Raw genomic sequence first — 45513 nt, 5'->3', positions numbered from 1 at the left:
GCACCTTCGGCGTAGCCGAAGAGCGCGAGCCGTAGACTTGGCGAAGCAAGTCGTAGGCCGCGTGGCCCCGGAAGACGCCGGAGCGAAGGGACCCGGAGCGCAGCGTAGGGCCGGATGCAGGAGCAGGCGGTTTTGGTTCCTTTTGCCAAGACAAAAGGAACCCGCCGTAAGGGCGGAAGGGGCCGGCAGCATCGCCACAAGAAATGGATAAGCACACATTCCAAGTGCCCCAATCCAGCCCGGCAGGTGGATAAGGCCGTCGGTCATGGTGGAGGGCTCCTGTCAAAGAGCCTCCATCACAACCAGGGGCTCAGAGTTCCAGGCGCGCATCGGGCGCCCTGGCCGGGACTGCCTTGCCAATGGCCACCTCGACCCGGCGAGCAGCTGCCGGGTCATCAGCGAACGGCATCAGGCTGACGTGCTCGTCCACCTCATGGCTGTGCCCGCGCAGGCAGGCGCTGGTGACCAGGTAGAAGAACAGCACGCCGGCCAGGCAATACAGTGCATACCACCACTCGTCCATCGGCCTGCTCCTTACGCCATGCTGGCATTGGAAAATGCCAGTTTTTCATCGGCCACCCGGACCGTGCGCCAGGTGTTGTAGGCCATCAGCAGCATGCCGCTGAGGAAGCACACGCCGCCAATGAAGCGCACGATAAAGCCCGGATGGCTGGCCACCAGCGCCTCGACGAAGGAGTAGGTCAGGGTGCCGTCGTCGTTGGTGGCGCGCCACATCAGGCCCTGGGTGATGCCGTTGACCCACATCGAGGCGATGTACAGCACGGTGCCGATGGTGGCCAGCCAGAAGTGCAGGTTGATCAGGCCGACACTGTGCATCTGCTCGCGGCCGAAGACTTTCGGGATCATGTGGTACAGCGCACCGAAGGTGATCATCGCCACCCAGCCCAGGGCGCCGGCATGCACGTGGCCGATGGTCCAGTCGGTGTAGTGGGACAGGGCGTTGACGGTCTTGATCGCCATCATCGGGCCTTCGAAGGTCGACATGCCGTAGAACGCCAGGGACAGCACCAGAAAACGCAGGATCGGGTCGCTGCGCAGCTTATGCCAGGCCCCCGAGAGAGTCATCATGCCGTTGATCATGCCGCCCCAGCTCGGCGCCAGCAGGATCAGCGACATGGCCATGCCCAGCGACTGTGCCCAGTCGGGCAGGGCGGTGTAGTGCAGGTGGTGGGGGCCGGCCCAGATGTACAGGGTGATCAGCGCCCAGAAGTGCACGATCGACAGGCGATACGAGTACACCGGCCGACCGACCTGCTTGGGCACGAAGTAATACATCATGCCGAGAAAACCGGTGGTAAGGAAAAAGCCCACGGCGTTGTGGCCGTACCACCACTGGACCATGGCGTCGGTGGCGCCGGAGTAGACCGGGTAGGACTTGAACCAGCTGACCGGGATCGACAGGTGGTTGACCACGTGCAACATGGCGATCACCACGATGAAGGCGCCGAAGAACCAGTTGCCGACATAGATGTGCCTGGCCTTGCGCCGCATCAGCGTGGCGAAGAACACGATGCCGTAGACCACCCAGACAATGGCCATCCACACCGCGCCGGTGAATTCGATCTCGGCGTATTCCTTGGTGGTGGTCAGGCCCAGGGGCAGGCTGACCAGCATGATGACGATGGTCGCCTGCCAGCCCCAGAAAGTGAAGGCAGCCAGCTTGTCGCTGTACAGGCGCACCTGGCAGGTGCGCTGCACCGCGTAGTAGCTGGCGGCGAATTGCGCGCTGCCGGCAAAGCCGAAGATCACAAGGCTGGTATGCAGGGGACGCAGACGGCCGAAGCTGGTCCAGGGCAGGTCGAGGTTGAGGTCCGGCCAGACCAGTTGCGAGGCGATCCACACGCCCATGGCCATGCCGACGATGCCCCAGACCACGGTCATGATGACGAATTGTCGGACCACCTTGTAGTTATAGGCCTGCGCCTGTTGATGTGAGCTCATGGCTAGTTTCCCTGGTTCCTTGTAAGGCTCGTCTTGCCGAAGGGGCAAGATGCAGGCGCAGACTGTAGGAAGCTGCCGGCAGGCAAAACAGACTCAGAATCCAGGAAGAACAGCGGATCAGATAAACGCCCCGTATTCATGGAGCCTTCGCTGCACTGATATGGGTGCGGTGCGACAAATTAACCCTGCTCTGTAGGAAAACTCATACAGCGCTGTGTCCTTGTGACGCAGCGCGCAGCCCATGGAATTACCTTGACATCACTGCCAAGCCGGTCGCAAAATTTCGACAAACTTTGCGCGCAAAGTTTTTGGCTCGGTCTTCAGATCGTGTCAGTGATGCGCAATCCAGATTGACGCCAATCCGCCATAGGGCTTGTGCGACGGTGCTTACACGCCAGGACCGAGCCAGCTGCCTGGGCGGCACACTATAAGAACGATGGGAGCAACAGAATGAAGCTTTCCAAGGAACTCGTCCTCCAGGCAAAAGCGACGTTCGGGACACCGACCTACCTCTACGATGAAACCGTGTTGCGCAGTAGCTTCAGCGAATTGCGCAACGCGTTGCCGGACTGCGTGGACATCTTCTATGCGCTGAAGGTCAATCCGAACCTGTCCCTGGTCAAACTGATCCGCGCCTATGGCGGCAATACCGAAGTCTGCTCGCTCGGCGAGCTGGAGATTGCCCTCAAGGCCGGGGTGGCGCCCCAGGACATCATCTTCCTGGGCCCCTACAAGAAGCCCGAGGAACACCGCCGGGCCCTGGAAGTGGGGGTGTTCGCCATCGTCGTCGAATCCGAGAGCGAACTGCGCAAGTTGTCGGCCCTGGCTGGGGAGCTGGGCTGTGACGCACCGGTCGCGATCCGCATCAATCCGAATTTCTCGGCCGCAGGCTCACCCTGGAAGATGGGCGGGCGGCCAACCCACTTCGGTATCCAGGAAGATACCGCCGTGGCCCATTTCGCCGAGTACCTGGCGCTGCCCAACATCCGTATCAAGGGCATCCACGTCTACAACGGCACCAAGATCCTCGATGCCCGGTCGGTGTACGACAATGCCGCCTACATCCTTGAGCTGTTTCGCAGCCTGTCCCGTCGTCATCAGTTGGACATGCGCATGATCGATGTCGGCGGTGGCCTGGGCATCAAGTACTACGAGAACGAGCAAGAGCTCAACACCGCCGAGCTCAAGCAGTTGCTGGCGCCACTGTTCAACGCCTTCCACCAGGAATACCCGCGCACCCGGATCATTCTCGAGTCGGGGCGTTTCATCGCAGGCAAGTGCGGCGCCTTGCTGGTGACGGTGGACAACATCAAGGAAAACCACGGCAAGACCTTTGCCGTCACCGATGGCGGTACCAACTGCCATGGTGCGGCGGCGGGCAGCGGCCAGGTGCTCAAGCGCAACTTCCGCATCGTCAAGGCCAGCGGTACCTGTGGCGCGCCGCTGCGCGAGTACCATGTCTCCGGGCCGCTGTGCAGTCCGGACGATTTGCTCGGACGCGATGTGCAGCTCGAAACCCTGCAGGAAGGCGATCTGCTGGCCGTGGCCGCGTCGGGTGCCTACGGTCCGACGGCGTCGCCGACCCTGTTTCACAGTCATGGTCATCCGGCCGAGGTACTGGTCAGCAACGGCCAGTTGTTCCTGGTCCGTGCGCGGCAGAGCGCCGTGGAGATCCGCGACAGCCATGTCGATGTGCCGCTGCAGGCCATGCTCAGTACGCCTGCCGAGCCCCAGCCGTGCGCGGCGACCCAGGCGGCGACCCAGCGCCAGCTCGCTGACATCCTGCGGGTGGTGTTGAAGCTGCCGGAAAGCACGGTCGTCCATGCCGATTCCCATCTGCGTGACGACCTGGGCCTCGACTCACTGACCTCCATGGAGCTGTTGATCAGCCTCGAGGATGAGATCGAAGGCTTCTTCGTCAACCCGGACACCATCGTCCCGCGGCATTTCAATACCGTGGCGACGCTGGCCGGTTATATCGATGCTCACCGCCAGGTCAGCGGCGTGCAGCGTTCCCTGGAGGTTGTCGAGGTGCAGCATGAAAGCGTCTGAAGTGCTGTTGCAGGATGTGCTGGAGACTCGCAGCGGCCTGCATCCGGACAAACCGGCGATTATCTATGCCGATGAAACCTACACCTATGCGCAGCTGGACGAGGCCAGTGCGCGCCTGGGCGCGGGCCTGCAAGTCAACGGCCTGGAGCGCCAGGAGCGGGTGGTGGTGTGCCTGGGCAACCGGGTGGAGACGGTCTGCGCCTTCTGGGGCATCCTCAAGGCCGGTGGCGTGGTGGTCAATGTCGGGCTGGAAACCCCGGCAGACACCCTCGACTACATCGTGCGCGATGCCGAGGCGTCAGTGTTGATCACCACCACCGACAAAGTCGCCAGCCTGCCCACCAGCATTGCCGACCTTGCCCACCTGAGGCTGATCGTGCTGCTCGACGGCGCCCCGGGCTCGACCGTGGCCCAGACCTTCGAAAGCCTGTTGGGGCAGGGCGCCGGGATGCCGCTGCCCAGTGGCAACCTGGACCTGGACCTGGCGGCGATCATCTACACCTCAGGCTCCACCGGCATGCCCAAGGGCGTAATGCTGACCCATCGCAACATGCTGGCGGCGCTGCAGTCACTGCACACTTACCTGGGCTACAACGAGACCGATAACGTTCTCTGCTCGCTGCCGTTGTCATTCGACTATGGCCTGTACCAGATGATCATGTCGATCAATGCCGGGGCCACCCTGGTGCTGGAGAAGGAATTCACCTGGCCGATCTTCCTGATCAAGAAGATCCGCCAGTACCAGATCACGGTGATTCCTTTCGTGCCGACCATGCTGACCCTGCTGCACGAGTATGCCTGCAAGCGCGAGGCGGTGTTTGCCGATGTACGCATGGTCACCAACACCGGTGCCGCTCTCAAGCCGTCGCATATCGCCCAGATGAAGGCGCTGTTCCCCCAGGCGCTGATTTACTCGATGTACGGCCTGACCGAATGCAAGCGCTGCACCTACCTGCCGCCGGAAGATATCGACAACAAGCCCGGCAGTGTCGGCATTGCCATTCCCAATACCGAGCTGTGGCTGGTGGACGAGCAGGACAGGCGCATCGATCAGCCGCATCAGGTTGGCCAGCTGGTGATTCGCGGCGCCACGGTCATGGCCGGTTACTGGCGCAACCCGGCGGCGACCGCGCTCAAGCTCAAGCCTGGACGCTACCCGGGCGAAAACGTGCTCTATACCGGCGATTACGGCAGCCTGGATGAAGACGGCTATCTGTATTTCCGTGGGCGCATGGACCACATGATCAAGTCGCGGGGCATGAAGGTGAGCCCCAGCGAGGTGGAGCACTTCTTCTATACGATCGATGGCATCGAGGCTGCGGTGGTGGTCGGCGTCGAGCAGGCGGCGGTCGGCGAGGGGTTGTGTGCCTTCGTGACCCTGGCCCAGGGCATCAGCATCAGCGCCGAGTATCTGCTCGAGCGCTGCCGGCAGGGCCTGGAAGCGCACAAGGTGCCGCTGTCGATCAGTATCGAGGGCACCCTGCCACGCACGCCCAATGGCAAGTTCGACCTGCAACTGCTGCAGCACATGGCACGCAGCGCACAGTTGGCGGTCGCCGGATGAACCGCCAGGGAGGACCAGGCATGAGTCCGATCAACGCCGGACGCGACCAGTCGCTGGACGTCAACGGCAATCATTTTGCCTTGCGCACCTGGGGCAACGAGGGGGGCTATCCGGTACTCGCCCTGCATGGCTGGCTGGACAACGCCGCGTCCTTCGAACGCATCGCGCCCTTGCTGCGCACCTGTTTCGTGGTGGCACCGGACCTGGCCGGGCATGGACGCTCTGAACACCGCCGGGCCGACAGCGGCTACTACCTGTGGGAACACGCAGATGACATGAACGCCCTGGTCGAGTGCCTGGGCTGGAAGCGCTTTTCGGTGCTGGGCCACTCCATGGGCACCGGCGTGGCGTCGATCCTGGCGGCCATGAACCGCACCATCGACAGCATGGTGTTCATCGACGGCATGGGGGCGCCCTTCACCCTGGCCGAAGGCGGCACCGTCGAACACCTGCGCAAGGCCCAGCGTCTGTTGCGCCTGGCATTGCGCACCCGCCTGCACGGCTTCAGCGGCCCTGAGCAGGCACAGTTCAGCAGCCTGGAAGCGGCGATCGACGAGCGGCGCAACAGCATCGATGGCAGCCTCTGCACCGAGGGCGCCCGTTTGCTGGCCATGCGCGACCTGATCAACCTGGGGCAGGGCTATCGCTGGCGCCACGATCCGCGCCTGGTGCTGCCCGAACCGCTGCAACTGACCGAAGGGCAGGCCTGTGAGTTTCTCTCCCAGATCACCTGCCCCCTGCACCTGATGCTCGGGCGCCAGGGCCTGTTTGCCGGCGGCGCATTCGACAAACGCAAAAGTGCCTTGCCGCCCGATGCCCGGGTGTCCTGGCATGACGGCGGTCACCACTTTCACCTGGACACGCCCCAGCCTGCGTTGATCGAGCAGATCACCAGCGCGCTGGGGCAGGGTGAGGCAGGGCCGCGACAACGACTAGTCAATGAGTAATGGAGTACACGCGTGAAAGAGTTCTGGATTGCACCTTCGATTCTGGCGGCCGACTTTGCCCGGCTGGGTGAGGAAGCCGTGCATGTGCTGGCTGCCGGCGCCGATGTCATCCACATCGATGTGATGGATAACCACTATGTCCCTAACCTGACCATGGGCCCGCAGTTCTGCAAGGCCTTGCGCAGTCACGGCATCACCGCGCCGATCGACGTGCATCTGATGGTGACGCCGGTGGACAGCATGATCCAGGCATTCGCAGAGGCTGGTGCCGACTATATCTCCATCCATCCGGAGGCCACGTTGCACCTGGACCGCTCGGTGCAGCTGATCAAGGACCTGGGCTGCAAGGCCGGTCTTGTGTTCAACCCGGCCAGTACCCTGGACGCTGCCCGCTACCTGCTGGACAAGCTCGACCTGATTCTGTTGATGTCAGTGAACCCGGGCTTTGGCGGCCAGCGCTTCATCCCGTCGGTATTGCCCAAGATCGCCGCAGCGCGCAAGCTGATCGATGACTGTGGACGCGACATTCGCCTGGAAGTTGATGGTGGGGTCAACCTTGAGACCATCGGTCAAGTCGCCGCAGCGGGTGCCGATATGTTCGTGGCCGGCACGGCGATATTCGCCCAGCACGACTACCGCGCCACCGTCTCGGCCCTGCGCCGCGAGATTGCCGATGCGGTATCCCGCCGCCACTGACCCGTGGAGATTTCAACCCATCTCGCCAATCCAGCATGAGTGATGTCCTTGCACACTAATTCCTTCATCAAGGCCTTGCTGCGTCAGCCGGTAGTCCGCACGCCGGTCTGGCTGATGGGCCAGGCCGGTCGCCACTTGCCGGAGTACCGGGCCCTGCGGGCCCGGGCAGGCAGCCTGTTGTCGCTGTACAAGACACCCGCGTATGCCAGCGAAGCCACCGTGCAACCGGTGCAACGGTTCAGGCTGGATGCGGCCGTTGTCGCCAACGATATGCTCATGCTTGTCGATGCCATGGGCCTGGGCCTGTACTTCGTCGCCGGCGAAGGGCCGCGGCTGCGCCACCCGTTGCGCGATGACGCGGCCATCAAGCGCCTGCGGGTACCTGAGCCCCAGGCCCTTGAATACCTCTGCCAGGCGGTGGCGCAGTCGCGGCGGGCACTGGCTGGGCGGGCAGCGTTGGTCGGTGTGGCGGGCACGCCCTGGAGCCTGGCCTGCTACATGGTCGAAGGCGGGCCGCCGGGGGATTTCCAGCTGATCAGGAAAATGCTCGACCGGCGGCCTGAATTGCTCCATCGCTTGTTGCAGACCACCAGCCGGGCAGTGGCAGCCTCACTCAACGCTCAGATAGAATCCGGCGCCCAGGCGGTGATGCTGCTCGATCCTTTTGCCGGCGCCCTGGCCGATGGTGCCTACCAGCGTTTCTCGCTGTTCTATGTGCGCGAAGTGCTGGCCCGCCTGCACAAGACCCACCAGGGCCAGCGGATACCGGTGATTCTCCATGCCCACGGCGCCAGCCAATGGCTTGGCAGCATGGCCGACAGCGGCGTCGATTGCCTGGGGCTCGACCCGCGCTGTGACCTGGGCATGGCCCGGCAACGGGTAGGCAATAGCGTGGCGCTGCAGGGCAATCTCGACCCGGCCGTGCTGCTGGGCGACGAGGCCTGCATCCGCCGGGAGGTGCAGCGCACCTTGCAGGCCTTTGGCCCGCCCTCGGCGGGCTTTGGCCACGTGTTCAATCTGGGCAGGGACCTGCACCCGGCAACTACGCCAGAGGCCCTGGCCGTTGTGGTGGACGCAGTGCGTGCGTTCAGTCACGTCAAGGGAGGTGTCTATGCTTGACCCGACGTTCGACTTCGACAAGATGCTCTGCTTTTCGCTGTATTCGACGGCCAATGCCATGGTGCGCGATTATGCCGAGCCGCTGCGCCAACGCGGGGTTACCTATCCGCAATTGCTGGTGATGGCCGGCCTGTGGGGCAAGGACGATGTCTCGATCAGCACCCTGAGCGAACTGACCCTGTTCGACCTGGGCACCCTGACGCCTATCGTCAAGCGCCTGGCCGACAATGGCTTCATTACCGTCTACCTGGACCCGACCGACCGGCGCCGACGCAATCTGCTGCTGACCGACAAGGGCCGCGAGCTCAAGGCGCAGGCGGCCCAGGTGTTCAACAACATGGCCTGCAAGATCGACCTGGCCGAAGGTGAGGTGCAGCAGGTGTTGAGCGTGTGCCACCGGATACGGTCGCGGTTGCGTTGAGGCCATCGCGGGGCAAGTCGGATCGCCGCGATAAGGCCCGGCTCAGCGCTGAAGAAACTCGGGACTGTTGAAGTTGCTCAAGCGCCGATCATCCTCGGCATAGTCCAGCGCCCGCACCTGGTAGCGGTGCAGCACCCGCTGCAACCCACGCTCACCCTGTTGCCAGGCCTGCTCGAGGTCACCCCGCAGCGTGCAGGGAATCAGGCTGAACATCGGTTGCCAGTAACCCGCCTGGCGCGCCATGGCCGGTTGGTTCTGGTCGTTGGCCTGCTGCATCAGGTCGAGCACCAGGGCCCGGTCGATCAGCGGGGCATCGCAGGCCAGCACCAGCAGCCAGGAATGCCGGGCCACCGCTAGACCCGCCAGCACCCCCGCCAGGGGACCAGGGTAATCCGCCTCGGCATCGCTCACCAGCTGATCGGCATAGGGCCGGTACAGGGGGTGATTGCGGTTGCAGGAGATGATCAGGTCGTCGGTCAAGGGCCGCACCACGGCTTGCACGTGGGCAATCAGCGGTTTGTCCTGCCAGGGCACGAGGCCCTTGTCCTGGCCGCCCATGCGCTGGCCGCGCCCGCCGGCCAGCAGCAGGATGGAGCAGGGGGGAGGGGTGGCGGTCATGGGGCGGCTCCTGGCAGTGTCAGCCAATCACCTTCCCATGCACGCCGTGCGCTGTCCAGATCAGTGTTGTTCCAGCACTGCCGGGTCCTGCTGTGCCCGGGCCCGGCGCTTGCCGGTCAGGCGCATGACCACCACGAAGAACACCGGCACGAACACCACCGCCAGGGTGGCGCTCAACATGCCGCCGATCACCCCGGTGCCGATGGCCTGCTGGCTGGCCGAGCTTGCACCGCTGGCGATGGCCAGGGGCACCACGCCGAGGATGAAGGCCAATGAGGTCATGACGATCGGTCGCAGGCGCAGGCGCGCTGCCTGCAGCGTGGCCTCGACCAGGTCGTGGCCTTCATCGACCAGGTGCTTGGCGAACTCGATGATCAGGATCGCGTTCTTCGCCGACAGGCCGATCAGGGTGATCAGGCCGACCTTGAAGAACACATCGTTGGGCATGCCGCGCAAACTCACGGCGATCACCGCGCCCAGCACCCCCAGCGGCACCACCAGCAGCACCGAGGTCGGGATCGACCAGCTCTCGTACAGCGCCGCCAGGCACAGGAATACCACCAGCAACGACAGGGCCATGAGCATCGGCGCCTGGCTGCCGGACAGGCGCTCCTGCAGCGACAGGCCGGTCCACTCCAGGCCCATGCCCAACGGCAGTTGGTTCACCAGGCGCTGGATTTCCTCCATGGCCTGGCCCGAGCTGTAGCCCGGTGCCGGCTCGCCCGAGATGGCCACCGCCGGGTAGCCGTTGTAGCGCGTCAGCTGCACGGGGCCGGTGATCCATTTGGCCTGGACGAAGGCCGACAGCGGGACCATCTTGCCGCTGCTGTTGCGCACATGGATCTTGAGCAGGTCGTCGACCTGGCTGCGCTGGTCGCCTTCGGCCTGCACCACCACCCGTTGCATGCGGCCCTGGTTGGGGAAGTCGTTGACGTAGTTGGAGCCCACCGCCGTGTTGAGCACATTGCCGATATCGGCAAAGGACACGCCCAGGGCATTGGCCTGCTTGCGGTCGACTTCCAACTGCACCTGCGGACTTTCGGCCAGGGCGCTTTCGCGCACGTTGACCAGTACCGGGCTCTTCTCGGCATTGGCCAGCAACTGGTCACGGGCCGCCATCAGCGCCGCATGCCCCAGGCCGCCACGGTCCTGCAGGCGGAACTCGAAGCCGCTGGAGGTGCCCAGGCCGTCCACCGGAGGCGGCAGCACCGAATAGGCGATGGCGTCCTTGAGCTGGCTGAAGGCGGCATTGGCGCGGTCGGCAATGGCTTGCGCGCTGTCGTCGGCGCCGCGCTCGGACCAGTCCTTGAGCGTGGTGAAGGCCAGCGCGGCGTTCTGGCCGTCGCCGGAGAAGCTGAAGCCGAGCACCAGGGTGCTGTTGCCCACGCCCGGTTCCGTGGCGTTGTGCGCCTCGATCTGCGCCGCCACCTGTTCGGTGCGGGCGCGGCTGGCCCCCGGCGGCAGCTGGATATCGGTAATGGTGTAACCCTGGTCTTCGGTGGGCAGGAACGAGGAGGGCAACTGGCTGAAGCCGTACACCAGCCCCGCCACCAGCACCAGGTAGACCAGCAGGTAGCGCCCGGTACGCTTGAGGGCCTGGCTGACCCAGTGCTGGTAGCCGTTGGTGAGGCCCTCGAAGCGCCGGTTGAACCAGCCGAAGAAGCCGCCCTTGGCGTGATGCGCACCCTTGGCGATGGGTTTGAGCAGGGTGGCGCACAGGGCCGGGGTCAGGCTCAGGGCCAGGAACGCCGAGAACAGGATCGACACCGCCATCGACAGCGAGAACTGCTGGTAGATCACGCCCACCGAGCCCTTCATGAAGGCCATGGGCAGGAACACTGCGACCAGCACCAGGGTAATGCCGACGATGGCGCCACTGATCTGGCCCATGGCCTTTTTCGTGGCGTCCCGTGGCGACAGGCCTTCCTCGCTCATGATCCGCTCGACGTTCTCCACCACCACGATGGCGTCGTCCACCAGGATGCCGATGGCCAAGACCATGCCGAACAGGGTCAGTACGTTGACCGAGAACCCCATCGCCAGCATCACCGCAAAGGTGCCCATCAGCGCCACCGGCACCACCAGGGTCGGGATCAGGGTGTAGCGGATGTTCTGCAGGAACAGGAACATCACCGCGAACACCAGGGCCATGGCTTCGAGCAGGGTGGTGATCACTTGCTGGATCGAGACCTTGACGAAGGGCGAGGTGTCGTAGGGGATGTCGAACGTGGCGCCCGGCGGCAGGTAGCGCGACAGCTCGTCGAGCTTGGCGCGGACCAGGGTCGCGGTTTCCATGGCGTTGGCCCCCGGCGACAGCTTCACGCTGAAGGCACTGGTGGGCTTGCCGTTCAGGCGGGTGCCGTACAGGTACTCCTGGCTACCGATCTCGACCCGGGCGACATCGCCGATGGTCACCCGCGAGCCGTCGGGGTTGGCACGCAGGACAATGTCGGAAAACTCCTGCACGGTGCTCAACTGGCCCTTGATGATCACATTGGCGGTGATCTCCTGGGTGCCGGTGCCGGGCAGGTCGCCGATACTGCCCGGAGCGACTTGGGCGTTCTGGGCGGCAATCGCTTCGTTGACGTCGTCGGGGGTGAGGTTGAAACCGATCAGCTTGCGCGGGTCGATCCAGATCCGCATGGCCCGCTCGGCCCCATACAGCTGGGCCTTGCCGACACCCTTGAGGCGGCGGATCTCGTTCATCACGTTGCGCGCCAGAAAGTCGCTCAGGGTCACTTCATCAAGGCTGCCGTTCTCGGCGGTGAGGGTCACCATCAGCAGAAAACCGGTAGACACCTTTTCCACCTGCAGGCCCTGCTGGGTGACCGGCCGCGGCAGGCGCGACTCCACCACTTTCAGGCGGTTCTGCACGTCGACCTGGGCCAGGTCCGGGTTGGTGCCCGGCTCGAAGGTGGCGGTGATCAGGGCACTGCCCAGGCTGCTCTGGGAGCTGAAGTAGAGCAGGTTGTCGGCACCGTTGAGTTCTTCTTCGATCAGGCTGACCACGCTTTCGTCGATGGTCTGCGCCGAGGCGCCGGGGTACACGGCATAGACTTCCACCTGCGGCGGCGCCACGTCGGGGTACTGGGCCACCGGCAGCTGCGGCACCGCCAGGGCGCCGGCCAGCAGGATGAACAAGGCGACCACCCAGGCGAATACCGGGCGGTCAATGAAAAACTGCGGCATGAATCAGGCCCTCACTGGCCGGTGGTCTGAACGATGGAGGGGGCGTCCTTGCCCGCGTTGTCGACCTGTACCTGGTCGCCTGGATTGACGTGCTGCACGCCTTCGACCACCACCCGGTCGCCCGGGGCCAGGCCTTGGCTGACGATCCAGCGGTCGTTCTGCACGCCACCGAGCACCACCGGGCGTTCCTCGATGCGTTGCTGGGCATCGACCAGCAACACCCGCGGCTGGCCGGCACTGTCACGCAGGATGGCCCGTTGCGGCACACTGATGCCTTGCTGCTTGATGGCCTGCTCCAGGCGTACGCGGATGAAGCTGCCCGGCAGCAGGTCGAGGTCCGGGTTGGGGAACTCGCTGCGCAAGGTGATCTGCCCGGTGCTCGGGTCGACGCTGATATCGGAGAACAGCAGCTTGCCCGGCAGCGGGTAGACGGTGCCGTCATCCTGGATCAGGGTGGCGCTGGCCTGGTCCTGGCCGACCTGTTGCAGTTCGCCGGCGCGCAAGGCTCGGCGTAGGGCATTGAGCTCGCGGGTGGACTGGGTGACATCGGCGTGGATCGGGTCCAGTTGCTGGATGGTCGCCAGCGGCGTGCTTTCGTTCTGGCCCACCAGTGCGCCTTCGGTGACCAGGGCACGGCCGATGCGCCCGGAAATCGGTGCCGTCACCGTGGCATACCCCAGGTTCAGGCGCGCGCGTTCAAGGGCGGCCTTGGCCTCGGCCACTGCCGCGTCGGCGTGCAGGGCGGCGGCGCGGGCGTTGTCGTGGTCCTGGCGGCTGACGGCGTTGATGGCAATCAGTTCACGGTAACGCAGGTCTTGCAGGCGCGTCTGGTACTGGTTGGCCTCGGCCTTGGCCAGCACGGCGCGGGCGCTGTCGTAGTCGGCCTGGAACGGCGCCGGGTCGATGCGGAACAACACATCGCCCTGCTTGACGTCGCTGCCTTCGCGGTACACCCGCTTGAGCACCACGCCGGCCACCCGGGCGCGGACTTCGGCTGTGCGCGGGGCCAGGATCCGGCCGTTGAGTTCGGTGCTGATGGCCAGCGGCTGGACGCGTACGGTCTCGATGCGCACGGCGCTGGGCGGGGCTTTCTCTTCGACCGATGGGCCGTCATCGCACGCGCTCAGGGACAGGGAGACGACGAGCAACGCCAGCAGGGCGCGCAGACGAGCGGGGCTTGTACTGAACATGCGGATCTTCCATAAATGATCCGGCAATGCTAAGGCAGGAGGCTTGCGGGTAACTGTTAAGCTATGTAGCTCGAATGTGAAAAAGTGTGAAGGCTTGCGCTGGCTGAGCACAAGGTTCTATATCCTTGCCTGACTTTCCCAGCCTGTCAAACTACCCATGCCGAACATCCTCCTGGTCGAAGACGACTGCGCCCTGTCCGAACTGATCGCCAGCTACCTGCAGCGCAACGACTTTTGCGTCAACGTGATTGCCCGCGGCGACCATGTGCTGGCCGAAGCCCGGCGGACCAAACCGGACCTGGTGATCCTCGACCTGATGCTGCCCGGACTCGATGGCCTGCAGGTCTGCCGCCTGTTGCGGGCCGAGTCCCAGGCCCTGCCGATCCTCATGCTCACCGCCCGCGACGACAGCCACGACCAGGTCCTGGGCCTGGAGATGGGCGCCGACGACTACGTCACCAAACCCTGCGAGCCACGGGTGTTGCTGGCCCGGGTGCGTACCTTGCTGCGGCGCAGCAGCATCAACGAGCCACGCCTGGAGACCGACCTGATCGTGATCGGCGGCCTGCGCATTGACCTGGCCGAACGCAATGTGTACTGGCGCGAGCAACTGGTGGAACTGTCCAGCGGCGAGTACAACCTGCTGGTGGTGCTGGCGCGCAACGCCGGCGAGGTGCTCAGCCGCGACCGTATCCTGCAGCAGTTGCGCGGCATCGAGTTCAACGGCACCGATCGTTCGGTGGACGTGGCCATATCCAAACTGCGGCGCAAGTTCGACGACAACGCCGGCGAGGCGCGCAAGATCAAGACCGTGTGGGGCAAGGGCTACCTGTTCAGCCGCCTGGAATGGGAGTTCTGAGGCTGCCATGCTCAAGATCCTCGTTCGCCTGTACCTGGTGACCATCGCGGCCTATGCTGGCGCGCTGCTACTGATCCCCGACGGCATCGTCGGCGCCTTCCACGAGCGCTTCATCGCCTACAACCTGGACCAGGCCAAAGGCGTGCAGAAGCTGATCGTCGAACGTTTCCACCAGGTGCCGGCGGCGCAGTGGCCGGAGGTCGAACGGCAACTGGCAGCGGATTTCGCGCCGCTGGAGATCGAACTGCGGCGCCAGGACCAGATCGGCCTGTCCCATGCCGACCGTGCCCGCCTGAACGCGGGGCAGAATGTCGTCACCCTGGGCGACTGGGGTTATTACAATGCCGCCCTGGCACCGCTGGATGGAACCTGGGCGGTGGAGCTGCGCAACCCGCCGGACCCGCTGGACATCAACCTGCTGTCCTGGGGCGTCACGGTACTGATCGGCGCCGCCTTGCTTGGCTGCCTGCTGCTGTGGGTCTGGCCGCACTGGCGCGACCTGGAGCGGCTCAAGGAAACCGCCCGGCGCCTGGGCCAGGGCCAGCTGTCGGAGCGTACGCACATTCCGGCGCGGTCGAACATCGGTGAACTGGCGCAGGTGTTCGACACCATGGCCCAGGATGTCGAACGCCTGCTGACCCAGCAGCGCGAACTGCTCAACGCGGTTTCCCACGAACTGCGCACGCCGCTGACCCGCCTGGACTTCGGCCTGGTGCTGCTGTTCGACGAAGTGCCGCCGGGGTGCCGCAAGCGCTTGCTGGAACTGGTCGGGCATGTGCGCGAGCTGGACGAACTGGTGCTCGAACTGCTGTCCTACAGCCGCCTGCAGAATGCCGACCAGGCCCGGGAGCGGGTCGAAGTGTCATTGCTGGAACTGGTCGACAGCATCCTTGGCAGCTTTGCCGAAGAGCTTGATAGCCGTGGCATCGAATGGCAGGTGCGTGCCGACGACAAGCTGCCGCGCTTCATCCTCGACCCGCGCCTGACCGCCCGGGCGCTGCAGAACCTGGTGCGCAATGCCATGCGTTACTGCGACCGGCAACTGCTGCTGCGTCTGAAACTGGATGCCGAAGGGCATTGTCTGGTCACTGTCGAGGACGACGGAATCGGCATCCCCCATGACCAGCGCGAGCTGATTTTCCAGCCGTTCTACCGCCTGGACCGCAGCCGTGATCGTGCCACCGGCGGTTTTGGCCTGGGCCTGGCAATCAGCCGCCGGGCGATCGAGAGCCAGGGCGGGACCCTGACCGTCAGCCAGTCGGCCCTGGGTGGGGCGCAGTTCAGGATTCGCCTGCCGCGCGGGTAGAGGGTAGTTGCGACCGCTGTGCGGTCGGTCGCCGGCGATGGGGTCAAAGGTTGGCTTGCGCCTGCGCCTGCCACAACACATACCGATCCTTGCCCCCATGCTTGGCCTGGTACAGGGCCTCATCCGCCTTGACCAGCGCATGGGTCAGGTTGTCATCCTGCAGGATCCGGGTCAGGCCGATGCTGATGGTCACCGGGTGTTCGGCGGCGTCTTCGCGCACACGCTGGCACAGGGCGGCGACGCGCTGCTCGGCGTCGGCCTGGCTGAGGCCCCAGAGGTAGATGACAAACTCCTCGCCACCCAGGCGCGCATACTCGAACTCGGTCATCGAGGCCTTGATGTTGGCCGCGGTGCGTTTGAGCACCAGGTCGCCGGTGTCGTGGCCGAAGCGGTCGTTGACCTTCTTGAAGTTGTCGATATCGACCATCGCCAGGTAGCGGTTCTGGCCATTGTCTTCCTGCAGGTGGGTCTGGGCCTTGGTCATGAACGAGCGGCGGTTGGGGATTTCGGTGAGGACGTCGACATAGGCCTGCTCCAGCAGGAGCTTGGACATGTAGAAGTTGTACAGCTTGGCGCGGCGCATCTTCAGGTAGGTGTAGAGGATCAGGCCGTTGAGGAACAGCCCATAGCAGACGAACAGGGTACCGCGCAGGTCCAGCACATGCAGGCCCGGCACCTGGAAGGGCTGCAGGTTGATCCAGGTGACCAGGATCGCGGCGAAGAACGACCAGCGTCGCACCGGCAGCACCGAGATGCTGTACAGCACGCTGGAGGCGCCCAGCATCATCCAGGCCGGGCGGATATCCACCGGCAGGCCTTCGATCACCAGGCGCATGGCCAGGGTGATGACCGCGACGAACACCAGGTTGAGCAGGTCGAAATGCCCGGCCTTGCGGGTGAAGGCGAGGACAATCGTGAGGATCGCCATGACGGTGATAAAGATCATCGACAGGTAGGTAAACCCTTGCCCGCCCCGGTAGCTGACGATCAGGTCGAAGAGTATCCAGATGCCGATGCTGACGCAGAAGATCAGCAGGCAGAACGAATGCAGGTTCTCGAAGTCATGCTGACGGAATTCCCGGCGAAGTGCCGGTGGCGCGATGTGTTTGCGCACTTGTTGTTCGATGGTCTTGTACATGGTGGCCGTGCGGATCCGAAAGGGTCTGTTATGCGACTCAGTTGTGGCTCAAGGTTAGCAGGCCGCCGGGCAGCACACAGAGGCCCGGAAATTGACTATTGTCAGGCTCAGGGCGCATCGGGCTCGCCCGTACGTTCCTCCAGCCAGCGGCTCAGTCGTTCGGCGATCCGCTCGCTGGCGCGGCCGTCGCCATAGGGGCTGAAGACCCGGCTCATGCGCTGGTAGGTGTCGGCGTCGTCGAGCAGCAGGCTGGTTTCCTTGACGATCCGTTCGGTCTGGGTGCCCACCAGCTTCACCGTACCGCCTTCGAGCACCGTGTGCCGGTCGGTGACCTTGCGCAGCACCAACAGCGGTTTGCCCAGGGCCGGCGCTTCTTCCTGGACACCGCCGGAGTCGGTGAGGATCAGGTAGGCGCGGTCCATCAGCCAGACGAAATGCTGGTAGTCCTGGGGTGGCAGCAACAGCATGTTGGACTGGTGTGACAGCAACCCGTACACGGCTTTCTGCACCTGCGGATTGAGGTGCACGGGGTAGACGAACTGCACATCCGGATAGCGCAGGGCCAGTTCGGCCAGGGCCAGGCAGATGCGTTCGAAGCCCTGGCCGAAGTTCTCCCGGCGGTGGCCGGTGATCAGCACCATGCGCTGGTCGTTGCGCAGCTGCGCCAGGGGCGAATCGGCGGCCGGCTTCCAGCCGCTTCTGTTCAGGTGCTCACGCATCCACAGCAGGGCATCGATGACGGTGTTGCCCGTCATCTCGATCTGCTCCTGCGGTACGCCCTCGCGCAGCAGGTTGTCGCGGGCGCGGTTGGTGGGCGGAAAATGCAGGTCGGCGATCACTGCGGTCATGCGCCGGTTCGCCTCTTCGGGCCAGGGTGCCTTGATATTGCCGCTGCGCAACCCGGCCTCGACATGGCCGATGGGAATCTGCCGGTTGAAGGCGGCGAGGGCGGCGATGAAACTGGTGGTGGTGTTGCCATGGACCAGGACGATGTCCGGGCGGATGCGCGCGTAGGTGGCGTCCAGTTGCTCGAGCAATTGCCGGGACAGGCCGTTGAGGGTCTGGTCCTGGGTCATCACATGCAGGTCTTCGTCGACGCTAAGGCCAAAGTCACGCAGCACCTGCTGGAGCATTTCCCGGTGCTGGCCGGTGGAGCAGATGTTCAGGTCGAGGTCGGGCCATTGTCGCAACACCTGGGCCAGCGGCGCCATCTTGATTGCTTCGGGGCGCGTACCAAAAACCATCATGACTGTGTAGGCCATCGTCGCGATCCTCGTCCCGTCCTGGTGAGCGCCGTTGTACGATCCAGTGGTGGTGTAGACGTTAGATACAAGCAGCAGACAAGGGGGTTGTCCAATGGTCGAGCAACACCTGTAGCCTGGCGGCAGCGGCTACAGGGAATTGGTGTTCAGTGGCCATCGCCGGCGCTGCCGGCTCCCACAGGGTTTCGGTGTAAACCGCCCCCTGTGTGGGAGCTGGCGAAGCCTGCGATCGACTGCGCAGCAGTCGCAATGCCTCTACGACCGCTTCGCAGCCTGGCGGCAGCGGCTACAGGCTCAGCGCTCCACCTGCGCTTGCAACCAGTCGAGAAATGCCCTGATCGCCGGCTCGCGCTCGCGTCCCGGCAGGCACACAGCGCTGTACTGCGCCGCCTCCAGGCGAATGTCTGGCCGCCATGGCTGCAGCAACCCCTGCGCGAGGCTGTCGGCCACCAGCACGTTGCTGGCCAGCACCAGTCCGTAGCCGGCGCTGGCTGCCTGCAGGGCGTAGTGCTCATCGTCGTAATGGTGAAAGCGTGCCCGTCGCAGCCAGTCCTCGCAGCCCGCCAGGGCACACCAGTGCGGCCAGTCGATGATCACGCCGCCGACCGACGCCCAGGGCACCTCGATCAGCGACAGGGGGTGGTCGGCCGGCGGCTCCTGCCAACCCGGCGGGGTGTAGACAGAGAAGTACTCACGTAGCAATGGCCGCCGCAGCAAGGCCGGGTCAGGGGTGAATTCGGCCCGCAGCGCCAGGTCGAAACGGTGGTCGCGGTGCAGGTCGACCAATTCGCTGCCGGTCATCACCCGCACCTGGATATCACCATGGCGCCGATGAAAATCCCCCAGGCGCGGGATCAGCCACAGGCTGGCGAAGGCGGCGGTGGTGGTCAGGGTCAGTTGCTGGCGCTCGCACGGCGGACGCAGGTCGGCCAGGCTGCGCTGCAGGTCGGAAAACCCACTGTGCACCTGCTGGTAGAGGCGCTCGCCGGCTTCGCTCAAGGTCACCCGCTGGGCGCTGCGCTGGAACAGCAACAGGCCCAGGTGCGATTCCAGGCGCTTGATCTGATGCGAGACCGCCGCCGGGGTCACGCTCAATTCGTCGGCCGCAGCCTTGAAGCCGCCCAGGCGAGCCGCTGATTCGAAGGTGCGCAATGCCGTCAGGGGCAGCTTGGCGAACATGACGTTCAACCTGATTGGGGGAGGCTCAATCTAGCTCAATTGAACCCCGGTCTCAACGCGACTACGGTGTGGGCTCATTCCTCGATCGGAGCCGGTGATGCAAGGCAAGGCGCGCAAAGTGGTCCAGGCCATTCTCTATGAAGCCATCGCGGTGCTCTGCGTGGCCCCGGCGCTGTCCTGGGCCTTCGACGCCGGCATGGCTCACTCCACGGTGCTGTCGCTGATTCTCTCGGCCGTGGCCCTGGGCTGGAACATGCTCTACAACTGGGCCTTCGAATACTGGGAAGCACGCCAGGCGCAACGGCGGCGCACCCTGTGGCGGCGGTTCCTGCATGCCCTGGGCTTCGAAGGCGGACTGGTGCTGATCCTCCTGCCGGTGGTGGCCGGCTGGTTGCAGATCAGCCTGTGGGCGGCGCTGCTGACCAACCTGGCGCTGTTCCTGTTCTTCTTCGTCTATGCCTTTGTCTTCCAGTGGAGCTTCGACCGGGTGTTCGACGTACCGGATTCGGCCCGCGAGCCTGCTTGACTTTGCCTGCACCGCTGCGCTAGTTTCGCTGCCATGAATACATTCCTGCAGTCGCCTCAGCACAGCATTATTACCGCCATTATCGTTTTGGCGGGCTAGCTGGCACTTGCACCGAACCCGCCCTGGAGGCGGGTTCTTTCTCTCTCTCCTGGGCACATTTGAAAACCAGGAGTCATTGATGACCAGCCTTGCCGTTAGCCCTCGCACCCCGTCCGCGTCGCTGAACCTGCTGTCCGACTACGTGCGCCGCATCCTTGCCGCCCCGGTGTACGACCTGGCGATCGAAACCCCGTTGCAAGTGGCCCCGGCCCTGTCCCTGGCCCTGGGCAACCAGGTGCTGCTCAAGCGCGAAGACCTGCAGCCGACCTTTTCCTTCAAGATCCGCGGCGCCTACAACCGCCTCAGTCGCTTGAGCCCGGCCCAACGTGCCCGGGGAGTGATCACCGCCTCGGCCGGCAACCATGCCCAGGGCGTGGCCCTGGCTGCCCGGGAGCTGGGCATGCGCGCCACCATCGTCATGCCGACCACCACCCCAGAGCTGAAAGTGGCGGGCGTGCGTTCCCGTGGCGGCGAGGTGGTGCTGCACGGCGACAGTTTTCCCCACGCCCTGGCCCATGCCCTGAAACTGGCCGACAGCGAAGGCGCCACTTTCGTCCCGCCTTTCGATGATCCGGACGTGATCGCCGGGCAAGGCACCGTGGCCATGGAGATCCTGCGCCAGCAGCCCGGCGCGCTGGATGCGATCTTTGTTCCGGTGGGGGGCGGTGGCCTGATCGCCGGCATCGCCGCCTACGTCAAATACCTGCGCCCCGAGGTCAAGGTGATCGGCGTCGAACCCCAGGATTCCAACTGCCTGCAGGCGGCCATGGCTGCAGGCGAGCGGGTGGTTCTGGCCCAGGTCGGCAGCTTCGCCGAGGGCGTGGCGGTGGCGCAGATCGGCGCCCATTGCTTCGAACTGGCCCGCCACTATGTGGACGAGGTCATCACCGTCAGCAACGATGAACTGTGCGCGGCAATCAAGGACATCTACGACGACACCCGTTCCATCACCGAGCCGTCCGGAGCCCTGGCGGTGGCGGGCATCAAGAAGTACGTCGCCCGTGAGAACGCCCGGGGCCAGACCCTGGTGGCGATCGATTCGGGCGCCAACGTCAACTTCGACCGCCTGCGCCACGTGGCCGAGCGTGCGGAACTGGGCGAGCAGCGCGAAGCGATCATCGCCGTGACAATCCCCGAACAGCCCGGCAGCTTCCGTGCCTTCTGCCAGGCCCTGGGCAAACGGCAGATCACCGAGTTCAACTACCGTTATTACCCGGGCAAGGAAGCGCGCCTGTTCGTCGGCGTGCAGACCCACCCGCAGCATGACCCGCGCGAGCAGTTGCTGGCCAGCCTGCGCGAGCAGGGCTACAGCGTGCTCGACCTGACCGACAACGAACTGGCCAAGCTGCACGTGCGCCATACCGTCGGCGGCCATGCCGGCCCGGGGGCGGATGAGCGGGTGCTGCGCTTCGAGTTCCCCGAGCGGCCGGGCGCCTTGCTGGGCTTTCTGGAGCGCCTGGGCAAGCGCTGGAACATCAGCCTGTTCCACTACCGCAACCACGGTGCGGCCGAAGCGCGGGTGTTCGCCGCCCTGGAGGTGCCCGAGGAGGAACAGGCCGGCTTGCCACAGGCCCTGGATGCCATGGGCTATCGCTACTGGGACGAAACCGACAACCCGGCCTACCGCCTGTTCCTCGGCTGAGCAAGGCTTGCCCCAGATCAACACGGGGCAGGGCACTTAGGCGGATCCTCAAGGCAATGGAATATTGCATGAGGATTTCGCCATGAGCAGCACGTTCTTCATCCCCGCCGTCAACATCATGGGCATCGATTGCCTCGACGAGGCGATGGCCGCCATTGCCGGCTACGGATTGCGCAAGGCCCTGATCGTCACCGATACGGGCCTGGCCAAGGCCGGGGTCGCCGAACGTATCGCCGAAATGCTGGCCATGCGTGACATCGACTCGTCGATCTTCGATGGCGCCAAACCCAATCCCAGCATCGCCAACGTCGAACAGGGCCTGGCCCAACTGCAGCGCGAGCAGTGCGACTGCGTGATTTCCCTGGGCGGCGGCTCGCCCCACGACTGCGCCAAGGGCATTGCCCTGTGCGCCACCAACGGCGGTCATATCCGTGACTACGAAGGCGTCGACCGTTCGGCCAAGCCGCAGCTGCCGCTGATCGCGATCAACACCACGGCCGGTACGGCCAGTGAAATGACCCGTTTCTGCATCATCACCGACGAAGCCCGCCATGTGAAAATGGCGATCGTCGACCGTAACGTCACACCGCTGCTGTCGGTCAACGACCCGGCGCTGATGGTCGCCATGCCCAAGGGCCTGACCGCGGCCACCGGCATGGATGCGTTGACCCACGCCATCGAGGCCTATGTGTCCACCGCGGCCACGCCGATTACCGATGCTTGCGCGATCAAGGCCATCGAGCTGATCAGTGAAAATCTACGTCAGGCCGTGGCCGACGGCAGCGACCTGCAGGCGCGGGAGAACATGGCCTATGCGCAGTTCCTGGCCGGCATGGCGTTCAACAACGCGTCGCTGGGTTATGTGCACGCCATGGCTCACCAGCTGGGCGGTTTCTACGACTTGCCCCATGGCGTCTGCAACGCCGTGCTGCTGCCCCATGTGCAGCGCTTCAATGCCAAGGTCAGTGCCGCACGCCTGCGTGATGTGGCCAAGGCCATGGGGGTGGACGTTGCCGGCATGAGCGACGAGCAGGGCAGTGATGCGGCGATAGCGGCCATCGAACGTTTGTCCCGGGCCATCGACATTCCGTCCGGGTTGGCGGTGCTGGGGGCGCGGGAGGCGGATGTGCCGGTGCTGGCCGGCAATGCGCTGAAAGATGCCTGCGGCCTGACCAACCCGCGGCCGGCCAGCCAGGCGCAAATCGAAGGGATCTTCAACGCGGCGTTCTGATGCACTGATACCCATCGACAACAGCATGATGAAGATGATGCCGACCACCGACAGGATGGTCTCCATCATGCTCCAGGTCTTGAAGGTCTCGGCCACGGTCATGTTGAAGTACTGCTTCACCAGCCAGAAGCCGGCATCGTTGACGTGGGAGAGAATCAGCGAGCCCGCGCCGGTTGCCAGTACCAGCAGTTCACGGTTGACCCCGGGGATCATGCCGATCACCGGGGCGACGATACCGGCACCGGTAATGGTCGCCACCGTCGCCGACCCCGTGGCGATGCGGATCACCGCCGCCACCAGCCAGGCCAGCAAGATCGGCGAGATCTGCGCCTGCACCGCCATCTGGCCGATGACGTTGCCCACCCCGGTGTCCACCAGCATCTGCTTGAAACCACCCCCCGCACCGACAATCAGCACGATGGCCGCCGTAGGCGCCAGGCTCTGGTCGAGCAGTTTCATGATCTGCTGGCGGGAGAAGCCACGGGCGGCGCCAAAGGTGTAGAAGGCCAGGAGCAGGGCGGCGAGCAGGGCGGTGATCGGGTGGCCGATCAGGTCCATCCACTGGCGCACGATATGCTCGGCTGGCAACACAACGTCGGCAAAGGTTTTCAACAGCATCAGGAACACCGGCAGCAACACGGTGATCAGGGTCACGCTGAAGCTGGGCAGGTTCTGTTGCGACGACTCACGGGCGATCTGGTCCATCAGCTCCTGGGACGGCGAGCCTGGGATGTAGCGCGAGATGAAGTTGCCATACAGCGGGCCGGCAATAACAGCGGTCGGCAGGGCGACGATCAGGCCGTAGAAAATGGTCTTGCCGATGTCGGCATTGAAGATGCCGATGGCCAGCAGCGGGCCCGGGTGCGGCGGCACCAGGCCGTGGACCACCGACAGCCCGGCCAGCAGCGGGATGCCGATCTTGATCAGCGACACGCCTGAGCGGCGGGCAACGATGAACACCAGCGGAATCAGCAGCACGAAGCCGATTTCGAAGAACAGCGGAATGCCCACCAGGAAGGCGGCGAACATCATCGCCCAATGCACCTTCTGCTTGCCGAAGGCGCGGATCAGGGTCTGGGCGATCTGGTCGGCGCCGCCGGAGTCGGCCATCAGCTTGCCGAGCATGGTGCCCAGGGCCAGGACGATACCGACGAAGCCCAGCACGCCGCCGAAGCCGTCCTGGAAGGATTTCATCACCTTGGCCACCGGCATGCCCGACGTCAGGCCGAGAAAGCCGGCGGCCAGGGTCAGGGCGACGAAGGGGTGGACCTTGAAGTGGGTGATCAGCAGCACCAGACCGATGATGGTGACCACTGCATCGAGCAGCAGGTAAGTATCAGTTGCCAGACCGAACATGGTTCAGTTGCCTCGTCTTGTCATTTTTGTGGGCGAAACAATTGCAGCGTTTGCGGGTTGAGATAGCGCTATCTTTGGTGAGCCGGAAAACCGCCTGGATCAGGCCGTACGCGCCAGCACCGGTTCACCGCAGGGCTTTAGCCAGTTGTCGACACGCACCGCGAGCTGGTCCACCGGCAGGGTGGCATCCAGCAGCAGGACCAGCGCCTCGCCTTCGGGGCGTTCGAGGGTGGCGAACTGACTGGCGATCAGGCTGGCGGGCATGAAGTGCCCGGGGCGGGCAAGCACCCGGCGGCTGGCTTCGTCAGGCGACAGGTCGAGGAACACGAAGCCAAGGTCGGGCACGGCATGGCGCAGGGCGTCGCGGTAGCGCTTCTTCAGCGCCGAGCAGGTGAGGATCGGACGATCACCGGCCTTGAGCGTGGCTTGCAGCTCCTGGCCCAGGCGAATCAGCCAGCCTTCGCGGTCGTCATCGTCCAGGGGGATGCCGGCACTCATCTTCTCGATATTGGCAGCGGGGTGGAAGGCATCGCCTTCGATCAGGCGGCCGCCGCTATGGCCGGCAATGGCGGCACCGACGCAGCTCTTGCCGCAGCCAGCTACGCCCATTACCACGATCGCGGACAGGGGTGGGTTCATCGGTACCTCCTGCAGGGAAAGATAGCGCTATCTTCAAGCGAGACGGCAGGCGCCTCGGGCGCTATCCACCCAGATGTTATTGGTCTTGTACAAGCAGTCTGGATGCTCATTTCAGGCGACCTGCACTTATGCATTGCCTGGGGGGTGAGACAGCGCTACCTTAGTGCCCGTTCCCTATTCTTGGCAAGTCGAAAATAAAATTCACCATGACCCGCATCGGCTCCCGCACCACCGGTCGTCCCACCCTGGCTGAAGTCGCCAGGCTTTCCGGGGTTTCCCCGATCACCGCCTCCCGCGCCTTGCGTGGCGTCAGCACGGTTGCCCCGGAGCTGGTCGAGAAGGTCAAGCAGGCGGCCACCACCCTGGGCTACGTTGCCAACCCGGCGGCCCGGGCGTTGGCGTCGGCGCAGAGTGAATCGATCGTGGTGCTGATTCCGTCGCTGTCCAACCATCTGTTCATCGAAACCCTGGAAGCCATTCACGAGGTCATGCGACCCCGTGGGCTTGAGGTGTTGATCGGTAACTATCACTACGATATCGCCGAAGAAGAGAACCTGATCCGCAACTATCTCGCCTATCAGCCCCGGGGTATGCTGCTCACCGGTTTCGATCGCAGCGAGGCGTCCAAGCAGATGCTCAGTGCCAGTGGCGTACCCTGCGTGCACATGATGGAACTGGGCGATGGCGAGCAGGGCATGTCGGTGGGCTTCTCCCAGCAACAGGCGGGCGCTGCGGCGGCGCGTCACCTGCTGGAGCGCGGATGCCAGCGCCCGGGCTTTATCGCCGCCCAGCTCGACCCGCGGGTGATGCAGCGCGCCGAAGGCTTCCGCCAGGCCCTGGTCGAGGCCGGCCGCTATGCCAGCGAGCTGCAAGTGCTGGCGCCGCAGCCGTCGTCCATCGGCCTGGGCGGCGAGTTGTTCAGTCAGTTGCTGGCGCGTCACCCGGATGTCGATGGCATCTTTTTCTGCAACGACGACCTGGCCCAGGGCGCGATCCTCGAAGCACTGCGCCTGGGTATCCCGGTGCCGCAACAGGTGGCCATGATCGGCTTCAACGACCTGCCGGCATCGGCGCACATGGTGCCGCGCCTGACCTCGATCCGCACCCCGCGCGCCGCTATCGGTCGCTGCGCCGCCCAGGCCTTGCTGGGCCTGCTGGACGGCAAGCGCGCCACCGTGCAGAACCAGGACCTGGGCTTCGAACTGGTGGTGCGCGAAAGCAGTTGATGCCCCGGATCGGGCGCCGATGAGCAGTGATGTCATCGTGCTTGCACGGCGCTGCGGCCGATCTATGCTCAGCAACACCTGAGCAATGAGGGCGGTTCGATGTTTGATTTTCATCGCAAGTCCGATCTGGTCGCAATCGAGCAACACACCCGGGAACTCGCCGGGATCACCGCCAAAATGGCCGCCATCAGCCGCTCCATGGCGATGATCGAGTTCAGCCCCGACGGCATCGTTCTGGAGGCCAACGAGCACTTCTGCAAGGCCATGGGCTATCGCCCGGAACAGATCATCGGCCAGCACCACCGGATGTTCTGCACCCAGGAGTACGCCAACAGTGACGCCTACCGCCAGCTATGGCGGGACCTGGCCCGCGGCGAGGCGCAGAGCGGCACCTATGCGCGGGTCGACCGGCAGGGGCGCGAGGTCTGGCTGGAGGCCAGCTACATGCCGGTATTCGGACCGCAGCAACAGGTCACCAGCGTGATCAAGCTGGCCTGCGACATCACCGCCCGGGTCAACCATGAACACGAAGATGAAAGCTTGATCAATGCCATCAGCCGCGCCATGGCGGTGATCGAGTTCACCCCAGAAGGCCGGGTGATCAAGGCCAACCAGAATTTTCTCGACACCATGCACTACCGCCATGAGGAAGTGGTCGGCCAGCATCACAGCCTGTTCTGCCACAAGAGCGAACGCGAATCGGCGTCCTACAAGGCATTCTGGGCTTCGCTCAACCGCGGCGAATACCATTCGCATCGGTTCGAACGGGTCAACAAGCTGGGGCAGCGTGTTTATCTGGAAGCGTCCTACAACCCTATTTTCGATACCCGTGGCCGCCTGTACAAAGTGGTCAAGTTCGCCAGCGATATCACCGCCCAGGTCAGCACCCAGCAGTGCGCCGCCGAAGCGGCCCATGCCACCTCGGTGCAGAACGACGCCTGTGCACGTAAAGGCTCGCAGGTGGTGCAGCAGGCCGTGCAGGTGATCGAAGAGATCTCCCACAACCTCAATGACGCTGCCCGCAGCATCGATGCGGTCAGCAAACAGTCGCAAGTGATCGGCAAGATCGTCCAGACCATTGGCGGCATCGCCGACCAGACCAACTTGCTGGCACTCAATGCCGCCATCGAAGCGGCGCGGGCGGGTGCCCACGGACGCGGTTTTGCGGTGGTGGCCGATGAGGTGCGCAGCCTGGCGGCGCGCACCAGCAAGGCCACCCTGGAGATCGTCGACGTGGTGCGCCAGAACCACGACCTGTCGCTGACCGCCGTGGCCAGCATGCAATCGAGCCTGAGCCGCACGGGCCTGGGGGTGGAGCTGGCCAATGAGGCCGGTGAGGTGATCCTGGAAATCCAGCACGGCTCCCAGCATGTGGTCGATGCCATCAGCCAGATCAACTCGACCTTGCAGTTGCACTGACCCCGCTCATCACAGGTCCGCCGGTTGTGCCAGTTGCCTGTCCAGGGTCAGCAGGCTCTGCTCCAGGACGCCCAGCAATGGCTGTAGCTGGGTGTCGCTGGCATCGCCCAGGCAGGCCTGCTCCAGGGTTTCGCAGTGGCGCACCAGGGTACGGGCCTTGAGCATCTTGGCCCCCCCTTTGATCCGGTGGGCCACCTCGCGCAGCGCCTGGCGATCCGGCCGGGGGCCCAGCGCCTGCAGGCGCTTGAGGTCTTCGCGATTGCTCTGGGCCAGTTCGTGCAACAGTCGCTCGACCAGCCTGGGATCGCCCTGGGTCAGGTAGTGCAGGTTGTCGACGTCGAAACCAGTGGCCGGATCGTCCTGCGCGGACGGCTGCGCAGTGACGGGCGCGGCGTTCGCCGCCTGAAAGAAGCGTTGCAGCTGCCCCAGGCCGATCGGCTTGAACAGGCAGTCGTTCATGCCACTGGCCAGGCAACGCTGGCGCTCCTCGGCCTGGGCGTTGGCGGTGAGGCCGAGGATCAGGCAGGGCGCTTGCGCCTGTTGATGCTCCAGGGCACGGATCTCGCGGGCCAGTTGCTGACCATCCATACCGGGCATGTGACAGTCGGTGATGACCACGTCGAATCGCGCCTGCTGCCACAACGCCAGCGCCTCATGGCCATGGCGGGCCTGGCTGACGCGGTGCCCGAGTGTGGTCAATTGCCGTTCCAGCAGCATGAGGTTGGCGGGGTAGTCATCCACCACCAGGATCGATTGACCCGGTGCCTGGGCATCGGCCATCACCGGTGTGTCCTGGCCGGCTGCCACGGGCTCGGCCAGGGGCAGGCGCAGGACGACGTCGACCCGTGTGCCGTCCCCCACGCGACTGTGCATGTGCAAATGCCCGCCCATGAGTTCGCACAGGGTGCGGCTGATCACCAGGCCCAGCCCCGTGCCCTGGCGGGTCGAAGGCTGGCCGACCTGGGCGAAGTTGCGGAACAGGCGCTGTTGGTCCTGGGCGCTGATGCCGATGCCGCTGTCCTGTACCGAGAGCTTGACCTGCATCTGGCCAGGCAGGCTGTCATCGAGCTGCAGGCTCACCGTGACGCCCCCCCGTTCGGTGAACTTGATCGCATTGCCTAGCAGGTTGGAGAGGATCTGCTTCAGGCGCAGCGGATCGACGGCCACCAGGTGGGGGCTGCACTGCAGGTCGGTGGCCAGGCTCAGGCCCTTGAGCCTGGCGCTGCCTTCGAAGACCCGCACCGTGGCACTGACCAGGGCACCGAGATCGGTCGGTTGCGGGGTCAGGGTCATGTGCCCGGACTCGATGCGGGCAATGTCGAGGATATCGCCGATCAGTTCCAGCAGGCCATTGGCCGACTCATAGGCGACCTGCAACGATGCCTGGTCGGCCCGGCCAATCCCGGCATCCTTGACCGCCAGCTCCAGCAGACCGATCACCGCGTTCATCGGTGTGCGGATCTCGTGGCTCATGGTCGCCAGGAAGGTGCTTTTGGCACGGCTGGCGTCTTCGGCCTGGTCCTTGGCCAGGCGCAGCTCTTCGAGCAGGCGTTTGCTGAAGCCCAGCTCGTGTTGTAACGCCTGTTCGGCCTCGCTGCGTTGCCGTACCAGTTTGCGCAGGTAGCGGTTCCAGATGATCACCGCGGCCATGAGCACGCCGGCCCCGAGCAGGATCTGCAGCACCAGTGCGCGGTAGTTGTACCAGGGGCTGTCGCTGACCAGCACATTGGGGCGCCAGCGGCCGGTCAGCTCGGTCATTTCGTCCGGTGGGATGCTCAGCAGCGCCTTGTCCAGGATCGAGTGCAGCAAGCTGGCATCGCGGGCCACGGCGAAGGCGGCGGTGCCGGGCTGGTCGCCGTAGATCGAGGCGATACGCAGCTGGCCCTTGAACAACCGGCTGGTGAAATAGGCAGCGTTGATCTGGGTGCTCAGCCCGGCATCAGCCTTGCCCTGCATCACATTCTCCATCAGGGTCAGCGGGTCTTCGGCTTCCACCAGCGCGCCGAGTGCCAGGCGCCGGGGCAGTTCCTCCACGAGCGGATAGCCGCGGATCACGGCCAGGCGCTTGCCCTTGAGCTGCAAGGGGTCATTGAGCGTCTGGTTATCGCTGCGGGTCACCAGCACCCGCGGCGAAATCAGGTAGGGGCGGGTGAAGCGCAGGGTCGCCTCGCGCGCCTTGCCCCGAGCCAGGGTGCCGGCGATCTCGGCGCTGCCTTGCTCGACCCGGGTGATCAGCTCAGGCACCGAATCGACCGGCAGGATGTCGAACTTCAGTCCCGTGCGCAGGCTGATCTGCTCAAGGACGTCGGCGGTAATGCCGCGGAACTGTTGGTTGTCGTCATAAAAGCTCAACGGCGCGAAGTACTTGTTGACCACCACCCGAACGCGCGGATGCTGTTCGATCCAGGCGCGCTCGGCAGCGGTCAGGGTCAGGGTGCTGCGATCAAGCAGCACCCGGGTACTGCCACTGGTCCAGCGGCGCAGGATGTTCAGGCGGTCGTTGTCGCCGATTTGGCTCAGGGCCTGGTCGACCAGGCGCTGCAGCACCCGGTTGTCACGGGCCATGGCGAAGGCGAAGGTGCCGCGCAGGTTCTTGATGAAATGGCCGATCTGCACGCTGCCCGAATAGTTGCGGGTAATCAGGTAGTCACTGCTGACCGCGTCGCCGAGAAAGGCATCGGCCTGTCCCATGGACACCGCCGACAGCCCGGCCACCGCCGAGCTGTAGAGCAACAGCCGGGCCTGGGGGTACAGCGCCTGGACCACGGCGGTCGGCAGGTAGTGGTCGACCATCGCCAGGCGGCGGTTTGCCAGGCTGTCCTCCTGCCCCAGGGAGGCGCCCGAGGCCGTAACGATCACTGGCTGGTCATCGGCATAGGAGCGGCTGAGGACCAACTGGGCGTCGGCCGCCTCGAAGGCGTTGGAGCTGCCCAGCAGGTCGATGTGTCCGGCGTGCAGGGCGGCAATGGCATCGGCGCGGCTGGCAAAGCGGCGAATCGCATGGCTGTAAGCCACGTAGATACTGGCCTGGAGCGGTATGTTGATTTGAGTTACCACGCCAGTTACCACTGGTCGGATGGGCCTACATCGCTGTAGGCCCTTGTCGTTTCGGGTCGGGGTAACAGGGGAATTTCAATGCAAGCGCGGCTTCGGCCCGCCCAGCGCCAAACGCTGGTACTCACCAACGGCAACAAATAGCGCTTCCGCTTCCAGGCGCAGCTTCTCGACCTCTTCCGCAGGCTGAACCCCTTGCGCCTCGTGGTAGCGGCGCAACGCCTGCATCGCCTGCTGCATCAGCGACTCGCCTGCCTTGATCTTTTCGCTCAGGCCTTCCTTGTTATCTTTATCCATCGAATCCACCGTTTTCGATTTCTTGCCCGGCTATTCCTGTGGCCATTCATTTGACTGGTAACCGCTACCTGTTTCTCGCAAGAATTCAGCTTCAAAATTTCTAATGGAGACAAATAGCTCTTCGTCACCAAAAGCCTTTGCTACCAAACTAAAGGCCACAATGCCACGATAGAAGTAATTCCAAAGGTCTGCTCTATGCTCCGCTTGCCTCTCGGTTCCATGCATGCCGCGCATCTGGAACTGTGGTGGAACACCTCCATACATATCCATGATTTGTGGTGAGGCGGCATGGACAAAACCTGAGTACGCCTTGCTGACGGTTTTGGATGCGTCCAAATTCTTGCTTGAGCCTTTTGGACCGTTTAAGCATCGATCCAGGTACGCCCGAATTTTTTTCCTCGGAACCATCGCCCGCTCCTTGGACGACACGATAACGTCGTTGGGATCGAACTCCTCCTGATAAAAATAATCTAGGTAATTTTTATGCGACGGTTCTGAATTACCAAGTATTATCGAGAAGGAGAGGAATGATACATCTTCGGTTATCTCGTCAAGAATTCTTTGCAGAGCAGCCTGTTCTTGGAGAAAGCCTGTTTCCAAAAGAAGTCTTGCGGCATGGAGCCCGCTGACCAATCTAGCGAGTTTTTGCACCAATGCTTGATGTACCGTTTTCTCAACATAACGATAAACAAAGGAGCCCTTGTACGGCTCGCGCCTTGGTCCTGGGACGCGCGCGGCTAAGCCATTAACTGTGCGTTCCATATGCTCTAATGCTTGCTCGTAAAAATCGGTACTTATCATAGTGAATATGTTATCAGGTGGGGTTATCAGTAATGGGCGGGATATTTATTGTGTTTGTGCGATTGCTGACGTAGTGTCGTGAAAGATTCGATTTATTTATATTCTTATCGCGCAATTTAATTCTGATATTGTCCCACTCAAAAAATATTAGCACAACCTCTTCAGGGGGCTGTGCAGCAGATAAATAACGGTTGGCGTGTACCATCTTGGTTGGTGATTCACGGTGGTCATTGTAGTTCTTAAGTGTTTCCTCAAGTGAGGCGCGAGCAGCTTCAACTGATACTTGAATTTTATCGCGAATTTTATCGTGAATTCGAGAAATGCAGCCGATGTAAACCCTGATTGCTGTTGTTAGTTCCACCTTTTCAGGCATATTATTCAGAACATATTTCTTAAAGTCCGGATTCCCACTGAGTAGTTTCTTGTCGGTGAAAACCAGAGTGCGGTTTTCCCAAAGACGTCCGCCGTCCTCCGCCGGATAATTTTTGTTGTCTAACGTCACTTGGCTAACGCATAGGCCTGCGTGCTGAAGATGGTTCCTCAAAGCTTCGAGAAAAGCATACTCAAAGTTCGCGTCGTATTCCCCGCTCGTGAGTCCTTTTAGAAACGACTCTAGATCAACTTTATCCTCGGCTGGCAAGCACTGTTTCAAGTGTCGCGGCATGTGGTCCATGTACATGCGTGTCGAAGTCAGTATATTAGTTATCCGTCTATTGAACCTTGTGATTTCATCAAACATATCAATATAGTCATCGGAGAAACGCACCTGATGTGCTAGAGCGCAGTTCAACAGGTCTTGCTCGTACTCAACGTAGTTGCAAGTGATAAGCTCGTACTTCTCCTCAACGGCTAATGCGGCACTCAGTGTTGCACGGCATCGCTTAATATTTTCAAATTCATCCTTTGATATTTCAATCTCAGGATTTAGATCAAGAGTGTTAATTGTCAAGCAATATCTTTCTTGATTAGTCATCATGCATTCCTTCGCTACAGATAAGGCAATAATATTATCAGGACCCCATTGTCCGTGCACGCAAAAGTTTGAGTCTAGTGCTGACTTTCATGATGTGCCTGGGATGAAATAATAAATTGCTCTGTCGCAATGACGGCCTTTTCACAGCAGCTCACTGCGCCGCCGCATCCGGTCGCGTGCCGCTGCTCGCGCATCACCCTCATCGGATTGACGCTGGGCTGAACTACCAGGCTGTTCGCGCTCCGGGTCTTCCACCGGCTCTGGCTGGATCACCGGCAGCGGCTCAGGTAGAGGCTGCCAGCGGGGTACGCCAGTCGGCGTGATGTCACGAGGAACCTTGGAGGGGTCAGAGTGCAGGGCAGCAGCAAGGGCATAGGCGACTCGCCGCGCAGCCTCAACGGAGTTGGAATCAAAGTTAAAATTATTTTGCTGCACAAAATCGGCGTCATCCTTCTGAGGCGCTGGGAATAAGCGAGAAAGTCCTTGTCTTAAAAATTCAGCAGGGTTGTCCTGGGCAAACTTAAGCAGCCACTTAACACCGCCCAGTTTTTTATATACGGTCAGTAAATCTGAAGCCATTTCCGCAGTGACAAGTTGGCGCTGGCCTTTATCCAAACTACCTTTAGTACGTCCGCCAGTTTTACGCGCACCAATTCTTGCGGTCATTCTTCACCAGCCTCACCTGTAAGCGCGGTCGATACAGAATCCAGCGTGCCATCTGGCCGATAGCGAAAATCTGCCTTGGCGCCCGTTATTGGGCAATTAGTAGGTTGTTGCTCTTTCAGCCATATATTAAGTGCCTCAACTAAAACTATTGCCTGAGCTTGTGAATCTTCGTCGCTATCAAAGACTAGGGTAGCCATTTATTGCCCCTCTGGATCGTTGCCATAAATTTTTCTTGGCTGATTAACTTTGGCCGGTGCAACGGCAGACGGCATGGGTGCTACATCAGATGGAATTAGCCTAACGACCTGGCCTAATTCATTTCGCTGGCAGAAGAAAGTTAGATTGCCACAGTGCGCTGCACAAATTCTCCCGAACTCATCCCGATCAAACGAAATATCACGCATCGGCGGCGCGGGTGTTCTTGGCGGTGTTGGAACTTGCTTAAAATTTACAAACGTCTGGTGTCGGTTACATTGTTGATCGAGCAGCCGTTGCACCTGCGGCGGCTGTTTGACTGGCTGCTGTTCAAGTGCCTGTTCCACACGCTGGTCGATCAGCCGTTGAATAGCCGTCGTTAAATCGTCATCAGCAGGCGTGGGGGCTTGTGCTTGTTCCTGCCGAAGCATTTTTCGCTCCAGCATTTTTAATTTAGGTGACATTTTTTGCAGCCTCGATCAGATTAATCAGCTTGGCTTGTTCTGCTGAATGAAGACTTTGCTTGCTCAATAAGTCATCCAGCTTGGCAAGCAAGCGTTGATTGCCACCAAGGGCGGCGACCTTTTTCCGGAGTTCACGGGCTTCAAGGATCAGTGGGTTACTTCCGGTGATTATGTCGCTCATTTTATTCCTTCCTCAGAAGAGCCAAATCGATATGCAGTAACTTGATAATCTCAAGGCCTACAAAACGCCGCCCCTCGGCAAATGAAGTATCACGCTCGCTGTTGGGTCGATACGACATGTCATACGTTGCACAAGCGGTTTCAATCAGCCATTTCAAAGCGCGTTGTTGCTGTGCGGGCGAAGCCGTACCGGCTGCTACGCCCTTGAGGGCCGCAGCGTCTGCCAATTCATAATGCGGCGGGTACCATGGCGAGGATTTAGCGTCCATTATGACAACCCCAACTTAATGGTCCGTGTTGCCGCTTGTGCAACAGCGACGCCTGCCGTTGTCATCGACACCAGCTTGATCGCCTGCAACCCTGCAAACGGGTTCTCGCTAGCGGTAAATACCAATGTACGATTGGCACTAGTGATGTAAGTCAAGTTGTCGCCGGCAGTATTGAAGACCCCTTGATATGTTGTCGTTCCAGGCACCACCGCCTGAAATCCGATCCGCGCGTCACTCCAAGCAGCAGGCATGCTGATACTGGTCAGGGTCAGGCCGGTGAGGTCTATAGGTTCACTTTCCCCGGTACTGGTGGTGCTCATGGTGATACTGGCGAAAGTTCTATTACTAGGTCGAGGTCGCAATACGTTTGCCATTTTACTTCTCCTTCTTTTGCCGTTTCTGGCGCTTAAGAAACTTGGCTCGTTCTTTTGCCAGTTGGGCATCGATCTTTTTTAACTTCTTAGGTTGCATGTTAGCCACCATCCCGCAACGTAATTAAGTGCCGATATCGGGCTTGACGAGCGTCATCCGCAAGCCACTGCTTCCGGTTAGTGCGCATGCAGCGCTCGCACTCTGCAATTTCACGGACGATGCCGGGGCTGTCTTTCGGGATCGAATTTGCACCGATGGCGCTTTCGAATAAAAATGTCAACGCCTGCACAGTATTGAGCATGACGCCCTGATTGGTTATTTGACTTAAGTGCCTGACCTCATTAGCCGGTAGCTGGTTTAGAAATTGCTGAGCGACTTCCATGTTTGCGGAATATGCCGAACCCCAACGCTGTCTTAGCGTGTTTTCGGTAGCTATTTTCAAGGCTTCATTGCGGCGGTTAAGTTCTTCCCATTCCGCGTCTGTTAGCTCTGAAGTAGATGGCGCGCGTCCCTGCGCTGGGGTACTGCCAACAGGTTTGGTATTGAGCTTCTTGTTAGCTAATACCAGCCATTTCAAGCCAGCGTCTAGGAACTGCTGGCGTTGTTGTAACGTACCACTTAAACCTTGCAGGTGATTAGCGAATGCTTCGGCCAACCAATCACCCTGCTGGTCCTTGGGAAGTTTGAACTGGTGTTGCCGCCTTACTTGTCTTGGTGCCTTGGTGGCGTTATCCATGAAAAATGAAATAGCGGCTTGGATTAAACTCGATGGATAACCCAGTTTGGTAAAGTCAGATAGAAATACACCCGCGATTTCACCTAAAACCGCGTTGATCTGCTGGTTGGTTGTTCCGGGCGGCAGTGGTGAGCCGAATAAAGTCGGGCCGCTACGTTGCCCTTGGTACTCATCGATTTCCCGGTTGCTCAAAGTATCAGGGGAATCGCGCCACGGCGCTGGCGATAGCGGCGCGAGCACAGGCATTCCTTCGCTGTAAGGCTGGATATCGCCGCCACCATCATAAAGATCAAGGTCATTGGCCACGACGCACCCCCGGTCCCCACACGGTCACGTAATCTTCACAGGGGTGGGTTATTTCGACTCCTATCCTTTTCAAAGCCCCCAGCAGACCAGGCAACCGGGATTTTATTTCTTCTACGCTGTCTCCATTAAAGGGCAGATCGGTAATTTCAATAATACGTTCGATCAACGCAAGTTCGCAGGCGCAGTAAAAACCGTAGGGTTCTTTTTCCGTGATGGAGTACAAGGCCGCGATAATCTGTTGTGACAGGGACATGGTATTTTTCCTCGCAATTGCGGAGCGGATATAGAGTGGTAGGCATTGAACGGCAGCTAGCAGTGATTGGTAGAGGGTCATTTTTATTTCCCCTCGGCAATCAACTTGAGCCGTTGCCAGTATAAGGAGCACCGGGGGTGAACTCTTTCTATAGGGATCGGTTGCCCCACTGGATCTGTGGCCACGACAAGTTCGATGGGGGCATAGCTGTTTTCCACCAAAGAACAAAAAGCGCAGGCTTCGCGGCTGTTAATCAAGCGTCTAGTGACTAACGTTTGGGCATCGTTAGCGTTGTCAGGTAGCGCAGTGCAAATAAGAACGTACTGGCCGCTTACATGGCGATAAAGGAGTGTTTCCCAGTTAAGCGCCAATTCCTTTTGCGTTGATTCTCTACGCAATATGTGACTGATAGCAGCCTTGTCGACTTTTTCACCACGCCAGCCCAGTTCGGTGATCGAATCCAGTGGCCTGCGAATGGCCTGGACCTGACGAGCCAGCTTCTGCATAGCCCTAAGGATTTCTTGAACTTCCATTTTATTCGGCCTGAAAACTTGGGTGGGCTTTTAGTTCCTCGATTGCTTTTTCTTTGGAGCTGGCATTAGTCACGATTAAAACATTGTCGGACAGCCTGCGCGCACAGTAGCCATCCATTTGAGAATAGAAGATCTCAAAATTGATCAAGGCTTCCGAGCCATCAGAGATAATTCCAGGTAGTTTTTTATAATCAAGGAGCACCAGCGAGGTGAAACTCTGTGAAGCTTCAATAATCATCAACTCGGCCACGGCTGACCTGTCTTCCCAAATGACGGTGATGCGATCTAGCGCATGCAATCTATGAGCGACCGATAACCATTGACCGGATTCGGTCAATGCCGCCAGTTCCAAGTCACGCGGTACTATCGCGCAATGGCGCACAAACCTATAGTCTTCAAGCGACAGGCGACTTGGTTCCAGTGGCGGGAACTTCTTCTTGGCTTCTGCGGGGAATTCCGGCGAGACTTCTGCGCTGACTTTGCTCATATCGTTCACTCCTGTTAGTGATAACTGGAGTGTGCGCCGTAGTAGCAGTAACGCAATGGCTAGCGGGTGTTACGGATGCTGGTTGTGGTCACAACATAAAACCGTGTTTAACCATGACCTCGCGTATCTTCGCCCGGCTGGGTGCCTTCTCGATGTCGTAGCGTTTCTTGGTATTGCCGTGGTCTTCCTTGTAGTAATTCAGATGCTTTACGACCTTATCGACGCGGAAAGCGTGGTTTACCGCCATCACATCAGATAGCAATGTCGCGTTAGAAAGCGCCAGCAGCACCAGGGCTTCAATCTTATCGGTACGGCATCGGCGAGCATGGGCCGGGTCTGGTTGGGCTGCGCGCAGGCGTTCAAGCTCATCCTCGTAAGCCAGCACCGTGTGCAGCAGGTCGGGTGGCAAGCGGCGGGCAAGCTGGGCGTCGTCGTAGCTGGTAGATCCAGCGGTAGTGTTCATAACTTAAACCCCCTAATCTTGCGCTGCCTTATGCCGTTGTAGACTTTAGAGCCGCGTGGTTGCCAGGGGGTGTCGCGGGATGGCTCACACCGTTCCCAATCCAACAGCGTAATAAGTCGTGCAGTTCTCATTTTGACCTCCCAGGATCGCGCCAGGGCGGCGATCTACCTGCTGGATGAAGCTACCTATTGTCCTTGAGTAGCGCGTCTCTTGCGGCCTAGCTGGCGGTCGGTTTCTTTCGTCCAGGCTAAAAAACCATCATGCCGTGGTAAATCCACCGTGGTAACTCACACTTCGATTTTGCAACATGTTGATTATGTTGGACTTACTTCATTAGTGTGGCTGCTTGCCTAGCAGCGGTAGTGATTTTCGACATGCCCAACGAATGCGATAGCGCGCCGACCTAATGCGACAATCGCGTCTGTTTTTGGGCGGTACGCAGGCAACCAGCCTGGAGTTACTATGCTCGCCAGTTTTCCAATTCAGTTTGTCCACCATGCAAATTCGTTAGAGCAAACTTTGTTTGCGCACTAAGCGAATTAGCAGATCGGCATAGCTCTCGCCCTGGCGCAGTGCAGCCTTCACCAGTGCCGCTTCTTCAGGGGGCAGAAATAACAGCAGCGATTGCCAGCCAGCTGCGCGCCGTTGCGCCCGAAGCGTCCTCATCCGGGCTGCCATCGCTGTTCTCGGTTTCGCTTTCGCCAGCAGCCAGCCCATGCCCAGTAATCGCTCGACCTCTTCGGGTGAGGAAATGGTCCTGGCGTAGCTGCCGTGCACAAGAAGTTTCGCTCTCATTTTTTGCCTGCCTCCCATCAGGTTTATCAGGTTTGAACCCTCAAACCTGATCAAACCCGCGTACTAGAGCGGTCGCGGTCAAAATACCGCGCCGCCGCCGTATACCCTCAAACCCGATCCACAGGCTCTAGGACGGGCCTTTCAGGGCATCAGGTTTCGGGTTTAACCCCTAAGTAAGCGAGTGCGCTAACCTGAGCGCGCACACTCACTCACTTACTGTCCATCAGGTTTAGCCGCCCAAACCTGATAAACCTGATCTGCTAAAACCCTTGATCTAGAGCCTGTGGATCAGGTTTAAGCCGCCAAACCTGATCAAACCTGCTCGGTCAGGTACCACGTTTCGGCTTTGCCGTTACCGCCCCGGCAGGGAACCTGCCTGTGTGTGACGTGCCCGGCGTTCTTCAGCATTTCGAGCATCACCCGCACAAGGTCCTGCTTGATGCCATGCTTCTTGGAAGCGTCGCGGATCTTCGTGTAGGCCATTCCTTCGGTGGGCACGTTGTCGCGTAGCCACTCTAGCAAGCGGTCACTGTGTGCCTGCCGTTCATTGGGTCCAGCTACGCGTTCCATATGGCCGTCCTGCATCACCGCCAGGTAGACCGGCTCCTTCATCTTGTCGCCGTAGTTAGCCTTGACGTGGTGGTAGGCGAGCACCGGTCTACCCAACGCCACGGCGGCATCGCCTAAGCCGATACACTTCTTGCGCACATCCTCGGCAGGTACATCAACCAGCACGACCATCGTGCGCATGGCGCCTGTGAAGGAACCGCCGCCACGCCCGACATAGGCGTCCACGGTCTTGTTGCGCGCCGCGTCCTTCGATACATGACGGACCGTCACCACCGCTGCGCCGGTAGCGTTCGTGATCAGCTTCACCGCCTTGGCAAGCTGTGCCAGATCCTCGTTAAGCTCATCACCGCCATGCATCAGGGCGGCCGTTTCCAGCATGACCAAGATCGCGCCCTGGCAACGCTCGGCGATCAGCTCGATAGCCTCTTCCCGCGCGCTGCAAGTGCCGAATGACTTTGTGGTGAGCATCAGGTCGATTTCATCGCAGCCAAGAACGATCAGGTTTTCGGCAATCGCTCGCTTGGCCTTGGCACGTTCCATAGGGTCTTTGATGTTGCGCAGCCAGGTTTTCACCCGGCGCATGATCTGCGAGCGCGGGTCTTCCCAAGAGGCAAATACCGCCTTGCCCTGCATTGTTTTCAACCCTTGCCAGTCACACCCGGCGCCGACGCAACAGCATTGTTCGACCCCGTTGATGCTCTTGCCGATTCCATGGGCACCGGCGAATTCCCCCGGCACGCCAAGCGGATAAATGGGCTCGATCACGTATTCCTGCGGTAGGTCTTCCGCGTCCAACTCGTCAAGCGTGGTCGGCCTGGTGTCGAAGCGAATGGGCATGGGCGAGGAGGAGGGGATTGGTATGCCCGCGAACGCCCGAATGGTTACGGCGTCGAGCTGGGCCCAGGCCGGGTTATAGGGTGCCAGCCCCGCGAGGATGCCCTGCCAGGACTTGCCCCAGGCCTTTTCCAGCTCTTTCTGGGCAAACTCGGCAGGATCGTGAGGATGCTTGCTGATGCAGTAATCAACCAGTCCCGGCTCTTTGTGCAGCGTGGCCAGCACATCGTCACGCGGCTGGCCGTCGTCCAGCAGGTCGCGCAGCAGGGTGATCATTACATCCGAGCGCTTGCCCTTCGCTAAGGTGCCAGCCACAAGCGCGGCTTGATCATCCGACAAGCCGTAGTCGTCCAGGCGAATAGGTGTGCCGATACGGGGGGGTGGCATGACTGCCTTCGCTTTGGGTGCAACGGGCGGCAGGAAGTCGAAAGCATCAGGGCTGTAGGCTTGATCGTTCTGTTCCAACAGTCGCGCCGGTACTGGTACGCGGCCCTTTTTCAGCTTGCTGGCAGTGGGCAGATTGACGGTCCCCGGCAGCCTCATGATCCGGTCGAGGTTGTGGCAGGCATCGCCGCCCAAGGCCAGCGCCAGCCGTTTGTTGGTCTGCTCCAGGGCATTGGTATTGCCGTCGTGCTCGATAGGTGCCTTGAGCCTGTAGAACACGCCCAGGCCGTTGCCACTATCGATCACGGCGCTGGGCTTGACCGGGAAGGCGTCCAGCGCCGCCAGCAGGCGTTTCTTCGCCACGTCCGGTGCTTCACCGTCACGTGGATCAAGGTCAACGTGGTGATAGCACAGCGCGGCCACGTCGGCCTTGCTGGCCTTCTTGCCAGGATCGCGGATCAGCGCGTTCACAGTGAAATACAGGTTCGCTTTGCCGTTGTGCTGGTCGATGAACTGGGACAGATCGTCGATCCGGTCCGGATGCACGGCGAGGGCGTTGATAGGTCCGTCCAACTCGATGGCGAAGACCTGCACATAGCAGTCGGGCGACCAGTATTCGCTGTGCCGTTTGAGGAAGTCGATAGCTTGCTTACTATCGCTTTCGGGATTAATCTGACCTTCTAGTGTGCTCCCCTTAGCCCCCTTCGCCGCGTCACCGGCAGGGGGCTTTTTCATGCTGGTCATAGCATGCCCCCTACAACAGTGCCGCAGCTTTCGCGGCTTCAGCGGCTTTCGCGGCCAACTGCTTGGCGCGACCGGCCTTGCCGCCAGCAACGGTGTGTGCGGGCGCATCACCACGCGGCTGACCACGCATGAAGGCGCGCACCTCGCCAGCCTTCCAGGCAACCGCCTTAGGGCCGATGCGGACGGGTTGTGGAGCATGCCCAGCCCGCACCCAGGCGAACCAAGATGAGCGGGAGCACTGGCACAGGGCGATGATTGAAGGCAGACGCAGCAGGGCACTATCGGGCAGCGCGTCGATATCGGGCAGGGTGACGGGGACGTGGTTCGGGTAGGTGGCCATGGCTGGCGTCCCTCCTACTAATGAATTAGGAAGTTCGCCCGCCTCATGTTGCCGGGATCTGCTCAAGCGTCCCTGCCTTTGCGGCGTTGGGACGTTCGGTCTGTAACTGAAGTATGTGATACCCCAAAATAGTCCGATGAATCAATACAGGCAAAATGCCTTATAAATAAAACAGTGATTGTCACTGGCAATCACTGTTTTGCAGATTATTTAACTGGCTTCCAATCCTTTCTTGGCCGTTTCATCCAGGAAGTCCGCCCACCATGCCATAATCCTCCTGCGCTGCGGAAGATATTCGGCTTCGTTGTAAATGTTGCGGATATTTTCCTTTACGTGTGCCAACTGGCGCTCGATGGCATCAGCATGGAACAACGGGCGACCTTCGGTATCACATGCTTCATTCAATGCCGTGGAGGCAATTCTTCTAATCCCATGTGTGGTCTGTATGCCGCCGTAACCCATCTTGTCAAAGGCGTGTAACAACGCTCGGCTAGTTAGTGGTTTTTCATAAGAGCGCCCCGGAAAAACGAACTCGCTGCCGCAACCGATTTCTTTTAGCTGTTTTAAAATTTCTATGGCTTGTGGTGTAAGTGGCACTAACAAAGCCAAGCGCTTTTTCATCCGGTCGGCGGGGATACGCAACAGGGCGTTGTCAAAATCGATTTCTGTCCATTCGGCTTTTAGCATTTCATTAGCGCGAAGGAATGTCATGAACGCCAGTTTTACGGCTAACTTTACTGGCTGGTTTTCGTAGGTGTCGATTTTGCGCAGCAAGGCCGGGAGTTCATCAGACGTGACGGCTGGTTGCTTTTTCGCGATATGTACTTCCAGTTCGTCGTCGCTGATATCACCGCTGATGATATGCGTACACAGGTTTCGGGCCTTGGCGTATTTGAAGATCCGGGTAAACAACGCCAGCAGGCGCCGACCGACAGTGCCGGGGCCGATCCTTTCAATGATCGCGATCAAATCAGCGGAGGTAAGGTCACCGATGGGTCGCTTGCCAATGCTTGGGAATACGTGATTCTCGAAAATCGCCCGGGTGTCGTGGGCGTATTTCGGCGTCAAGTGCCGTTGCTTGGCCAGCCATGCCAGCGCTACGGCTTCAAATGCGTTGCTAGTAGCTACTACCTCGGCCTGTTTTTCTGCCTTGCGCGTTGCGCCGGGGTCGGGCTGCTGGCGTAGTTCAGTGGCCTTGAGTCGAGCCTCAGCCAGGGTGGTAGTGGGGTAGGTGCCAAGGCTCAGCAGCTTTTCGACCAATCCCGGTTTTCCGGCATCGGGGCCTATACCTTTGCGGATGCCCATGACCGTGTAGCGGTAACGCCAACGCTTCGCGCCATCGGGGGTGACAAACAGGAACAAGCCGCCGCCGTCAGCCAATTTTTTTACCTTGGCCGGGGCTTCGCACTTGGCGTTCTGGCACTGCGGGTCTTTCAGTTTTTCAATGGCCATGGCGTGGTAACTCCTGCGCTTACCGTGGTAGCTAGGATCAGATTTACCACCAAAACTTGTTGGTTACCACTAGATTTGCTTGGACTGTTTTGGGCTGAAATTTGGGCTGAAAGCCTTGTAATACGTGGCCTGTATGGATACTGCTGGACTTGCTTGGATGCAGGGTGCGCGAATGGCAAAGCGGCGGACCTCGATGCGCACGCCCAGCAACTCGCCGATCAGGCCGGCAAAGTCGGCGGTGAGCCCTTCATATTCCTTGCCGCCGATATTGATGTCGAAGGGCGGGTAGTCCGGCACCGAGGTGCCCAGCAACAACTGGTGCTTGCGCTTGAGCCAGTGTCGGTCGGCGGGCGCCAGCGCCGGGGCGGCGCTGCTGCTCACCGAGCGCGCCAGCAGCTGGCGCACCTCACCCGCTTCCACGGCCTGGGCCGAGAGTGGACACAGGCACAGGAGCAGGACGGCGAGCAAGCGGTTGAGCGCATTCATGGCTGGCTCAGAGCGCATGGCGCCTGGAGAATTCGAGCAGTTCCACCAGCGAACCGACTTCAAGTTTCTCCATGATCCGGGTTTTGTAGGTACTGATGGTCTTGGCGCTGAGGTTCATGCGCGCGGCGATGCTGTTGTTCGACTGCCCGCTGGTCAGCAAGCGCAGCACCATGATTTCCTGGTCCGAGAGCTTGGCCAGGCGCTGCTCTTCGCTCATCAGCGGACTGCGCTGGGCCGACAGGTCGGGAAAGGTTGAGTAGCCCTTGACCATGGCCTTGAGCACGAACAACAGGGCATCGAGGTCTTCATCCTTGTGCACGAACGCCGAGGCGCCGGCATCCAGGCAGCGCCGGGAGAACAGCTCTGCCGGCTGGCCGGTCAGCACCATGATGCGCGGGCAGGGTTCAAGCAGGCGCAGGCGCTTGATTACGCCCAGGCCGTCGACACTGGGCAGGCCGATGTCGAGGATCACCACCTCCGGCTTCAGCTCGCGGGCCATTTGCGCGGCAACGGCACCGTCGCCGGTCTCGCCGACTACGGTGTAGCGTTCGCGCTCCAGCAGCATGCGCACGGCAAGCCGGATGGCGGGGTGGTCATCAACGATCAATACACTGGTCAATGCGCAACTCCTGTCGAGTATGTAGGCAAATTCCCGAATCATTCAGGAGGGCGGTTCCGGCCTGGGCCAAAAAGGGCGCCAACGATACGTCGAATCAGGGTGCGTTAGTACGGGAAGTATAGTGCTGTTGAAAAAGCTGGATGCAGTTGTCGAAAACTCCTACATGTGACTTGTTTTCGACGGTGCAGGGCGGGGTTCAGGCCGAGACGCGCTCGGCCTGGCGAGGGGTCAGAACGACGTGGTGAAGGAGGCGAAGTAGGCGCGACCGGCTTCGTTGTAGGTCAGGGCACCGGCCTCGTCGGAGTTGCCTTCACGGTACAGGCGTTTATCGAACAGGTTGTTGACGCCCACGCGCACACTCAGGTGCTGGTTGAACTCATACCCGCTGCTGATGCCCACCAGCCCGTAGGGGTCGACATCCTTTTGTACGTTCGGGTCCAGCGCTTCATTGGCCCGGGCGTTATAGCCGGGCGCTTCTTGCTTGCCGTAGTAGGTGCCATTGAGCTGGAACGACAGTTTATCGGTGGCGTTCCAGTCCAGGGTGGTGTTGACCGTGTACTTGGGGATGATGCTCAGCGGTTCGCCGGTCTTCTTGTCTTCGGACTCGATCATGTAGGTGAAGTTGGTGTTCCAGTCCAGGCTCGGGGCCAGGGCAATGAACAGGTTGCCTTCCACGCCTTGCACCACTGCCTTGCCGGTGTTCTCCCAGCGCAGGATGCGTCGGCCGTTGGGCAGGCGGAACAGGGTCTGGTTGCCAGCCTGGATCTTGTTCTTGTAGTCGTTGCGAAAGTAGGTTGCGCTGGTACGCCAGGTACCTTTGTCATAGGCCAGGCCCAGTTCCTTGTTGACGCTGGTCTCCGGGTCCAGGTCGGCGTTGCCCAGCAGGTAGCAGCCGCCGTTGTTGATTTCGCTGGAGTTGCAACCAGCGCCACGGCTGTAGAGCAGATAGTTGGGGTTGGCCTGGTACATGTTCGGCGTCTTGTAGGCGCGGGCGATACCGCCCTTGATGCTCAGCGCCTCGGTGAGCTGGTGCGAGGCGTTGAGGCTCGGGCTCCAGTTGCTGCCAAAGTCCTGGTGATGGTCCAGGCGCAGGCCCGGGGTGACGATGGTGGCGCTGCCGACCTCGATATTGTCTTCGCTATACAGGGCGTAGCTATTGGCGGTGCTCTTGGTCTGGGTGCGGTCGAATCCTTGCAGTTCGGCGCCCGGGTCATAGCCTTGCGGGCGCAGGGAGCCCGGGTCATTGAGCGATTCGTAGAGGTACTCGGCGCCCAGGGTCAGCACCTGCTCCAGGCCTGCGCTCAGCGGCAGGTTGACCTCGCCGGTGGCGCGGGTGTTGCGCAGGCGTGACTCGAAACGTCCGGCACCGTCCGACGGCGCACCTTCGCCCCAGCCGGCCAGGCCTTCGTTGAGGCGGTCGTTGCGGGTCAGGTCGTAGGACAGCGAGGCCATGCTGCTGCCCCAGGCGTAATCGCCGCGGTGGGTGGCGGCGAAGCTCGAACGCTGCATGACGTTGGTTTCCTTGCCCACCTGGCTCTCGACGAACTCGCCACCGGCATTGAGCATGGTGTCACCGGCAAAGATGTTGCCCTGGCGGCTG

The 45513-nt window shown here is 61.4% G+C and carries 44 protein-coding genes and 2 pseudogenes (1 of these 46 cut by a window edge); 14 read left to right on the top strand and 32 right to left on the bottom strand.

The genetic code is table 11. The annotated features are described in order from the left end of the window. Positions 1–310 precede the first annotated feature (310 nt). On the bottom strand, positions 311–523 hold the full coding sequence (locus ACIQUS_RS23330; RefSeq protein ID WP_403052144.1) for a cbb3-type cytochrome c oxidase subunit 3: 213 nt from the start codon (positions 521–523) through the stop codon (positions 311–313). An 11-nt stretch (positions 524–534) separates the two neighbouring features. Then, positions 535–1962: a cytochrome-c oxidase, cbb3-type subunit I gene (gene ccoN, locus ACIQUS_RS23325; RefSeq protein WP_403052141.1), complete on the bottom strand. Its 1428-nt coding sequence runs from the start codon at positions 1960–1962 to the stop codon at positions 535–537. A 450-nt stretch (positions 1963–2412) separates the two neighbouring features. Between ccoN and lysA the strand changes: the two genes are divergently transcribed. Genes lysA through ACIQUS_RS23295 form a run of 6 tightly spaced genes read left to right on the top strand, consistent with a single transcriptional unit; the run spans position 2413 to position 8761 of the window. Next, positions 2413–4014, top strand: coding sequence for a diaminopimelate decarboxylase (gene lysA, locus ACIQUS_RS23320; protein ID WP_403052138.1), 1602 nt, complete (start codon positions 2413–2415; stop codon positions 4012–4014). Continuing rightward, entirely contained in the window at positions 4001–5578 is a 1578-nt protein-coding gene (locus tag ACIQUS_RS23315; protein WP_403052135.1) for a class I adenylate-forming enzyme family protein, read from the top strand. The genes lysA and ACIQUS_RS23315 overlap by 14 nt, the downstream gene beginning before the upstream one ends. Before the next feature lie 20 nt (positions 5579–5598). Then, a complete protein-coding gene (locus ACIQUS_RS23310) occupies positions 5599–6525 on the top strand; it encodes an alpha/beta fold hydrolase (protein ID WP_403052132.1) in 927 nt (308 codons plus the stop codon). A gap of 12 nt (positions 6526–6537) precedes the next feature. After that, positions 6538–7221, top strand: a complete 684-nt coding sequence (rpe, locus tag ACIQUS_RS23305) for a ribulose-phosphate 3-epimerase (RefSeq protein WP_403052129.1) — start codon at positions 6538–6540, stop codon at positions 7219–7221. A 42-nt stretch (positions 7222–7263) separates the two neighbouring features. Beyond that, a complete protein-coding gene (hemE, locus tag ACIQUS_RS23300) occupies positions 7264–8340 on the top strand; it encodes a uroporphyrinogen decarboxylase (protein ID WP_403052126.1) in 1077 nt (358 codons plus the stop codon). After that, positions 8333–8761, top strand: coding sequence for a MarR family winged helix-turn-helix transcriptional regulator (locus ACIQUS_RS23295; RefSeq protein WP_403052123.1), 429 nt, complete (start codon positions 8333–8335; stop codon positions 8759–8761). The genes hemE and ACIQUS_RS23295 overlap by 8 nt, the downstream gene beginning before the upstream one ends. A 42-nt stretch (positions 8762–8803) precedes the next feature. On the opposite strand, the gene mobA is transcribed toward ACIQUS_RS23295, so the two are convergent. Genes mobA through ACIQUS_RS23280 form a run of 3 tightly spaced genes read right to left on the bottom strand, consistent with a single transcriptional unit; the run spans position 8804 to position 13758 of the window. Next, positions 8804–9379: a molybdenum cofactor guanylyltransferase MobA gene (mobA, locus tag ACIQUS_RS23290; RefSeq protein ID WP_403052120.1), complete on the bottom strand. Its 576-nt coding sequence runs from the start codon at positions 9377–9379 to the stop codon at positions 8804–8806. Positions 9380–9439: 60 nt separating this feature from the next. Further along, a complete protein-coding gene (locus ACIQUS_RS23285; protein ID WP_403052117.1) occupies positions 9440–12568 on the bottom strand; it encodes a multidrug efflux RND transporter permease subunit in 3129 nt (1042 codons plus the stop codon). Positions 12569–12579: 11 nt separating this feature from the next. Next, on the bottom strand, positions 12580–13758 hold the full coding sequence (locus ACIQUS_RS23280; protein ID WP_403052114.1) for an efflux RND transporter periplasmic adaptor subunit: 1179 nt from the start codon (positions 13756–13758) through the stop codon (positions 12580–12582). 157 nt (positions 13759–13915) lie between these two features. Between ACIQUS_RS23280 and ACIQUS_RS23275 the strand changes: the two genes are divergently transcribed. Then, positions 13916–14617: a response regulator gene (locus tag ACIQUS_RS23275; protein ID WP_403052111.1), complete on the top strand. Its 702-nt coding sequence runs from the start codon at positions 13916–13918 to the stop codon at positions 14615–14617. 7 nt (positions 14618–14624) lie between these two features. Further along, positions 14625–15923, top strand: a complete 1299-nt coding sequence (locus tag ACIQUS_RS23270) for an ATP-binding protein (protein ID WP_403052108.1) — start codon at positions 14625–14627, stop codon at positions 15921–15923. A gap of 43 nt (positions 15924–15966) precedes the next feature. On the opposite strand, the gene ACIQUS_RS23265 is transcribed toward ACIQUS_RS23270, so the two are convergent. The 3 genes from ACIQUS_RS23265 to ACIQUS_RS23255 all read right to left on the bottom strand — a co-directional run bounded on the left by ACIQUS_RS23265 (position 15967) and on the right by ACIQUS_RS23255 (position 19502). Then, positions 15967–17061: a GGDEF domain-containing protein gene (locus tag ACIQUS_RS23265; protein ID WP_403052105.1), complete on the bottom strand. Its 1095-nt coding sequence runs from the start codon at positions 17059–17061 to the stop codon at positions 15967–15969. Positions 17062–17168: 107 nt separating this feature from the next. Then, positions 17169–18323, bottom strand: coding sequence for a non-hydrolyzing UDP-N-acetylglucosamine 2-epimerase (gene wecB / locus ACIQUS_RS23260; protein WP_403052102.1), 1155 nt, complete (start codon positions 18321–18323; stop codon positions 17169–17171). Between the two features lie 294 nt (positions 18324–18617). Next, positions 18618–19502, bottom strand: a complete 885-nt coding sequence (locus ACIQUS_RS23255) for a LysR substrate-binding domain-containing protein (RefSeq protein ID WP_403052099.1) — start codon at positions 19500–19502, stop codon at positions 18618–18620. Between the two features lie 97 nt (positions 19503–19599). Between ACIQUS_RS23255 and ACIQUS_RS23250 the strand changes: the two genes are divergently transcribed. The 3 genes from ACIQUS_RS23250 to yiaY all read left to right on the top strand — a co-directional run bounded on the left by ACIQUS_RS23250 (position 19600) and on the right by yiaY (position 23000). After that, positions 19600–20028: a PACE efflux transporter gene (locus ACIQUS_RS23250; RefSeq protein ID WP_403052096.1), complete on the top strand. Its 429-nt coding sequence runs from the start codon at positions 19600–19602 to the stop codon at positions 20026–20028. 178 nt (positions 20029–20206) lie between these two features. Beyond that, positions 20207–21769 carry a threonine ammonia-lyase, biosynthetic gene (ilvA, locus tag ACIQUS_RS23245; protein ID WP_403052093.1) on the top strand — a complete coding sequence of 521 codons (1563 nt, stop codon included), beginning with the start codon at positions 20207–20209 and terminating at the stop codon, positions 21767–21769. Between the two features lie 82 nt (positions 21770–21851). After that, complete coding sequence (yiaY, locus tag ACIQUS_RS23240) at positions 21852–23000, top strand: L-threonine dehydrogenase (RefSeq protein WP_403052090.1); 1149 nt, start codon at positions 21852–21854, stop codon at positions 22998–23000. Positions 23001–23012: 12 nt separating this feature from the next. Here the strand turns inward: yiaY and ACIQUS_RS23235 are convergent. Continuing rightward, positions 23013–24356: pseudogene (locus tag ACIQUS_RS23235) on the bottom strand (GntP family permease); the annotation flags it as partial. 99 nt (positions 24357–24455) lie between these two features. Beyond that, positions 24456–24995, bottom strand: a complete 540-nt coding sequence (locus ACIQUS_RS23230; protein ID WP_403052087.1) for a gluconokinase — start codon at positions 24993–24995, stop codon at positions 24456–24458. Positions 24996–25201: 206 nt separating this feature from the next. Between ACIQUS_RS23230 and ACIQUS_RS23225 the strand changes: the two genes are divergently transcribed. The 3 genes and pseudogenes from ACIQUS_RS23225 (at position 25202) to ACIQUS_RS23215 (ending at position 27640) form a co-directional block, all read left to right on the top strand. After that, positions 25202–26221 (top strand): LacI family DNA-binding transcriptional regulator, encoded by a 1020-nt coding sequence (locus ACIQUS_RS23225; RefSeq protein ID WP_403052084.1) that lies wholly within the window; start codon positions 25202–25204, stop codon positions 26219–26221. 99 nt (positions 26222–26320) lie between these two features. Further along, a pseudogene (locus ACIQUS_RS23220) lies at positions 26321–27103 on the top strand (PAS domain-containing protein); the annotation flags it as partial. Positions 27104–27145: 42 nt separating this feature from the next. Beyond that, positions 27146–27640 carry a methyl-accepting chemotaxis protein gene (locus tag ACIQUS_RS23215; RefSeq protein ID WP_403052153.1) on the top strand — a complete coding sequence of 165 codons (495 nt, stop codon included), beginning with the start codon at positions 27146–27148 and terminating at the stop codon, positions 27638–27640. 9 nt (positions 27641–27649) lie between these two features. Here the strand turns inward: ACIQUS_RS23215 and ACIQUS_RS23210 are convergent, their stop codons facing one another. The 22 genes from ACIQUS_RS23210 to ACIQUS_RS23105 form a co-directional block, all read right to left on the bottom strand. Then, a complete protein-coding gene (locus ACIQUS_RS23210; protein WP_403052081.1) occupies positions 27650–30697 on the bottom strand; it encodes an ATP-binding protein in 3048 nt (1015 codons plus the stop codon). A 75-nt stretch (positions 30698–30772) separates the two neighbouring features. After that, positions 30773–30991 (bottom strand): hypothetical protein, encoded by a 219-nt coding sequence (locus tag ACIQUS_RS23205; RefSeq protein WP_403052078.1) that lies wholly within the window; start codon positions 30989–30991, stop codon positions 30773–30775. A gap of 30 nt (positions 30992–31021) precedes the next feature. Further along, positions 31022–31753 carry a hypothetical protein gene (locus tag ACIQUS_RS23200; RefSeq protein WP_403052075.1) on the bottom strand — a complete coding sequence of 244 codons (732 nt, stop codon included), beginning with the start codon at positions 31751–31753 and terminating at the stop codon, positions 31022–31024. Positions 31754–31805: 52 nt separating this feature from the next. Next, positions 31806–32765 carry a hypothetical protein gene (locus ACIQUS_RS23195; protein ID WP_403052072.1) on the bottom strand — a complete coding sequence of 320 codons (960 nt, stop codon included), beginning with the start codon at positions 32763–32765 and terminating at the stop codon, positions 31806–31808. A 141-nt stretch (positions 32766–32906) separates the two neighbouring features. Continuing rightward, positions 32907–33431 (bottom strand): hypothetical protein, encoded by a 525-nt coding sequence (locus ACIQUS_RS23190; RefSeq protein ID WP_403052069.1) that lies wholly within the window; start codon positions 33429–33431, stop codon positions 32907–32909. Further along, entirely contained in the window at positions 33428–33628 is a 201-nt protein-coding gene (locus tag ACIQUS_RS23185) for a hypothetical protein (RefSeq protein ID WP_403052066.1), read from the bottom strand. Before ACIQUS_RS23185 ends, ACIQUS_RS23190 begins: the two co-directional genes overlap by 4 nt. Beyond that, the gene (locus ACIQUS_RS23180; protein WP_403052063.1) at positions 33629–34090 is read right to left on the bottom strand and encodes a hypothetical protein; all 462 of its coding nucleotides are present in this window, start codon (positions 34088–34090) and stop codon (positions 33629–33631) included. After that, positions 34080–34271, bottom strand: a complete 192-nt coding sequence (locus tag ACIQUS_RS23175) for a hypothetical protein (RefSeq protein WP_403052060.1) — start codon at positions 34269–34271, stop codon at positions 34080–34082. Before ACIQUS_RS23175 ends, ACIQUS_RS23180 begins: the two co-directional genes overlap by 11 nt. 1 nt (position 34272) lies before the next feature. Further along, positions 34273–34539: a hypothetical protein gene (locus ACIQUS_RS23170; RefSeq protein WP_403052057.1), complete on the bottom strand. Its 267-nt coding sequence runs from the start codon at positions 34537–34539 to the stop codon at positions 34273–34275. After that, the gene (locus ACIQUS_RS23165) at positions 34539–34913 is read right to left on the bottom strand and encodes a hypothetical protein (protein ID WP_403052054.1); all 375 of its coding nucleotides are present in this window, start codon (positions 34911–34913) and stop codon (positions 34539–34541) included. The genes ACIQUS_RS23170 and ACIQUS_RS23165 overlap by 1 nt, the downstream gene beginning before the upstream one ends. 98 nt (positions 34914–35011) lie before the next feature. Then, positions 35012–35953: a hypothetical protein gene (locus tag ACIQUS_RS23160; protein ID WP_403052051.1), complete on the bottom strand. Its 942-nt coding sequence runs from the start codon at positions 35951–35953 to the stop codon at positions 35012–35014. Further along, positions 35943–36206, bottom strand: a complete 264-nt coding sequence (locus ACIQUS_RS23155; RefSeq protein WP_403052048.1) for a hypothetical protein — start codon at positions 36204–36206, stop codon at positions 35943–35945. The genes ACIQUS_RS23160 and ACIQUS_RS23155 overlap by 11 nt, the downstream gene beginning before the upstream one ends. Positions 36207–36289: 83 nt before the next feature. Next, a complete protein-coding gene (locus ACIQUS_RS23150; protein ID WP_403052045.1) occupies positions 36290–36739 on the bottom strand; it encodes a hypothetical protein in 450 nt (149 codons plus the stop codon). Position 36740: 1 nt separating this feature from the next. Further along, positions 36741–37226 carry a hypothetical protein gene (locus ACIQUS_RS23145; RefSeq protein WP_403052042.1) on the bottom strand — a complete coding sequence of 162 codons (486 nt, stop codon included), beginning with the start codon at positions 37224–37226 and terminating at the stop codon, positions 36741–36743. Positions 37227–37314: 88 nt separating this feature from the next. Beyond that, on the bottom strand, positions 37315–37689 hold the full coding sequence (locus tag ACIQUS_RS23140) for a hypothetical protein (protein ID WP_403052039.1): 375 nt from the start codon (positions 37687–37689) through the stop codon (positions 37315–37317). 507 nt (positions 37690–38196) lie between these two features. Next, on the bottom strand, positions 38197–38484 hold the full coding sequence (locus ACIQUS_RS23135; RefSeq protein WP_403052036.1) for a hypothetical protein: 288 nt from the start codon (positions 38482–38484) through the stop codon (positions 38197–38199). Positions 38485–38796: 312 nt separating this feature from the next. Next, on the bottom strand, positions 38797–41016 hold the full coding sequence (locus ACIQUS_RS23130; protein ID WP_403052033.1) for an AAA family ATPase: 2220 nt from the start codon (positions 41014–41016) through the stop codon (positions 38797–38799). A 10-nt stretch (positions 41017–41026) separates the two neighbouring features. Then, positions 41027–41356, bottom strand: a complete 330-nt coding sequence (locus ACIQUS_RS23125) for a helix-turn-helix transcriptional regulator (protein WP_403052030.1) — start codon at positions 41354–41356, stop codon at positions 41027–41029. Positions 41357–41566: 210 nt separating this feature from the next. Beyond that, positions 41567–42808, bottom strand: a complete 1242-nt coding sequence (locus ACIQUS_RS23120; protein ID WP_403052027.1) for a tyrosine-type recombinase/integrase — start codon at positions 42806–42808, stop codon at positions 41567–41569. Between the two features lie 69 nt (positions 42809–42877). Then, entirely contained in the window at positions 42878–43294 is a 417-nt protein-coding gene (locus ACIQUS_RS23115; protein WP_403052024.1) for a hypothetical protein, read from the bottom strand. Positions 43295–43301: 7 nt separating this feature from the next. Further along, the gene (locus ACIQUS_RS23110) at positions 43302–43913 is read right to left on the bottom strand and encodes a response regulator (protein WP_403052022.1); all 612 of its coding nucleotides are present in this window, start codon (positions 43911–43913) and stop codon (positions 43302–43304) included. A 228-nt stretch (positions 43914–44141) separates the two neighbouring features. Beyond that, positions 44142–45513 carry the 3' portion of a FepA family TonB-dependent siderophore receptor gene (locus ACIQUS_RS23105; RefSeq protein ID WP_403052019.1) on the bottom strand. It continues 869 nt past the right edge of the window, so 1372 of the gene's 2241 nt are visible here — the last part of the coding sequence; its start codon lies off the right edge, out of view — the gene reads right to left on this strand; it ends in the stop codon at positions 44142–44144.

The sequence above is a fragment of the Pseudomonas sp. NPDC090755 genome (assembly GCF_044769005.1).
Taxonomy (GTDB): Bacteria; Pseudomonadota; Gammaproteobacteria; order Pseudomonadales; family Pseudomonadaceae; genus Aquipseudomonas.
This window is presented reverse-complemented; position numbering and strand designations above follow the sequence as displayed.

What these genes read in the sequence shown, in the direction of transcription:
- ACIQUS_RS23330 (WP_403052144.1), bottom strand. Translation starts at nt 523, where the DNA reads ATGGACGAGTGGTGGTATGCACTGTATTGCCTGGCCGGCGTGCTGTTC.
- ccoN (WP_403052141.1), bottom strand. Translation starts at nt 1,962, where the DNA reads ATGAGCTCACATCAACAGGCGCAGGCCTATAACTACAAGGTGGTCCGA.
- lysA (WP_403052138.1), top strand. Translation starts at nt 2,413, where the DNA reads ATGAAGCTTTCCAAGGAACTCGTCCTCCAGGCAAAAGCGACGTTCGGG.
- ACIQUS_RS23315 (WP_403052135.1), top strand. Translation starts at nt 4,001, where the DNA reads ATGAAAGCGTCTGAAGTGCTGTTGCAGGATGTGCTGGAGACTCGCAGC.
- ACIQUS_RS23310 (WP_403052132.1), top strand. Translation starts at nt 5,599, where the DNA reads ATGAGTCCGATCAACGCCGGACGCGACCAGTCGCTGGACGTCAACGGC.
- hemE (WP_403052126.1), top strand. Translation starts at nt 7,264, where the DNA reads ATGTCCTTGCACACTAATTCCTTCATCAAGGCCTTGCTGCGTCAGCCG.
- ACIQUS_RS23295 (WP_403052123.1), top strand. Translation starts at nt 8,333, where the DNA reads ATGCTTGACCCGACGTTCGACTTCGACAAGATGCTCTGCTTTTCGCTG.
- mobA (WP_403052120.1), bottom strand. Translation starts at nt 9,379, where the DNA reads ATGACCGCCACCCCTCCCCCCTGCTCCATCCTGCTGCTGGCCGGCGGG.
- ACIQUS_RS23285 (WP_403052117.1), bottom strand. Translation starts at nt 12,568, where the DNA reads ATGCCGCAGTTTTTCATTGACCGCCCGGTATTCGCCTGGGTGGTCGCC.
- ACIQUS_RS23280 (WP_403052114.1), bottom strand. Translation starts at nt 13,758, where the DNA reads ATGTTCAGTACAAGCCCCGCTCGTCTGCGCGCCCTGCTGGCGTTGCTC.
- ACIQUS_RS23275 (WP_403052111.1), top strand. Translation starts at nt 13,916, where the DNA reads ATGCCGAACATCCTCCTGGTCGAAGACGACTGCGCCCTGTCCGAACTG.
- ACIQUS_RS23270 (WP_403052108.1), top strand. Translation starts at nt 14,625, where the DNA reads ATGCTCAAGATCCTCGTTCGCCTGTACCTGGTGACCATCGCGGCCTAT.
- ACIQUS_RS23265 (WP_403052105.1), bottom strand. Translation starts at nt 17,061, where the DNA reads ATGTACAAGACCATCGAACAACAAGTGCGCAAACACATCGCGCCACCG.
- wecB (WP_403052102.1), bottom strand. Translation starts at nt 18,323, where the DNA reads ATGGCCTACACAGTCATGATGGTTTTTGGTACGCGCCCCGAAGCAATC.
- ACIQUS_RS23255 (WP_403052099.1), bottom strand. Translation starts at nt 19,502, where the DNA reads ATGTTCGCCAAGCTGCCCCTGACGGCATTGCGCACCTTCGAATCAGCG.
- ACIQUS_RS23250 (WP_403052096.1), top strand. Translation starts at nt 19,600, where the DNA reads ATGCAAGGCAAGGCGCGCAAAGTGGTCCAGGCCATTCTCTATGAAGCC.
- ilvA (WP_403052093.1), top strand. Translation starts at nt 20,207, where the DNA reads ATGACCAGCCTTGCCGTTAGCCCTCGCACCCCGTCCGCGTCGCTGAAC.
- yiaY (WP_403052090.1), top strand. Translation starts at nt 21,852, where the DNA reads ATGAGCAGCACGTTCTTCATCCCCGCCGTCAACATCATGGGCATCGAT.
- ACIQUS_RS23230 (WP_403052087.1), bottom strand. Translation starts at nt 24,995, where the DNA reads ATGAACCCACCCCTGTCCGCGATCGTGGTAATGGGCGTAGCTGGCTGC.
- ACIQUS_RS23225 (WP_403052084.1), top strand. Translation starts at nt 25,202, where the DNA reads ATGACCCGCATCGGCTCCCGCACCACCGGTCGTCCCACCCTGGCTGAA.
- ACIQUS_RS23205 (WP_403052078.1), bottom strand. Translation starts at nt 30,991, where the DNA reads ATGGATAAAGATAACAAGGAAGGCCTGAGCGAAAAGATCAAGGCAGGC.
- ACIQUS_RS23200 (WP_403052075.1), bottom strand. Translation starts at nt 31,753, where the DNA reads ATGGAACGCACAGTTAATGGCTTAGCCGCGCGCGTCCCAGGACCAAGG.
- ACIQUS_RS23195 (WP_403052072.1), bottom strand. Translation starts at nt 32,765, where the DNA reads ATGACTAATCAAGAAAGATATTGCTTGACAATTAACACTCTTGATCTA.
- ACIQUS_RS23190 (WP_403052069.1), bottom strand. Translation starts at nt 33,431, where the DNA reads ATGACCGCAAGAATTGGTGCGCGTAAAACTGGCGGACGTACTAAAGGT.
- ACIQUS_RS23185 (WP_403052066.1), bottom strand. Translation starts at nt 33,628, where the DNA reads ATGGCTACCCTAGTCTTTGATAGCGACGAAGATTCACAAGCTCAGGCA.
- ACIQUS_RS23180 (WP_403052063.1), bottom strand. Translation starts at nt 34,090, where the DNA reads ATGTCACCTAAATTAAAAATGCTGGAGCGAAAAATGCTTCGGCAGGAA.
- ACIQUS_RS23175 (WP_403052060.1), bottom strand. Translation starts at nt 34,271, where the DNA reads ATGAGCGACATAATCACCGGAAGTAACCCACTGATCCTTGAAGCCCGT.
- ACIQUS_RS23170 (WP_403052057.1), bottom strand. Translation starts at nt 34,539, where the DNA reads ATGGACGCTAAATCCTCGCCATGGTACCCGCCGCATTATGAATTGGCA.
- ACIQUS_RS23165 (WP_403052054.1), bottom strand. Translation starts at nt 34,913, where the DNA reads ATGGCAAACGTATTGCGACCTCGACCTAGTAATAGAACTTTCGCCAGT.
- ACIQUS_RS23155 (WP_403052048.1), bottom strand. Translation starts at nt 36,206, where the DNA reads ATGTCCCTGTCACAACAGATTATCGCGGCCTTGTACTCCATCACGGAA.
- ACIQUS_RS23150 (WP_403052045.1), bottom strand. Translation starts at nt 36,739, where the DNA reads ATGGAAGTTCAAGAAATCCTTAGGGCTATGCAGAAGCTGGCTCGTCAG.
- ACIQUS_RS23145 (WP_403052042.1), bottom strand. Translation starts at nt 37,226, where the DNA reads ATGAGCAAAGTCAGCGCAGAAGTCTCGCCGGAATTCCCCGCAGAAGCC.
- ACIQUS_RS23140 (WP_403052039.1), bottom strand. Translation starts at nt 37,689, where the DNA reads ATGAACACTACCGCTGGATCTACCAGCTACGACGACGCCCAGCTTGCC.
- ACIQUS_RS23135 (WP_403052036.1), bottom strand. Translation starts at nt 38,484, where the DNA reads ATGAGAGCGAAACTTCTTGTGCACGGCAGCTACGCCAGGACCATTTCC.
- ACIQUS_RS23130 (WP_403052033.1), bottom strand. Translation starts at nt 41,016, where the DNA reads ATGACCAGCATGAAAAAGCCCCCTGCCGGTGACGCGGCGAAGGGGGCT.
- ACIQUS_RS23125 (WP_403052030.1), bottom strand. Translation starts at nt 41,356, where the DNA reads ATGGCCACCTACCCGAACCACGTCCCCGTCACCCTGCCCGATATCGAC.
- ACIQUS_RS23120 (WP_403052027.1), bottom strand. Translation starts at nt 42,808, where the DNA reads ATGGCCATTGAAAAACTGAAAGACCCGCAGTGCCAGAACGCCAAGTGC.
- ACIQUS_RS23115 (WP_403052024.1), bottom strand. Translation starts at nt 43,294, where the DNA reads ATGAATGCGCTCAACCGCTTGCTCGCCGTCCTGCTCCTGTGCCTGTGT.